Source organism: Janthinobacterium sp. GW823-FHT03B06, assembly GCF_058796955.1.
Window position 1 is genome coordinate 718,942 of record NZ_JBXAJE010000002.1, and the last position, 57,671, is coordinate 776,612.

Sequence of the window (57,671 nt, forward strand, 5' to 3'; positions counted from 1 at the left end):
TGCACCAAATGCCCTAAAAAATCCGGCAATCAACCGGAAGTATTCAGCGACACCAAAAGTGCAGACGTCTGCACAGATCCCACTTGCTACGCCGAGAAGCGCCTGGCACACGATGCGTTGGCGATTGCCGCAGCAGGCAAGGGCGGCATACCTGTCTACGAAGGAGAAGAAGGGCGCACGCGATACCACCAAAACACCAACAACAAATACACCCTGTTCGTCAAATCTGACGCGGCCCTATGGATGTTTGACCGCAACGCACCTGCCACGCAAAACTACGGGAATGCAACCATGTTCCTCGAAGGCGGCCTGCTGCCTGAACCAGCGTGGTATGTGAAGCATGACAATGGCGACCTGACGCCCTTCTACGACAAAGCACTCATCCAAAAATTGCTGGAAGACGCTGGTGCATGCGAAACGGTCGAAGTTCATGCGGCGCGCATGGCCGATGTGCGCGCCATAGCGGAGAAGAAGGAAGCGGCAGCGAACACGCCAGCCAAACAGGCAGAAGTAGCCAAGGCGCGCGCGGAAGAGGCCGCAGCCGAAAAACAGGCCGAACAGGACGAGCGCTACCGCATCGAACTGTACAAACGGCTGCGCGCTAAAGGCGCGAACGGATTCTCACTGGCCTCGCTGCGTGAATTCACCAAGCTCGCGCTGACCACCCACGAGCTGCCGGATCAGGAACTGGACTATCCATTTGACACGTCGACCACTGAGAACATTCACACCTACATTGACCAGGCTGGCCTACCCGACGTGCAACTGCTGCTGGTCGATATGCTGCTGGGAGACTGCCTCGCAGGTAACCGTTTCTTCAGCGATGATCAATACGCAAATCAAGAGGCGACTATGCACTCCATGGCTCGGCATGAGGGCATCGATGCCGATTCCGTGCGCCTGCAGCTGGAAATGGACACGATTCCATTCGAGGATGTCCAGGTGCAGCAACTGGGCGACTTCATTACAAACTCACCAGACCGCCTGAACGATCTCACCAAATTCATCCTCGCCGAATGCCCACTGATGATCAAAGCCCTCGAACAGGCTGCAAATACCCACGGCTGGTATTACGCGCCTGGTCAAGTCTGGCTGCGCGCAGGCGAAACAAGCGCACCTGGCGCGACCCACGTTGAGCCGGAGGAATCCGACGAGGAAGATGCCGACGACCTCGCAGATCAAATCAACTTTGCGCCGCAGGACGAAGTAGCCGCAAGCGAGCCGCCCGCAGCAGCTGCGGTCGACCAGCCAGAGCCAGAAACCAAGAAGCCAGCACCGCGTGTACGCAAACACAAAAGGCCTACGAAGCCAGCAGCATGGCCCTGGCCAACATTCGCATCCGCATCACCAACCACCGCGAAGGAACCACAATGAACAGCGAAAACATCGCGGCCACGCCCGCCCAGGAACGTGTTGACGCAGTCGAGGTCCAGGAACCCCTGTCCTGGCCAAGCGCTCCAGCCACCGCTTACTGTGACACCTGGCTGATAATCAACGCCGGCGCACTCAATTTCAAAGCCAATGAAGAGCACCAGGTGGCGGCCATGGCCAACATTGGCTACCAGCTGCTTCAGGAGATTGCAGCGTATCGGCCAGCATTCGAATGGACCAATAGTCCTGTCGAGGTCATTGGCGCACTTGTCGAGGAAGCGGCTCTTGCCGCCCCAGCTTCACAAGGCAGCATCAAGGATGCAGAGCACGATGAGGATGGAAAGGATGGTGTGGTATGAGGGTTCGGCCTATTCGGTACCGCCGCCTCTTTCTCAGCATGGAACGGCACCTCGCGGAACAGGCCGAACGGCGCGAAGACAACGCCATCATGGCGCACATGGCAGTCGTCAGCGCATCGCTTGGCAAACCCAGCAAGCGGCGCCAAGGCAGCGCCGATCCGATGCCCTACCGCCTTCATATCGCCGTCGCATTCGCATCACTGGCGAGCGCGTTGTTCAGCCTGTACTGGTGGTATCCCTATCAATGAGAAGCATGATGAAACCAATTTACGTTGACCTGCCCGGCGTGGCCGGCCTAGTGACGCTGGCCACGGCGACAATCCAACGGATGGTGCGCGAAGGCGTGTTCCCAAAACCGCGCCAGCTCTCCGCCAACCGTGTAGCGTGGTTGTTGCGCGAAGTTGAGGAATGGGCGGAAGAACGCCCAGTTTCCGACATCCCTCCGCCAGCCAACACCAGCAGGCACAAATAAAGCTATTACTCTAAAGAACGCATCATTCATCAAGCTCATGGGTTGCCTTTATTCTAAACGCGAACGTATTAACATTCTAAGCCGAGACTTGCGAATGTCGGATTGTGCTTTTCGCATATACTGGAATCAGTGCAGTTTTGGGTTCTAGCTTAGCCAGTTGAAAGGTGAATTTGCACGCAAGCACTTTGTCAGACGTGCAGATACCCACGCTATCGCGCTACCTAAAAGTCCTAGAATCAATAACATAAATTCCCAAGCCAATTTCTCCCATTTTGTCATATTCAAACGACCACTGTCTTTCCAGAGCGATTTTGCTAGACCAGAGACCATCAGTGCTCCTCCCGCTCCGTAATCAGCCGTAAATTCGCCTATGGCAGTGTAGGTACTCAATGGGCGAACCGGCATAGGCTGCCCATCTAGTGCCAGTTCACTAATATTTCCCTTCGCCTGCACCACTTCCAATGTGCCGACATGATGGTTTTCAAATTCATTCGCCTTAATGGGATCAAGTTTGAACCAACCTCCTCCCCCAGAAACCAGAAATTCAGTTTCTTCCGAACTCATCGTCTGTGGATCTTCATCTTGCGTGATCGTTACGAGAACATTTGAGACCGCGCTGACGCCGTTGACGGACAAAGATGCAGCGTTATCAGACTTTTCCATGCCAGCGGTGGAGACAATTTTACAGTCACCAATATTTTCTGACCGGATCGTCTTTGAAGGAATAAATCGAACAACATAAGCGCTGGCACCCAACTTAGCGGTAAGCGTTCGTGTGGTATATATCGCTTTTCCTGCCTTAACTTCTATTAGGGGGGCACTCAAAAGGAAGGAGTTATTTCTATCCGACGTAACTAGCTTTACAGAGTCACCCTTGTTTAAAAAATGGGTTAAATGCGTTTCTTTACTGCTCGAATCTTGCCCAAACCAGAAGCCTGTTACATCTTTTATAGATATCGAGAATTTTGTCTCAGCGAATTCCGGTGTAAAAATATCCAACATACTTACTCCATCATCAAAGGAAATATTTCCTCTATCAATATCATTGAATTTTATCGATGGCTCAACGGGGTGCATTTTTTTTATTTTTTCAGAGGTGCACAATCCGGAAAGAAAGGTGATTGCAATTTTATTACGTGCATTTGGCGACAGCCCCCTGAAGGCGATTTCCTGCTTCCCTGCAGCTGACTGCCAACTCGCATGTGATCTAATAGGCTTTTCCGGTACTAGCGATTGATTTGACTTATTTAATCCAACGTCATTTTTATTCACAGGCGGATTACCCATCGCTTTAAATACAAACCCTCCATTAAGGGGCGATGCCAAATGCGCTTCCAATCGAACAGACAACGGATTGTAAAAAAGATCCGCGAGGTAATACATAAATACCAAAAATAAAAAACCACTGAGTATCACAGCAGATCCTGCAACGAAGGTCTTTGCAAGCGGGTTAGCGGGGACATGCACAAATAGAAAATCTGCCAGATAAATAATTACAACAACCAAATTTGCAATAATTAAAGAGCCGACAAAATTCCCAACGAGATTCTCCGAAAATGATTTAATCGTAAAATTATTCCAATACAAAGAAAAGGCAATATCAAAAACTGAAAGAACGATAAAGCTAATGAATGCAATGCGCCAAAGTATGGCTCTTGGCGTAGCATCCCTAAGCGCGGCAAATACAATGATGAATGCCATCACGAAAAACTGCCAATAAGCTGCAGTCATCGTCCACTGCCCCAAAGATGGAAATGCGATCAACTGATCTTTAAATGCAGATCCATATACTGATGGAACGTTGCTATTTAGGAATGAAAATAAATAGTTCTGGACTTGTGGCCCAGTCGACAATATAAATGTCAGCCCAATAATGAGGGGGAAAGTTATTTTAAGAAACCGAGGGAACCAAGATGGGAGGCTAATTGTCATTTTTTAATTGGTTATTTTCATTTTTCGAGATCACCGATTTCTTCTTCTTTCTCTTTCAACCACGAGAAATTTAGCAAGCATCCATTCGATTCTTGACCGGCAGCCACAGGCCGAACTCAACCGGCGGCGGGCGATGATAGCATCTTGCTCATTAAAAAAATACGTGATATCTCACGCCTTTGAAGGTGCTAGTCATTGCTTGCCACGACAAAGCGCGTGTGAAGTAGGAGAAGCGGAGAGCTGGCCTTTGGCTCTCTTCGATGCACGGTTATGACAATCTAGTTTGTGTAGCTTGCACACAAAGCCTCTAGATGAGTATTGAGCCGGCCCAGCCACTCTCTACGCTCCTGATCGTAAGCGTGCCTGTTATAGACGCCTACAACGCCCTTCTTCATGTGCCCCAGTACCGCCTCTGCGACCTCTTCAGTACACCCTAGTATTGCTAACTGCGTTCGACAACTGCGCCTCAGATCATGTGGAGCCCAATTCGTGACAGGCAGTCGTGGACGAAGGTCGCCTGGCTTCGTTGCGCTGTACGGCATAGAAACCCAAACCGCACAACCCACCGATTTTTGCTCCATGTAACCCATCTTTCCGTACGACTCAAAAAGGTACTTACCCTTTACTACCCCCATGCGACGGCGCACCACAACCTCCGCCCGGCCGATTAGCGGAACGCGCAGATCTGTAGCATGCTCACGCCATGAATTCTTTGTCTTCGCTTTTGGAATCGTCCACCAGAGCCCGTCAGCCTCCTCGCTGATTTCGGTCACTTCCATGGCCATAATTTCCGACCCGCGCGTGCAAGTCCACATGTACAGTGTCAATGCATCACACACCGTCTTTGAAAAATTGGGAAGCCACTTGATCAAGGTGGCCAACTCCTCGGCGCTCAACACACGCTTGACTGGCCCGGCTTGGACTCCCTGCACCACTCGCCCCTTGCTTCGCAACTTGCCGCGCATAATCAGGCGCCACCAGTTCGGCACAGTATCAGGCAGGCGGCCGGCGTCATGGACGTAATCCCACGCCGATCCCAGCTCCGCTCGGAGCTTGGCAGCCTGGACGGGAATATGCGCAAAGCTCTCGATCAGGTCGAAGGCATCGGAGCGAGAAACCTCTGCTGCAGGTATATCGCCAAAGTCGCCCAGCATCGTATCAAACATGCGCGCTACTTCCTTGACCCCTTTTTCGCCACGATTGCGCGACAGGTGGCCAGCTACGTACATGTCCGCCACACGCCGAACCGTCAACAACGTCTTTGCTTTGCGCTCACGCTCTGCCTCCGTGGCCTTACGCGACTGCTCGCGTACCTCGCGCTTATCGACGGCCAGGTCGACGCCGGCACTGCGCGCCCCCCGCAGGCGCTCCCACTCAACAGTCGCGGCAGCCAAGGAGATCGCAGGCCATTCGCCAATCTTGGTTTGCCGCATGCGGCCATCGAGCGGGCTTTTATACCGATAAATCCATGATCTCTTAGATTTCGTAGCCTCAAGTCGCAGCCCTGGGCAGTCGGAAATGGTAAAGTGTTGGCCAGCCGCGAGCAGCTTTGCCGCTCTTGCATCAAATTGCATTGTCATCTCAATCAGCGTAGGTTCAGCGTAGCTTTTTACCAGCTCTCGGAACAATAAACGGCTTTTTGGCGTAACTTTTTAAATTTGAGCAATTTAGCTACGCCAAAACATGAAGTGTGATGATATGCGGTGATGTGTATTGATGCAATAGAGCGAATACCAGCCCGCCAGAACAACGAAATAAATCAAAGACTTACAGATGAATATGCAGTCAAATCAAGAGCTTGCGAAAATCCAAAAAAGCAAACTCACACCCATGATGCAACAATATATGGGCATCAAGGAAAACCACCCGACGATGTTGGTCTTCTACCGCATGGGCGATTTCTACGAGCTGTTTTTCGAGGATGCGGAAAAAGCGGCGCGCCTGCTGGGCATTACCCTGACGGCGCGCGGGGTGGCCAGCGGCAACCCCATCAAGATGTGCGGCGTGCCGTTTCACTCGCTCGACGGCTACCTGGCCAAGCTGGTCAAGCTGGGCGAGTCGGTGGCCATTTGCGAACAGATCGGCGATCCGGCCACCAGCAAGGGTCCCGTCGAGCGCAAGGTCATGCGCGTGGTCACGCCCGGCACCCTGACGGATGCGGACTTGCTGCCCGAAAAGGCCGAACGCCCGCTGCTGGCCATGTGCAGCATCACGCAGCGCAAGACGGTCACCACGGGCCTGGCCTGGCTGTCGCTGGCCAGCGGCGCCTTGAAACTGATGGAGTTTTCCGGCGACAGCGCCACCGTGGCGGCGCGCCTGCAGCAGGAATTGGAACGCATCGTGCCCGCTGAAATTCTCAGCGGCGACAACGGCAACCTGTTCGACGACTACGCGGGCACCCACATCAACCGCGTGCCGGACTGGCATTTCGACGTGGTCGGCGGCCACAAGGCACTGCTCGATCAATTGGGCGTGGCGACCCTGACGGGCTTTGGCGCCGATGGCCTCGGCGCCGCGTTCGGCGCGGCCGGCGCGCTGCTGCGCTATGCGCAATCGACGCAGGGCCGCGGCTTGCAGCACGTACGCTCGCTGACGACGGAAACGGAAAGCGAATTCATCGGCCTGGACGCGGCCACGCGCCGCAACCTGGAATTGACGGAAACCATCCGCGGCCAGGAATCGCCGACCTTGTTCTCCCTGCTGGATCATTGCCGCACGGCCATGGGTTCGCGCATGCTGCGCCACTGGCTGCACCATGCGCGGCGCGACCAGAACGTGGCGCGCGCGCGCCATGAAGCGATTGCCGCGCTGGCGCAAAGCGAAGCGGCCGGTCCGCTCGCCGCCACGTTGGCGCAAGTGCCCGATATCGAACGCATCACCACACGCATCGCCCTGCTGTCGGCGCGTCCGCGCGACCTGGCCGCCCTGCGCGACGGCTTGCTGCAACTGCCGGCCCTGCGCGGCGACGTGGTGCGCTGCTACGGTCCTGGGCAGGGCGGCGAAACGGGTTTGCTGGCCGCCATCCACGCGGCACTGGCGACACCGACGGCCTGCCTGGACTTGCTGGTGCGCGCCGTGGCGCAGGAACCGGCCGCCATGGTGCGCGACGGCGGCGTGTTCGCCACCGGTTTCGATGCCGAACTCGATGAATTGCGCGCCCTGTCGGAGAACGCGGGCCAGTTCCTGCTCGACCTGGAAACGCGCGAACGGGCGCGCACGGGCATCGCCAACCTGCGCGTCGAATACAACAAGGTGCACGGCTTCTATATTGAAGTCACGCACGGCCAGACGGACAAGGTGCCGGACGACTACCGCCGCCGCCAGACCCTGAAAAACGCCGAGCGCTACATCACGCCCGAACTCAAAGTGTTCGAAGACAAGGCCCTGTCCGCGCAAGACAAGGCCCTCGTGCGTGAAAAGCTGCTGTACGACCTGCTGCTGGCCGACCTGGCGCCGCACATCGGCACCCTGCAGACGATTTCGCAAGGCCTGGCCCAGCTCGACACCCTGAACGCGCTGACGGAACACGCGCAGCAGCACAACTGGGCCGCCCCGCAACTGGTCGACGAGCCGTGCATCAACATCGTCGAAGGCCGCCACCCGGTGGTGGAAAAGCAGATCGAACGCTTCATCGCCAACGATTGCCGCCTCGTCAACGAACGCCGCCTGCTCTTGATTACCGGTCCGAACATGGGCGGTAAATCGACGTTCATGCGCCAGGTGGCATTGATCACCCTGCTGGCCTACGTGGGCAGCTACGTGCCGGCCGCATCCGCCACCATCGGCCCCATCGACCGCATCTTCACGCGTATCGGCGCCACCGACGACCTGGCCGGCGGACGCTCGACCTTCATGGTGGAAATGACGGAATCGGCCGCGATTTTGAACGGCGCCACCGAGCATTCGCTGGTGCTGATGGATGAAGTGGGCCGCGGCACTTCGACCTTCGACGGCCTGGCCCTGGCCTGGGCCATCGCGCGCCATCTGATCGACAGCAGCCGCAGCTTCACTCTGTTCGCCACGCATTACTTTGAGCTGACGCAATTGCCGGACAGCCATCCGAGCGCCGCCAACGTGCATCTGTCCGCCGTCGAACACAAGGACAGCATCGTCTTTTTGCACGCCGTGCAAGCCGGTCCCGCCTCGCAAAGCTACGGCTTGCAGGTGGCCCAGCTGGCCGGCGTGCCGCAACCCGTGATCAAGGCCGCGCGCAAGCACCTGGCGCGCCTGGAAGCGCAGGCGCTGGACGCCACGCCGCAACGCGACCTGTTCGCCGCCCCCGCCGCCGATCCGTATGCGCAAGAGGAAGAAGAGGCAGCGGCGGCGCCGCTGGCCGCGCTCAATGAAGCGCAGCAAGCCTTGCTCGACGCCATCGCCGACCTCGATCCCGACGCGCTCACGCCGCGCGATGCGCTGGAGCAGCTGTATCAGTTGAAACGGCTGGCCGCCGCATGACGATCCGGCGCGGCACGATCCGCCTGCTGGCCGCCGGCTTGCTGGCCGTCAGCCTGCCATGGCAAGCGGCGCTGGCCGCCGCTGGCGACCAGGCCGGCTTCGAGTTTGCCGTGCTGGGCCACTCCTTCAACGCGGGGCCCGACGATGGCCCCCTGAAAAAAGCCATCGCGGACACCAGCGCTTTCAACGCGTCCTTCGTGGTGGCCACCGGCATCAAGGCCGCCAGCGAATCGTGCAGCGACAAGCTGTACAGCCAACGCAAGGACTTGCTGGACGCCAGCGGCCCGCCGCTGATCGTCTCGCTGTCGGCCAGCGACTGGGCCAACTGCCGCAATTCGCGCGGCCGCATCAACGCCATCGAACGCCTGAACCGCCTGCGCGACGTGTATTTCGCCGACGACCAGAGCCTGGGCCAGCGCAAGCTGACCCTGTCGCGATTATCATCGACGGCGAAATTCCGCAGCTATGCGGAAAACGCCCACTGGGAATACGGCGGCGTGCTGTTTGCCACCATCAACCTGCCCGCAAATAACAACCATTTCCTGCCAGAAGCCGGCCGCAACAGCGAATTCGAAGACCGGCTGGTCGCCAACCGTTCCTGGCTGCAGCGCCTGTTCGCCATGGCGCAACGCAAGAAACTCGACGGCATCGTGCTGTTTTCCGATGGCGACATGGGCGTGCTCGATGAAGACGACAATTCGCTGCTGCCCAGCTTTAGTTCGAAACAGGATGGTTTTGCCGGACCGCGCAAGCAGGTGCGCACCCTGGCGAAGAAGTTCAGCGGCAAAGTGTTATTGATCGATACGCAGCGCGAAGCCGAAGCGGACGGCAAGGAAGGCAAAAACAAAAAGGCCGCGGCCAGGACGGACGCGCCAAAAATCAGCTGGAAAGGCAACCTGGGCCACGTCAGCATCGACAACGACTGGTCCGCCATCGCCGTACGGCCCGGCAAGACGCCATTCTTTGAGGTACGTCAACGTGCCACCCGCCCATCGGCGCAAGCGAGGGCCAAGGCGTCAACGCTACGTCGTTAATTACAGCGGCACAAACGAACAGGCCGGCATATAGCCGGCCTGGAACAAGCGGTATTAATGAATCGGGTGCGTGCGGAAGTGATCGCCTTCTTCACCCTCGTCACCATCTTCATCGCCATGGTCATGGCCGTGTGCGCCATGCACGTGGCCATGGGCGATTTCTTCTTCGGTGGCTTCGCGCACGTCAGCGACGGTCAGCGAGAAGCGCAGCGCGATGCCGGCCAGTGGATGGTTGCCATCCAGCACGACTTTGTCGTCGGCGATATCGGTCACGGTGAAGATCATCGCTTCTTCGTCCGGCGAATCGCTTTCCGGCATGCCTTCGAACTGCATGCCCACTTCCAGCGGCTCAGGCAGGCGATTGCGCGGCTCGACCTTGACCAGGGCGGGATCGTATTCGCCGAAAGCATCATCCGGTTCGATCTGGATCGTGTTGGAATAGCCAACTTCCTTGCCGTCGAGCTCTTCTTCGATCTTCGGCAGGGTGTTTTCATAATCACCGTGCAGGTAGACCATCGGCTGACGGCCGTCTTCGATCAGATTGTCTTGCGCGTCTGACAGTTTGTAGTTGACAGTCACGACCGTATTTTTGGCAATCTTCATTATGCTTCCTTTCATTGTATAAGCTGGCAAATTATACCTTCACGCCGCCAACGGCAGGCGCATTCCTGCATTTCCGGTTGTTATAATGGGCGCATGAAAAAATTAACTCTCCTCGGCGATATCACGCCGGCGCAATTCCTGCGCGACTACTGGCATAAAAAACCCTTGTTGATCCGTCAAGCCGTGCCTGGCTTCAAGGCGCTGTTCGACGTCAAGGCCCTGGCCGAGCTGGCTGCCCTGGACCACGTCGAATCGCGTCTGGTCAGCCATGCGGATGGCCACTGGAACATGCAGCAGGGTCCGCTGACCAGCCTGCCCTCGCTGAAACAGAAGGAATGGACCTTGCTGGTGCAGGGCGCCAACTTGCACAGCGCCAAGGCCGACGCCCTGCTGCGCCAGTTCCGCTTCCTGCCCGACGCGCGCCTGGACGACCTGATGGTCAGCTTTGCCACCGATGGCGGCGGCGTGGGCCCGCATTTCGATTCCTATGACGTGTTCCTGCTGCAAGGCCAGGGCAAGCGCCATTGGCGCATCGGTGCGCAGAAGGACCTGAGCCTGATCGACGGCTTGCCGCTGAAAATCCTCAGCAACTTCACGCCCGACGAAGAATTCACGCTGGAACCGGGCGACATGCTGTATTTGCCGCCCCACTACGCGCACGACGGCGTGGCCATCGGCGACTGCCAGACGTATTCGATCGGTTTCCGCTCGCCATCGTTCCAGGAACTGGGCGAAGCTTTCCTGCAATTCATGGCCGATTCGATCGACTTGCCGGGCATTTACAGCGATCCCGACCTGAAAGCGTCGGGCAAGCCGGCGGAAATCCCCCGTGAAATGCTCAGCACCATCGCGGAAGAAATGAACAAGGTGCGCTTCACGGAAGAAGACGTGACCATTTTCCTGGGCGAACACCTGTCGGAACCGAAGCACAACGTGTTTTTCACGCCGCTGTCCAAGCCGCTGACGGTGGGCCGCTTCGCGGACGCCGCGCAGAAAAAGGGTGTCGTGTTGTCGCGCAAGACGCTGATGCTGTATCGTGGCAAGAATGTCTTCATCAATGGCGAATCGTTTGCCATTGGCAAGGCCGACAAAACGGCCCTGGAAACCTTGGCCAACGAACGCGCCCTCGATGGCGCCGCCGTGGCCCAGGCGTCCGATGACGTGATGGATGCTTTGTATACCTGGTATCAGGATGGCTGGATCGAACTGGCTTGAATGAGCGTGTCGTAGCAAAGTGGTATTACAGTAGGTAAAATAACAGCTTCTGCGCCAGCGCAATGAAACATATTATTTTTATATCGTTTTGTCGCGCTTTCGCAAATCGCTTACACTTGCTTGCAATTTGCTTCGGCAAATATTGCGATATCACAAAATAGTTGCGAATTTGCCTCTTGCTCCTATTGCGACGCACCAAAAATCGCTATAATATTCGGTTAGGAAGTTTCCGTTGTCTGGCAGGCACCACCTGGTACGAAAAGCCTTCGAAGACGACCTAACGAGCGATAATTACCGGTAATTATTCATCGCAACAATATTGATTTATTTTTTGAAATAATTAAGGAAAACAAATGAAAAAATCCCTGCTGATCGCCTCCCTGATGGTTGTTGCTCTGGCTGCTTGCAGCAAAAAAGAAGAAGCTCCTGCACCAGCACCAGTAGTTGAAACCCCAGCACCAGCACCAGCAGTTGAAGCTGCTCCAGCTGCTGCTGCTGACGCTGCTGCTTCGGCCGCTACCGACGCTGCTGCTGCTGCTTCGAGCGCTGCTTCGGCCGCTTCGGACGCTGCTGCTGCCGCTTCGGCTGCTGCATCGGCTGCTAAGTAATTAGCACCCAGCACTAGAGAAAGCCGGCCTTAGGGCCGGCTTTTTTGTTGGGTAAACGCCCAACCAAACCTACTGCGCGCGGCGCTTTGCGGCCTGCGATGCTCACCGTACTAAAGTACGGTTGCGCTTCTTAGCCACAAATCACTGGCGCTCGCTACGGTTTTGTTGGGCGTTGCTACGTCCAAGTGCATTCACAATTAAAAAAGGCTGGCCCGGTTTCCCGGGCCAGCCTTTTTAATGCGCGGCAGGTTCTGATGCCTGCCGCGAATGTAGCGCTTATTTCAACTGGTCGTTCAGCAGACCCAGGATCTTCTCGGCCACTGGCGAGGTATCGGGTTTGCCTTCGTTGCTGAGGACGCTGACCAAGCTGGTCGAGCCAGTGCCGGCCTTGACCAGGACGCGGTAGCGCTGCGCTTCCTTGTCCTTGTCGGACGACGAGCCCCAGCTGAACAGCTTCGAGAAGAAGCCATCTTTCTTGACCGCGTCCGGATCGACGTAACGCACGAAATACGTGCCTTGCGTGCGGTCGCGGTCTTCCACGGTGAAGCCGACGCGGTCCAGCGCCAGGCCGACACGGCGCCAGGCGCGGTCGAAACCCTCATCGACTTCGATGGCGCGCGCCGGCGTGGCGGCATCGCCCACCAGCTTGGCGTGCTGCGGCTGCACAATCGCGGCATCGACGGACGTCTTCGCTTGTGCTTCGTCGCTGGCCGCGCCCAGGCGCGTCATCAGCTTGGCCAGGAATTGCGCTTCCAGGCCCGGATCGTTCGGGCGAGCGGTCCAGGTGGTGGTTTCCTTGTCGCGGCCGGTGACAACCTCTTCCACGCCGCGGTGGCTGATGTAGATCTCGGTCGAACCGTCGGCCAGGCGCTCCACGCGGGTACGGAACTTGTCTTTTTCACCGGTCGAGTACAGCGAATCGAAGGCCTTGCCGATGGTGCTGCGGATAAAGTCTTGCGGCACCTTGGCGCGGTTTTCGTTCCACTCGGTTTCCATGATGCCAGCCGTCGGCTGGTCGACGGCAATGGTAAAGCCCGAATCTTCCCAGAATTGCTTGAGCTGCGGCCACAGCACCTCGGGCGACTGCTTGACGACCAGCCAGCGCTGGTTGCCCGCGCGCTCGACCTTCACGCCGCCTGCCGTGACCGGCACCACGCCGACCACGCCGTCGGCGCCCACAACGACCGGGGTACCGGCCGTGGCGTTGCGCTGCGCGTTGTAGCCGGACGCCGTGGCCACGCCGTTTTTCGCATCCGGCAAGGAGTAGCGGTTGTCCTGCTGCAATTGCGTCAGGTCAGGCGGCACGTCCAGGGTGCCGGCTTTCTTGACCGACTTGTAGTCGACCTTGTCGCCGCCGACTACCGAACTGATCATGCCGCAGCCCGCGAGGCTGGCTGCGACGGCGCCGATGACGATGCCGCGGACGGCGATGGTGGCAGGCGCCGATTGGTTTTTCTTGCAATTAGTCATGTCGTAACTGGATAAGAAGCTAAGTAGCAGCTGGAATCAGGGAAGGTCCGGACTGGTCAAGTCCGGGCTTGAAGTTCGGCCTTAAGACAGGACGCCGGCGTCACGCAAGGCATCGCGCACGGTGGCATGGCAGTTTTCAGCCAGCGGCACCAGTGGCAAGCGTATGCCGGCAGGCATCAGGCCCATTTCGGCCATCGCCCATTTGACGGGCACCGGGTTGGGCTCGACAAACAATTTCTGGTGCAGAGGGAAAACTTTGTTATTGATGGCAATCGCCTTGGCACGCTCGCCCGCCATGGCCGCGACGCACAGTTCGTGCATGGCGCGCGGCGCGACGTTGGCCGTCACGGAAATGTTGCCGTGACCGCCGCAGAACATCAGCGCCATGGCCGTCGGATCGTCGCCCGAGTACACGGCGAAGTCGGCCGGCACGAGGCGCAGCAGGTCGATGCCGCGGCCGATATTGCCGGTCGCATCTTTCACGCCGACGATATTCGGGATGGCGGACAGGCGCACGATCGTTTCGTTGCTCATGTCGGCAACCGTGCGGCCAGGCACGTTGTACAGGATGACGGGGATGTCGACGGCTTCGGCGATGGCCTTGAAGTGCTGGTACATGCCTTCCTGGGTAGGACGGTTGTAGTACGGCACCACTTGCAAGACAGCATCGGCGCCCGCTTCTTTCGCGTAACGCGTCAGTTTGATGGCCTCGGCCGTGGAGTTGCCTCCGGCACCGGCGATGATAGGAATGCGTCCCTTGGCATGCTCGACGGTCAACTGGATCAGTTCGCAGTGTTCCTCCACGCTGACTGTTGCCGATTCGCCCGTTGTGCCAACGATGACGATGCCGTCCGTACCCTCGGCGATATGCCAGTCGATCAGCTTGCGCAGACCTGGAAAGTCCAGACTGCCGTCTGCGTGCATCGGGGTGACGATTGCTACAATGCTGCCCTTGATCATAGTAAGTTTATAGCGCCGATAAATAAAACAACGATTGTAGCGGATAGCCCGCGCCTGTGGTGCATTCTGACATAGTATGGCCGCTCAAAACGTCGGCAGCAAGGCTGCCAACCGTGGAAAATCCGGCCGGACGGCACAAATTCGTTGCACCAGAGCAGCTTTTGGCTGTTCGACGCGCCCATCTTCATACGCTACCACACGCAAACCCTGCTGCACCGCCCAGGTCAGCATTTCGCCTTCCTTGAGCAGGAATTTCGGATTCGACGGCTTGCCGAACTGCTCATTACCCTCGGCAAACGTTTCATACAGCAGCACGCCATCGGGCGCCAGGCTGGCAATCATGGCTTCCAGCAACGGCCGGTGCAGATAATTGGTGACGACGATGCCGGCAAAGCGGCCGGGAGCGAAGGGCCACACGGCGCCCGGCGCCTCCAGGTCCACCAGCGAGGTGGTGATACCCGTGCCGGCCGCCTTTTCCAGCATTTCCGGATCATGGTCGAGCGCGAGCACCGGGTGGCCCAGGCTCACCAGGTGGCGCGCATGGCGGCCTGCGCCGCAGGCCAGGTCCAGCACTTCGCCGCCCGGGATCAGGGGCGCCCAGCGGCGCAGCCAACCGGAAATCGTTTCAGTGTCTACTGTTGGTTCAATTGCTTGCATCGGTACTTCCATCAATTATTTACAACCATCCAGTTGCTTGCATCAAGTCAACAGGGCCGTCAGGGGCGTGACCACGGTGACAAAAATGCCTATGACAAATTCGATCGCCGTCAGCAGGGCGCGGTTCAGGATGCCCGTGTACATCAGCAGCACCAGGGCGCCGAACACATACAGGCTGTAGCGCTCGATGCTGGCGTACGGGCGCGCCAGCTGCATCGGCAGCAAGCCCGTCATGATGCGTCCGCCATCGAGCGGCGGCACGGGAATCAGGTTAAAGACGAACATGGCCGCATTGACGCTGACGCCGGCGCCCGCCATCTTGCGGAAAAACATGCCCATTTCCGTCGGCGGCAGCACGCTGAGCACGACAAAGGCGATCATCCAGCCCAGGCCCATGACGAAATTGGCGCCAGGCCCGGCAAACGCCACCCAGGCCATCTGTTTCTTCGGATTGCGCAGGCGGCTGAAATCGACGGGCACCGGCTTGGCATAGCCGAACGGTACCTGGATCGTGAAATACAGTATCAACGGCAGCAGGATCGTGCCGAAAGGATCGATATGCCGGATCGGATTGAGGCTCAGCCTGCCCTCGTTCGAGGCCGTGGGGTCGCCGAAATAGCGGGCGGCGTAGCCATGCGCCGCCTCATGCAGGGAAATGGCAAACAGCACCGGCACCAGATACACCGCAACGGTCTGGACTATCGTATTGAAATCGCTCATGACCGCGATTCTACCAGAGGCGTCCCAGGCCCTTTCTTACGTTGTCATTAAGAACAAATGAAGAGCTGCGCCGCAACAGGTGGGCAATGCCCCTCTACAAGCCCAGCACGGCAGGGTCGCCGCGTCCCACGCGCACCACTTCCGGCTCTGGCCCCGTCAGGTCGATCACGGTGCTGGGGCCGTGCGCGCAGACGCCGCCGTCGATGATCAGGTCGACCAGTTTTTCCAGCCGTTCGCGGATGGTGTCGGCATCCGTCAGGCTCTCCTCGTCGCCGGGCAGGGTCAATGTCGCGCCCAGCAGCGGCTGGCCCAGCTCTTCCAGCAGGCATTGCACGATGCGGTGCTCCGGCACGCGCAGGCCGATGGTCTTGCGCGAAGGATGGCTGAGACGGCGCGGCACTTCCTTGGTCGCTTCCAGGATGAAGGTGTAGGCGCCCGGCGTGGCCGCCTTGAGCAGGCGGAACTGGCGGTTGTCGACCCGGGCATACACGCCCAGCTCGCTCAAGTCGCGGCACAGCAAGGTCAGATGGTGCTTTTCATCCACGCCACGGATGCGGCGCAGGCGCTCGACGGCGCCCTTGTCGTCGAGCTGGCACACCAGCGCGTAGCAGGAATCCGTGGGCAAGGCCACGACGCCGCCGGACTGGATGATCTGGGCCGCCTGCTTGATCAGGCGCAATTGCGGATTCTCAGGGTGAATCTGGAAAAATTGACTCATGTGTAAGCGTTCTGGCGAACCAGCTTGTTAAGTTAGCATTATTGTACGCTGCGCAGCGCGGCGATACGTTCTTCGATGGGCGGATGGGTGGCGAACAGCGCGCCCCAGCCGCCATTGCCGCCGCTGATGCCCAGCGCCTGCATCGATTGCGGCAGTTCGCCCGGCGGCACGCCGCCCAGGCGGGCCAGCGCATGCATCATCGGCGTGGGGCTGCCCAGCAGCTTGGCTGAACCGGCATCGGCGCGAAATTCGCGCTGGCGCGAGAACCAGGCGACGATGATGGAAGCGAGCAGGCCGAAGATCACTTCGCACACCATCACGGTCACAAAGTAACCGATGCCGCGCCCGCCGCCTTCGCGGTTGTTATTTTTCAACAGCACATTGTCGACAAAGAAACCCACGACGCGGGCCATGAAGACGACAAAGGTATTCACCACGCCCTGGATCAGGGTCAAGGTGACCATGTCGCCATTGGCAACGTGGGCGATCTCGTGGCCCAGCACGGCTTCGACTTCATCGCGGTTCATGCTTTGCAGCAAACCGGTGGACACGGCCACCAGCGCCGAATTCTTGAACGCGCCCGTGGCAAACGCATTCGCGTCGCCTTCGTACACGGCCACTTCCGGCATGCCGATGCCGGCCCGCTCGGACAGCGCGCGCACGGTATTGACCAGCCACAATTCCGTCGACGAGGTCGGGTTGTCGATCACGCGCGCGCCCGTGCTCCACTTGGCCATCGGCTTGCTGATCAACAGGGAAAAGATGGACCCGGTGAAACCCACCACCAGCGAAAACACCAGCAGGCTGCCCAGGTTCAGGGTACTGCCCCGCGCCGGATTGCCCACGCCCAACAAGCTGAGGACGAGCGACAGCACCAGCATCACGGCCAGGTTGGTTGCAATAAAAAGGACGATACGTTTCATGGGCGATGGCTCCAGATGACTATGTATAACAAGAATAACAAAAAGATATGCACGCAAACGCAGATTTCAAGCAGCGACACGACGGCGCATCGGCAGCCAGGAAAATCGTCGCGAGCGGCAGTGATTTGTGGCCGAGAAGCGCAACCGTACTGGAGTACGGTGAGCATCGCCGGCCGCAAAGCGCGCCGCGCAGCAGATTTGCCTGGCTGTCAGCTAAAACCAGTCGTGCCAGATGGGGGTCACGTTGGCAGGCAACGGCGGCAACATGGCAAAATCCACGCGCGACTCGCCCGGCGCATGGAAATCCGTGCCGCGCGAGGCGAGGAAGCCGTAGGCATTGGCCAGCTGCGCGTATTCCGGATACTGGTCCGGACTGTGGCTGCCCGTGACGACTTCGATGGCCGCGCCGCCGAGTTGCTTGAATTCATCGAACAGCACGCCTTGCGCCATGTCGCTGAAGCGGTAGCGGCCCGGGTGGGCGATAACGGCCACGCCGCCCGCGCCGCGTATCCAGCCCACGGCTTCGGCCAGGGTGGCCCAGCGGTGCTCGACGTAGCCCGGCTTGCCTTCCGACAGGTATTTCTTGAACACGTCGGGGATATTCGCGCATTTGCCCATTTCCACGATGTAGCGGGCAAAGTGCGTGCGCGACATCAGGTCCGGGTTGCCGACGAATTTCAAGGCCCCTTCATAGGCGTCGGGGATGCCGGCCAGGTCCAGCTGGCGGGCAATCTCGCGGCCGCGCGCGTCGCGCCCCGAACGCGTCTGGTGCAAGCCCTGCACGAGGCCCGGGTTGTTTTCATCGACTTGCAAGCCCACGATGTGCACGGTTTCGCCGGCCCACGTGATCGAGATTTCCACGCCGGCCACGAAACGCATGCCCAGGTCCAGCGCGGCAGTGCGCGCGGCGGCGACGCCCGATACTTCATCGTGGTCCGTCAGCGCCCACACATCGACGCCCGCCTTGCGCGCGTGCGCAGCCACGGCGGCCGGTGACAGCACGCCGTCGGAGATATTCGAATGACAATGCAGGTCGACTTTAAGCATGTGAAAACAATACCCTGCACGGGCTCAGCATGGAAGAAGTTTTCATTGTACGCTGCTTGTCAAATCGCGCTGCGGCGTTCCCGATACACATCAGGTCAAAAATGCTTCCACCAGGCGCGCCAGTGCCGCCGGCTGATCATGATGCAGCATGTGGCCCGCGTCCAGCATCATCTCGCAGCGCACATCCTTGATGCAGGCCAAACGCCGGTCGATCTCGATGCGCGCCTGTTCCTTGGGCCCCATCCATTGCCACATATTCGTCTCAATAGCTTCCACCCACAGCACGGGCGCCGTGATGCGGCGCCAGCAGGCCATCACTTCTTCCACCTGGTACAGGATGGGATTGACGCGCTTGTGCTGCGGGTCGCCCATGATGTCCCACTCCCCCGCCTCGTTCTGCGCCGACCAGTGTTCGGCGAGAAAGGCCGCGCGGTCGTCCGGCAGGCGCGGATTGGTCTTTTGCAGGCGCTCGGCTACGGCCTTTTGCGTGGGATAACTGCGCATGGCGGGCGGCTCGCGCAATTCATCCAGCCACTTGGCGTAGCGGCCCGGCGCCTGCTCCGGTTTTGTTGCCATCATGCCGAAGCCCTCCAGGTTGATGAAGCGGCTGATGCGCTCGGGCCGCACGCCCGCGTACAGGCCAGCCACGTTGGCGCCCATGCTGTGACCGAGCAGGTTAACGGGCGCGTCCGGCGAATAGTGCAGCAGCATGGCGTCCAGGTCGGCCAGGTAGTCGGGGAACCAGTAGGTATCGGACTGCGTGTAGTCGCTCAGGCCAAAGCCGCGCCAGTCGGGTGCGATCACGTGCCAGTCGCCTTGCAACTCGTCGACGACGAACTGGAACGAGGCGGCCACGTCCATCCAGCCGTGCACCATGAACAGGATGGGCGCGCCTTCGCGGCCCCAGTGGCGCACATGCGTGCGGGCGCCGCGGATGTTGATGAATTCGGAACGGGAAAGTTTCATGGGTTTCATCTGATTGCCTGCCTTGAAAGTGGCGCAGATGGCGCCACATGCTGTGTCTGTAGATAGGATGGACATAAAAGTACGACCGTTCGATAATTATACCGGATTGACGGTCGGCGGCAGGACTTGTCTTGCAACAGCGTAAAATAGCGTACGCAACACAGTAAAACTTTCGCGTCCGGCCGCGCCCGGCGCTTCCACCACCGCCACAGGCTGACGATGACACTCTACCAATTGGGCGCCGATGCGCCGCAGATTGATGCTTCCGCTTTTGTTGCCGACACGGCCAACGTGATCGGCAAGGTGACCCTGGAAGCGAATACGTCCGTATGGTTCGGCGCCACGATTCGCGGCGACAACGAACGCATCACCGTGGGCGCCAACAGCAATGTGCAGGAAGGCGCCGTGCTGCACACGGACCCGGGCTACCCGCTGGACATCGGCCGGAACGTGACCATTGGCCACCAGGCAATGTTGCATGGATGCACGATCGGCGATGGCGCCCTGATCGGCATCCAGGCCGTGATCCTGAACGGCGCGAAGATCGGCAAAAACTGCCTGGTCGGCGCGGGCGCCCTGGTCACGGAAGGCAAGGAATTTCCCGACAATATGCTGATCATCGGCTCACCGGCGAAAGCCGTGCGGGCCCTGACGGCAGACGATATCACCAGGCTACAAGGCAACGCCGTGAACTATGTGCAGCGCGGCCAGCTATTTAATACGCAACTCAAGAAGATTGGATAAGAGAATGACGACTGAAACCACGGGCGCCGTCAGCGCAGCCGCCACCGGCCAGGATACCCTGCAAAAATTTATTTTCGACAATGCCGCCGTGCGCGGCCAGTTCATCGACGTATCGACCACCTGGCAGGAAGTGGTGTCGCGCCACGCCTACCCCACGGCCGTGAAAAAAGTGCTGGGCGAAATGGTGGCCGCCGCCGCCCTGCTGTCGGCCAACCTGAAATTCAACGGCTCCATCATCATGCAAATCCACGGTGACGGTCCCGTGCGCCTGATGGTGGTCGAATGCGATTCCGACCTGCGCCTGCGCGCCACGGCCAAGCTGGACCCGGACGCCGCCATTCCCGACGTGGCCACGGTGCCGCAATTGCTCAACGCCACGGGCAAGGGCCGCTTCATCATCACCCTGGACCCGGCCGACAAGGTGCCGGGCCAGCAACCGTACCAGGGCATCGTGCCGCTGGACGGCGACGACATGGCCACCGTGATCGAAAACTACATGTTGCGTTCGGAACAGCTCGACACGCGTCTGTGGCTGGCCACGGACGACACCGTCTCGCGCGGCCTGCTGCTGCAAAAGCTGCCGCACCATGGCGGCAAGGCCGAGGCGACGCCCGTGTCGGAAGAAGACGCGCTCGACACGTGGAACCGCGCCGTGATGCTGGCATCGACCCTGAAAGAGGCGGAAATCCTGTCGACGGACATCGATACCCTGATGCAGCGCTTGTTCTGGGAAGAAACGATCCGCGTGTTCGATCCGCTGCACCCGAGCTTCCATTGCAGCTGCACGCGCGAAAAAGTGGGCAATATGCTCAAGATGCTGGGCGAGGAAGAAGTCAACAGCACCCTGGAAGAAGTGGGGCAAGTTGGTGTGAACTGCGATTTCTGCGGCCAGCATTACGAATTCGACAAGGTCGATTGCGCGCAGCTGTTCATCACGGATGCGCCGGCCGAGGTGCTCATTCCACCCGCAGCCAGCATTAACTAATTGTAATATTCTTCGCGCCGCCTCTCAGGCGGCGCCTTTGTTTCTGCTGTCATCTTCCCGTCATCAGTTCGTCATCAGCCCGTCACGCGCCGCCGTTACGCTGCGCAGCTTGTATTACTTCCCACTCTCCACAGGCTGATGATGACCACCCACTTGACGCTGGCCCTGCGCCGCCATTCCTTCCACGTTTTGCTGGGCGCCTGCGCCGCAGGCTTGAGCTTGCCGGCCCTGGCGCAAACGGTCGTGGCCGCCGCCGTGGCATCCGCCACTACCGACATGGCAGCCGCTGCTGCCCCGGCTGCCGACGACAACGCCCCGATGGCCACCGTGGAGATTTCCTCGCGCAAGACGCGCTCCTCGGTTGCCCTGAGCAAGAATGAAATCCAGAAAATCCTGCCCGGCACGAATCCCCTGAAAGCCTTGCAAACCTTGCCTGGTGTCAGCTTCCAGACGGCCGATCCATGGGGCAACAACGAGCAGAACCTGTCGCTGTTCGTGCATGGCTTTTCCGGCCAGCAACTCGGTTACACCATGGATGGCGTGCCGCTGGGCGACCAGCAGTACGGCAACTACAACGGCCTGTCGCCGCAGCGCGCCGTCATCAGCGAAAACGTGCGCAGCGTCGTGCTGTCCTCGGGCGCGGGCGACCTGGCCACAGCCTCGACCAGCAACCTGGGCGGCACCATCGAAACCTATTCCAGCGATCCGCTGGCCACGCAAGGCGCCAGCCTGCAGCAAACGGTGGGCAGCCACCGCACCTCGCGCACGTTTGCCCGCTATGACACGGGCGTTTTCGGCGACGGCAGCAGCGCCTACTTTTCCATCCTGCACCACGAAGCGCGCGCCTGGGATTTCGATGCGCGCCAGGGCGGCGACCAGTTCAATGCCAAATACGTCAACCGCAGCGAGGCGGGCAAGCTGACCCTGTTCTTCAATTACTCGGACAAGATCGAGCCGAACGAAGACAGCACCGTGCACGTGGCGGGCGAAACGAGCGCACCGTACACGCGCCCCTTCCTGTACCCGGACTTCAAGGCGGCCCTGAATTACCTGTCGCCCACGGGCGCGACGCCTGCCGCGGACGGCAACAATTACCGCAATTACTACAGCGATGCGCAGCGCACCGATTACCTGGCCTACGCCAAGTTCGACGCAAACTTGTCCGAAGGCATGACATGGTCCAACCAGGTGTATTACCACAAGGATGACGGCGCCGGCGTGGTGGCCGGCCCCATCGGCGTGGCCGGCTTGCCGGGACTGTTCAGCGTGTACTACCCGAAACAGAACCTGAAACAAGTGTTCGGCAACTCGGGCTACGCCGTGCGCACCACGGAATACGACATCAAGCGCGGCGGCTTCATTTCCACCGTGCGCAAGGAAATCGGCGAGCACCAGCTGGAAGCGGGCCTGTGGCTGGAACAGAACCGCTCGTCCGCCTACCGCCGCTGGTATGCGCTCGACGTCAACAACCCCACCTCGCCGTATGACCGCCCCAGCAATCCCTTGATCACGCAGTACGGCAGCGAGATCGACAACAAGGTGGTGCAACTGCACTTGCAGGATGAATGGCGCATCCGCCCCGATATCGCCCTGCAGGCCGGTTTCAAGTCCAGCCTGCAGTTTGCCGACGGTCAATTCCCCGTGCAGCCGGCGCTGGGCGCCATCGCGGGCGGCTCGACGGCCTTGCCGGTCGGCACCATCAACACGAAAAAATGGTTCTTGCCGCAAGTGGGCGCGCGCTGGGACTTCACGCCGCAAGACCAGCTGTACTTCAACATCCAGAAAAACATGCGCCAGTTCGTCACCTATGGCGGCGGCGGCGCCTCGCCGTGGAGCTTGTCGACTCAGGCCGCGTTTGATCTGTTCAAGCGCGACGCCAAGCCGGAAACGGCCCTCACCTATGAAGTGGGCGTGCGCGGCAGCCATCCTTTGAGCCTGGGCGCCATCACGGCCATCGATGGTCAGGTCAACGTCTACCACGTCGATTTCAGCAACCGCTTGCTGCAGATCAGCCCCACGCCCGTGATTTCGTCCATCATCGGCGGCAATCCCGTGCTGGCCAACGTGGGCAGCGTGCGCACGGACGGCATCGATATCGCAGGTACTATCCACTTCGGCAACAATTTTTCGTTCTACAATGCCCTGTCGTACAACCGCTCGCAGTACGCGGACAATTACAACAATGGCGCCACGCTGGTCTTGACCGCCGGCAAGAACGTACCGGGCTCGCCGGAATGGCTGAACAAGTTCGTGGCTTCGGCCACGTTTGGCGATATTGAGGTGCAACTGACGGGAGACTATGTGGGCAAGCGCTACGCGACGTACACCAACGATTTGTCGGTCCCCAGCTATTTCCTGATGGGCCTGGGCGTGTCGGGCAAGCTGCCGGCCATGGCCGGCTGGCTGAAAAACCCGCGCTGGCGCGCGAACGTCAGCAACCTGGCCAACCGCGAAGGTGCGCTGAACGTGGTGGTGGGCGCGGCCGACAAGACGTACAACACCTTCCCGATTGCCCCGCGCCAGGGCTTCCTGACCTTGACGGCGGATTTCTGATGCGCTCACCCATCCTCCCGCAACGGCACTTTTCGCGCCGCAACTTCGTCCAGGCGGCCGTGGGCGGCCTGGCCCTGGCGGCAGCACCGGGCTTTGCCGCCGGCCTGCTGGCCACGCCCCCGAGCCGCCCGCTCGTGTTCGCCCACCGGGGCGCCAGCGCCCTGCGCCCCGAGCATACCCTGGCGTCGTACGCCAAGGCCATCTTCGATGGCGCCGACTACGTCGAGCCGGACCTGGTCGCCACGCGCGACGGCATCCTCGTGGCGCGCCACGAAAGCAACCTGATCGACACCACCGACGTGGCGCGCCGGCCCGAGTTTGCCAGCCGGCGCGGCAAGAAGATGGTCGACGGCGAATGGCACGAAGGCTGGTTCGTCGACGACTTCACCCTGGCGGAACTGAAAACCCTGCGCGCCATCGAACGCTTGCCGAAAGTCCGCACCGGCAACACCTTGTACGATGGACAATTCCAGATCCCGACCTGGGAAGAAATCATCGATTTTGTTGCAGCGCAATCTGCCGCCAGCGGCCGCATCATCGGCCTCGTGCCGGAGCTGAAAAGCTCGACCTACTTCCGCGATGCGGGCCTGGCGCTGGAAGACCGTTTCCTGTCGACCATGCTGGCGCACGAATACACGCGCCGCGCGCCGATCGAAATCCAGTCCTTCGAAGTGGCGAATCTGAAGTACCTGCGCGAGAAGCTCGGACGGCGCGCCAACGTGCGCCTGATGCAGCTGGTGATGGGCGGCGACGTGCATCCGATGGATGTCGTCAAGGCGGGCGGAAAGCTGACGTTCGGGCAGATGACCACACCGGCCGGCCTGCGCGACATCGCCGCCTACGCGGACGTGGTGGGGCCGCCAACGCGAGCAATCATCCCGCTGGGCGCCGACCAGCGCCTGGCAAAACCCTCGTCCATCGTCGACGATGCGCACCAGGCGGGCTTGCTGCTGCACACGTGGACCTTCCGCCCGGAAAACCGTTTCCTGGCGGCCGACTTCCGCGATGGCAATGGCGAGAATGCGCGCAACGAAGCCGGTTCCGTGGCGGAAATGCGGCGTTACATCGAGACGGGACTGGACGGCTTTTTCAGCGACGATCCCGGTTTGGGACGCATCGCCGCCGGATAAACATTTGGTAACAAATTCTTTTTCAGGGCGTGGCCGGCGGCTACGCCCTTATTATTCGTTTCTTGAATTTCTGAAATTGGAATTTGAAATTAGACATATATCGCCAACTCCATTATTGTGCAATGCAACAACAGACCATTCATGGAGGGCATATGTCCACTTTTACCAACACCTACAGCAACGACAACGACAACTACTTCAGCAACCTGGGCCGTGCGACGCGCGCCTTCCTGGGCGCCCTGCTCGCTTCCAAGCCGTACAGCGAACTGGCCCAGAAGGAAGTCATCGCCACCGCGACAACCAGCGCCGACGACGAGCGCTATGTGCGCCCAAGCAAGCGCGATTTCGCCCTGCTGAACTCGGAAGCGAACCGCTACGAAAAGCTGATGCCGAATCTGGCAGCCGAACTGCGTTTCCTCGCTTCGCGCGGTTAAAAAAACGCCCAGGGCGGCGTTGCCTGCGCCTCGCCGTACGTTCGTACTGTCTTCGGCTTGGCGCCTGGGCCCTGGACGTTTTTTTGCACTAACTAAGCACTAATAATTTAAAGGAAATTTTATGATGTTTCTCGAAACCGCACTGATCGCCGTCGCCGTCGTCGTTACCGGCATCCATTTCTACCTGATCTCGACCGGCAAGGCCCGTTTCTGATCAGCAAGCAGCAAGGCAATAGTGTGCAGCAGTACAGGGTAACAAGGTAACAATATGACATGTCAGCCTGGCAATCGGTCCAGGCTGGCAAGCGGGAAGCAGTATTGCTTAGTGCGGCGCGGCAGCGTCCACCGGCGTTTCCAGCAGTGGCGGGGTTTGTCCCTTGCGCACGATCTGCACGAAAATCTCATTCTGTTTGACCATGCCCAGCTCATAGCGGGCACGCTCCTCGACGGCGCCCGTACCATCTTTCAGGTCGCGCACTTCGGATTCGAGCTTGGCGTTGCGCGCCTTCAATTCCATATTCTTTTTATTCGCCACCGCCACCTGGGCTTCCATGTCGGCAACGCGCAGCCAGCCGCCTTTACCCAGCCAGAGGGGAAATTGGATCAGCAGCAGCAGGGCTGCCAGGGCGAGCGTAATCAGGCGCATGGGGTAGTCGGTTAACAAACCGGCCGGATATCTCCGGCCGGCCAGTGGGTTTTACATCAGCTTACTTCAGATTATAGAACGCATCGCGGCCAGGGTAGCTGGCGATGTCGCCCAGGTCTTCCTCGATACGCAGCAGCTGGTTGTACTTGGCCATGCGGTCCGAACGCGACATCGAGCCGGTCTTGATCTGCAGGGCGTTCGTGGCAACGGCGATATCGGCGATGGTCGAATCTTCCGTTTCGCCCGAGCGGTGCGAAATGACGGCCGTGTAGCCGGCGCGCTTGGCCATTTCGATGGCGGCGAAGGTTTCCGTCAGGGTGCCGATCTGGTTGATCTTGATCAGGATCGAGTTGGCGATGCCTTTCGAGATGCCTTCTTTCAGGATCTTGGTGTTGGTGACATACAGGTCGTCGCCGACCAGTTGCACTTTCTTGCCCAGTTCCTTGGTGAGGATCGCCCAGCCGTCCCAGTCGCCTTCATGCATCGCGTCTTCGATCGAGATGATCGGGTACTTGTCGCACCAGGTCGCCAGCAGGTTGGTGAACTCGGTGGCCGTCAGGCTCAGGCCTTCGCCTTCCATTTCGTACTTGCCGTTCTTGTAGAACTCGGACGCGGCGCAATCGAGGCCGATGGCGATCTGCGTGCCTGGCTCGTAGCCCGCTTCTTCGATGGCCTGGATGATCAGCTTGATGGCTTCTTCATGGTTGGCCAGCGATGGCGCGAAACCGCCTTCGTCGCCCACGTTGGTGTTCAGGCCCTTCTTGTGCAGGATCTTTTTCAGCGTGTGGAACACTTCCGCGCCGTAACGGACGGCTTCCTTGAACGACGGGGCGCCCACGGGAATGATCATGAATTCCTGGATGTCCAGGTTGTTGTCGGCATGCGCGCCGCCGTTGATGACGTTCATCATCGGCACTGGCATCTGCATGGCGCCCGAACCGCCGAAATAGCGGTACAGCGGCAGGCCCGCTTCTTCGGCGGCAGCCTTGGCCACGGCCATGGAGACGGCCAGGATGGCGTTGGCGCCCAGGCGCGATTTGTTTTCCGTGCCGTCCAGGTCGATCAGGGTACGGTCCAGGAAAGCCTGTTCATTGGCGTCCAGGCCCATGATGGCTTCGGAGATTTCGGTATTGATGTTTTCGCATGCTTGCAGCACGCCCTTGCCGAAGTAGCGCTTGGCATCGCCATCGCGCAATTCCACGGCTTCGCGCGAACCGGTCGAGGCACCCGACGGTACGGCCGCACGGCCCATCACGCCCGATTCCAGCAACACATCGCATTCGACGGTCGGGTTACCGCGCGAGTCCAGGATTTCGCGACCGATAATATCAACAATAGCACTCATGTCATTCTCCAAAGTTAAGCGTAACAGGGGCTGCACACTGCGTTCTGATGCGCAATTGCACAAAGGGGGCAAAGAAACTCCCGGCGGAAACCATCTGGCCGGGAGCTGTCTTACGGGTAATACTGTCGTGATCGACCGCGTTATTGCGCAGCGGCGTTGGCTTCTTTGTGCGCCAGCGCTGCCTTGATGAACGAGGTAAACAACGGATGGCCGGTGCGTGGCGTCGACTTGAACTCAGGATGGTATTGCACGCCCATATACCATGGGTGGGCATTTTCACCCGTGCGTGGCAATTCCATGATTTCGCACAAATCTTCGCTTGGCGTGCGGGCCGACACGATCAGGCCAGCCGCTTCGACACGGGCCAGGTAGTGATTATTGGCTTCGTAGCGATGGCGGTGACGCTCGGTCACCACGCTGCCGTAGATCTCGGCAGCGAGGGTGCCCGGATTGACGGCGCAGGTCTGCGCGCCCAGGCGCATGGTACCGCCCAGGTCCGAGTTTTCATCGCGCAACTCGACTTTACCATCGTGGTTTTGCCACTCATTGATCAGTGCAACGACGGGTTGATCCGTATCAAGGTCGAACTCGGTCGAATTCGCGTTCGGCATGCCAGCCTTGTTGCGCGCGTATTCGATCAGGGCCACTTGCATGCCCAGGCAGATGCCCAGGTAAGGGATCTTGTGCTCACGGGCAAACTGGGCCGCCTTGATCTTGCCTTCCACGCCGCGCTTGCCGAAGCCGCCCGGTACCAGGATGGCATCGTACTTGGCCAGGTTCTCGCAACCGGTCGTTTCGATTTCTTCCGAATCGATGTACTCGATGTTGACGCGGCTTTCCGTGTGGATGCCGGCGTGGCGCAGCGCTTCGATCAGCGACTTGTACGACTCGGTCAGCTCGACATACTTGCCGACCATGCCGACGGTCACTTCCGCCTTCGGGTGCTCCATCGTGTAGATCAGCTTGCTCCAGATCGACAGGTCGGCCGGTGCGGGATCGAGGTCCAGCGCATCGCAGATGATCTTGTCGAGGCCCTGGTCGTGCAGCATCTGCGGCACTTTGTAGATGGTGTCGACGTCCCACACGGAAATGACGGCGTCTTCCTCGATGTTCGAGAACAGCGAGATTTTCGCGCGCTCGTCTTCCGGGATGGCGCGGTCGGCGCGGCACAGCAAGGCGTTGGGCAAGATGCCGATTTCACGCAGCTTTTGCACCGAGTGCTGGGTCGGCTTGGTTTTCAGTTCACCGGCCGAGGCGATGTACGGCACCAGGGTCAGGTGGACGAACGCCGTGTTCTTGCGGCCGGCGCGCAGGCTCAGCTGACGCGCCGCTTCCAGGAATGGCAACGATTCGATATCGCCGACGGTGCCGCCGATTTCGCACAGGGCCACGTCGTAGCCTTCGGCGCCACGGCGGATGTAATCCTGGATTTCATTGGTGATATGCGGGATCACCTGCACGGTCTTGCCCAGATATTCGCCCCGGCGTTCCTTGCGGATCACCGATTCATAGATCTGGCCAGTGGTGAAGTTATTCACCTTTTTCATGCGGGTGGAAATGAAGCGCTCGTAGTGACCGAGGTCGAGGTCGGTTTCGGCCCCGTCGTCGGTGACGAATACTTCACCGTGTTGCATAGGGCTCATCGTGCCAGGATCGACGTTGATGTACGGGTCGAGCTTGAGCATGGTGACTTTAAGGCCGCGCGATTCGAGGATCGCGGCGAGGGAGGCGGCGGCAATCCCTTTTCCAAGGGAGGACACAACGCCACCAGTGACGAAGACAAATTTGGTCATTGCAGATGGTGCCGAACGGCACGTGCGGGAAATTGAAATTATACACTAAAGCCCGCCTGCGTCGCCCCCCGCGCGCGGAAATTTGCGCCAAATACCGACTATCCCTCCCCCTCCTGCTGTCTACGCACAACAAAATTACCCGATAGCAAGAATTGAAATATTTCCAATTCCATACTTTGTGTGGGCGAGCGAACAGACCCTGCCGCGCCTTGGCCGCAGACTGGGATTTTTCAACAGGAGGTCACCATGAGCTACGAAGAACGCGACGCCTACGGCATGTATGTCAACCGCGGCCACAAAGGCCCCGGCCCTGAACTGATGGGTGCCGACACCCTGATCGGCGACCATGTGCACAACGCCAAGGATGAACACCTGGGCGAAATCAAGGAAATCATGATCGACATGCGCAGCGGCAAGATCGCTTATGCCGTCATGTCGCACGGCGGTGTCTTCACCATCGGCGAAAAACTGTTCGCCGTGCCCTGGGAAGCGCTGCTGCTCGACACCGTCAACAAGCGCTTCACCCTGAACGTCGACAAGGAACGCATCGAAAACGCGCCCGGCTTCGATACCGATAACTGGCCGAACATGGCGGACCAGACGTGGGCCAATTCGATCCACAGTTACTACGGCACGACACCGCGCGAGTATTAATTAAGCCAAAGCGCGGGGCTGAGGTCTGCTCTAAAAGCGGTACTCCAGCCCCGCCACATACGTTCGGCCTCGCGCCGTGCTCAGCGGCGTGTTGTCCTGCGACTGCGACGGCATCGAATTCAGGCGGTTCAGCGCTTCCGAAAGATCCTTGTTCATGGCGTTCTGCACGGACAGGCGCAGGAACAGGTTTTTCGACACCTGGTAACTCGCATACAAGTCGATCACGGCCGGAATCTTCGGATTGTCGGCCTTCAGCACTTCACCCGTCGCTTCATCAGCTTCGTTGTCCGGCGACAAGCGGCGGTTCGACCCCGTGTGCTTGATGATCGCGCCGATCTCCATTTTATTGTCCAGCAAACGCGTGCCCACGTCGAGATTGTAATAAGTGCTGGGCAGCTCGCTGATGTCGGCCGCGCCGAACCAGGCGCTGGCGATCGAGGTGGGCTGGCGCGTCGTTTCACGCGTGTACGACAGGCGCGCATACGCCGGTCCCAGATGATATTGCGCTTCCAGTTCCCATCCGCGCGAATACACGGGCGTGGCCGAGTTGATGTAGATATACATATTCGTCATGTAGTCATCGACATTCTGCCAATCATTGGCAAGCACTTCCGCGATATTGCACTTGCGGCCGCGGTCGCACACGAGGAAGGACTGGCTGGTGATATAGCCATCAATCTTGCTCTTGAAATACAGCGCCTTGAAATTCAGCACGTCATTCTTGCTCAGCAAGCCATGCAGGCTGGAATTGAAGCCCAGCTGATAGGTCGTCGCTTTCTCGCCCTTCAGAAACGGGTTCATCGAAGCCCCGCCGTCATTCGAGAAAAACACTTCCTGCGGATTCGGCCCGCGCATGGTGCGCTCGGCGCTGGCAAACGGCTGGAACCACGGTGTCACTTGCGCGGAAACGAGCAGCGAAGGGTTGATGCCGTGTTCTTTCAGCGCAATATTGCTCGCCCCTTGCGGGAAACACTGCACGCGCGGATCGCAGGCGGGCTTGTGGCCGGTCAAATCAAAGTGCGTGGTGTTCAGGCCCGCATTGACCTGAACCATGCCACGGTTGTATTGCAGGCCTACGTACAGACTGCTGATCTTTTGCACGCCCTCGGGGCCGAAGGTATTGTTTTCAATCGATTGCTGGTTCGCATCCGGATTGTCCGGGTCGTCGACAAGGCTTTCCACGTGCTTGCTGTACTTGTTGCGCATCAGCTTGCCGCCCACCGTCACCATCGCATCGCCGCCGGCCAGCTTGAAGCTGCTGGTGTTGTTGATATCGAAGGCGTCGGCGCGGTTGGCCGCATTCGTGTTGATGAAATTGGTCAGCGCTTCGGGCATGTATTTCTGGTTGCCACGGCTGCTGCTGGCCACCACATTGAGGTCGATCAATTCCGAAAACGGCGTGTAGTGATATTTGACGTAGTAGTCATCACTCTGGATATCGCGGCGCGTAAACGTGTTGCGGTAATCGCGTGCCGACAGTTCCAGCGAGTGGAAGTCGCTCAATCTGAGATCCAGCTTGAGCAACTGCGATTTCGGTTTTTGCTTGTAATAGCGGTTGTAGCCGAAACCGAATTCCTCGCTGTTGACGCCCTTCGCATTCTTGTAGTTGTTGCCGATTACGCTCGCGCTGGTGGCGGCCATGAAGCCTACGCTGCCGCCATCGAAGGCCGGGTTTTTCATGGCCACGGCCAGCATGGCGCTGCGTCCGACACCGTTGTTCCCTGTCGACATCTTCGTGCGCGCGCCCACCTTTTCGCCGGCGAAGACCACGTCATCGACGCCGATGGTGCGGAAGTTGGCGCTGCCGGCCAGTGCATTGACGCCATCGCCGCCGACCACATTGCCGCGTGACACGTCCACGCCGATGATGAAGTTCGGGTCGATCAGGGCGCCGAACTGGCTGCTGGGCACGCCGCCGTGCGACACGGACGACGGTGCGCTGCCATAGTAATTCTGGCTCACGCCATCGACCATCATGTTGACGCGGCCCAGGCCCGACAAGCCGCGGATGTTGACGCTGACGGCGCCCTGCGCCGGATCGATCTGGGTAAACGTGCCCGGCATGCTGCGCACGATCTGGTCCACGGGTTGCAAGCGCGTGTCCGCGCCGCGTGCGCTGACGGCGCCCGGTTTTTCCAGCGCCTGCTGTTCCGCCGGAACCGTTTCACCCGATACATTCAGCGGCGAAAACACCACCTTGCCGTCGCTACTTTCTTGCGCCCATGTCTGCTGCGCCAGCAACGCCATGCAGACGCCCACGGCTCGTGTCATTGTCTTGATATGCATACACCCTCGATTTGTTATGGTTGGATTTTTAATGAATACAATTGGCATCCTCATGCCTTGTCCTGCCCTGGCTCCAGCTTGAACGAGACGGGCAAGGTGACGGTCACCGTGCCCTGGTGTAAGACCTTGTCGGGCGGCGCCGGCAGCGGCTGCGCGCGCTGCAGCACTTGCAGCGCTTCGCGGTCGAGCAGCACCGTGCCCGATGAAGTGACCAGTTCGCTGGCCAGCAGCTTGCCGTCGCGGTCCACCTGGAAGCGTACCCAGGCGGCGCCGGCCCGCTTGCGCTGGCGCGCGTCGCCCGGATAGCGTTTGAAATGGGCCAGGTGGCTGAGCACCCGGCTTTGCCAGCTGGCGGGCGCAGCGCTGGCGGGCGGCGTGTCGCTGTCGAACGGCGCCGCCTGCGGACCGCGCACCGAACTTGGCGCCGGCGTGGCGCTGCTGCTGGCCTGGGCTTGCATGGACGCTTCCCTGGCGGCATCCTTGCCGGGATCTGGCGACGGACTGGCTTCTGCCTTCGCTTCTTTTTCGGCCGCGACGATTTGCGGCGCGGCGGCGCGCGCCAGCACGGGCAGCGCTTGCTGCCTGGTCGTACTCTTTTTCGGTTGGGCTGCGCTGGACGCGGCCGACTGGCGCGCCCCTGCCGCTGCCGCCTGTTGCGTCTCCGGCGACATCGCTTGCGCGGCAAATACGACCATCACGCTGGCGGGCGGCTGCGCGGGCGCGACAGCGACGGGCTGCCAGGCCATCCACAGCAGCAGCGACAGTGCGGTAGCTGCCACCAGCGACGTGGCGATGCCCCAGCTCAATACCGGACGGGGATTCACCCGCCCTCCCGGCCCACCAGGCCCACTTTCAGATAGCCGGCCTGGCGCAGGGCATCCATCACGCCCAGCACGTCTTCATACGCGGCTTGCTTGTCAGCCTGGAAGAACAGCGTGCGCTGGCGGTCGCCGCCCGTCTGTGCATCGAGCAGGCTGCCCAGCTGCCCGCGCGCCACGGGCGACTCGCCCAGGTACAGGCTGTGGTCGGCTTTCAGGGAAACGAACACCGGTTTTTCGGGACGCGGCTCGGGCTTGGCCGTGGCGGCCGGCAAGTCGATCTTCAGGTCGACGGTGGCCAGCGGCGAGACCACCATGAAGATGATCAAGAGCACCAGCATCACGTCGATGAAGGGCGTGACATTGATCTCACTCAATTCCGGCATGTCGGCCGTGTCGTCGTCCTGCGATGGGAAAAGGCTGGCCATGGCTCAGGCCTGCTGGCGCAGGTCGAGGTCGCGGCTCAGCATCAGCAGCACTTGCGCGGAAGCGGCCCGCAGCTGCGCCTTGTACTGATTGATGCCACGGCTCAAGACGTTGTAGATGACGACGGCGGGTATCGCCGCCACCAGGCCCAGAGCTGTCGCCAGCAAGGCTTCCGCGATACCGGGCGCGACGGTCGCCAGATTCGTGCTCTGGCTGACGGCGATGCCGATAAAGCTGTTCATGATGCCCCACACGGTGCCGAACAGGCCGACGAACGGCGCCACGGCGCCGATGCTGGCCAGTAAACCGATGCCTTGCGTCATGCTGCGTACCTTGTGCGCGATCAATTGCTCCTGGCGAAACCCGGCCCGCTCCTTCAGGGCCGTCGCCGGCGCGCTGGCATGCGACAGACTCAGTTCCTGCTGCACCTCGGCCAGCAGCTGCTGCGCCAGCGAATTGCTGCCTGCGCCCTCCACTTTGACGGCCGCGTCCGGCAAGGAGATGGCCGTTTTCAGCATGGCAACGGCTTGCGCCGCCGCGCGCCGCGCTTGCAGCAAGCTGGCGCCCTTCACCAGCAAAACCACCCAGGTGGCCAGCGCGGCGAGCAGCAAGCCGATGAGCACGCTTTTGACGATCTGGTCGGCGGCAAAGAACATGCCCAGCGGCGACATATCGTGCGGCAAGGCGGACGCTTGCGCCGTGGCATGGAACAGGGAAAGAAACACGCCGCCGGCGGCGGCTTTGATACAGAGGATACGCATGGGAGCTTCAACAGGTAACAGGCATGGCTGCGCCAACGGCGCGCACGCGCATGCAAAAAAATCGGAAAAACTACCTGGCTGCTGCGAAGAAGCTTGCTGGGGAGGAGTGCCGGGCTGAACGCCCGGCGGAGTTACAACGGATTACTTGGCGCTGGCGACGGCGGGTGCCGCCACCGGCGTGTACCACACAAAATCCGCCTGCGGCGCCAGCACCGTGGCGCCCTGCTGGGCGAGGACCAGTACCAGCGGCGCGGGGCCGCCCGTCAAGTCCTGCACATGCAGCGGCACGCCCAGGTCCTTGTGCGCATGGTAGGCGCCGGCGATCAGCACGGCGGGCGCGGGCGCGGCCAGCAGGCGCTCGGCCATGCGGCGGTCGCGCTGCTGCTGCACCGACAGCATGGCGGCCAGGCGCGGCGCATCGATCTGGTTGTCGTGCATGACGCGGATGATGTCTTTGAGTTTGTCATGCACCTTGCCATCATTGGCCAGATTCGAATGCTTGCCCTGCACGGCCGGCTGGTCGACAAACAGTTGCTTGATTTCGCTGCGGTCCAGGTTGGCCGACCAGACGGGATACGGCGCGCGCATCACGGTCATGACCAGGTCGCCATATTGCGCCCACTTCCAGCCCGGCTGCCAGGCCAGCAGCTCGGCCACGTGTTCGGGGCGCACGACGGGGTCCGTCTGCAGCCACGGCTTGACCTTGTCCACCTTCGCTTGTTGGTCCGGGTTCAGCATTTCCAGCAGCACGCTGCCTTGCGGACGCTGGCCCTGCAATTGCTGCAGCAGCCACTGCTCGATCTTGTGGTGGCTGAGCTGGTCATGCTGCTCGCCCACGATGAGGCGCGGGGCGGCGGCCAGCTGGGCCAGCAATTGCTCGGCAGTCAAGCGCTGGCCGCTGCGCAGGTCGACGATCTCGCCCAGCTGGCGCACGTCTTGCACAGTAGCGGATGCCGCAGTCGTGGTACTCAGCGGAGCGACGCTGCTGCAGGCGCTCAGCGCCAGCACGCAGACGGGCAGGATGGCGGCGAGGGACAGGGGGAATTTCATGGCATGGCCTTTCGGGTGGAAGCATGCATTGCAAAATAACTACTGGCGGGCATTTTAATAGAAATGATTCTCATTTACAACCTATGCACGGCGCACCATGCAAAATTTTTACAACTGGCAAAAATAGTGCTTCGTTGAAATCCCCGGGCGCGGAGTAGAATAAAAAAAACGGAGGACTTGCGTGAATCAAACTGACCAGTTGGCGGTACTGAAAAAACCGCTGCCAGAATCTCTTGCTGCCGTACTTTCCCTGATCTTTGCCGACCGCTTTTCCATGACGCAAGCCATGCGCGCACACCATGGCCGCGACGAGTCGAGCTATCCCCCCATGCTGCCCGATGCCGTCATCTTCGCCCATTCCACCGAGGAAGTGGCGGCCGCCGTCAAGCTGTGCAGCGCGCACGACGTGCCCGTCATCGCCTACGGCAGCGGCACCTCGCTCGAAGGCCATGTGCTGGCCCTGCATGGCGGCGTGACGATTGATCTGTCGCAAATGAATCACATGGTCGCCGTGCACAATGAAGACTTGACGGCCACCGTGCAGGCGGGCGTGACACGCAAGCAGTTGAACGAGGACATCCGCGACACGGGCCTGTTCTTCCCCATCGACCCGGGCGCGAATGCGTCGCTGGGCGGCATGGCGGCCACGCGCGCCTCGGGCACGAACGCCGTGCGCTACGGCACCATGCGCGAAAACGTGCTGGCCCTGACGGTGGTCACGGCCGACGGGCGCATCATCAGGACGGGGACCCGGGCGAAAAAATCGTCGGCCGGCTACGACCTGACGCGTTTATTTGTCGGCAGCGAAGGGACCCTGGGCATCATTACGGAAGTGACCGTGAAACTGTATCCGCTGCCCGAAGCGATCTCGGCCGCCGTGTGCTCGTTCCCCGGCACGGGCGAGGCCGTCAGCGCCGTGATCCAGACCATCCAGATGGGTATTCCTGTGGCACGGGTCGAGTTTCTCGATGAAAATGGCGTGAAAGCCATCAACGCCTACGACAAGATGGCCTTGCCGGAAAAGCCGCTGCTGCTGTTTGAATTCCACGGCACGCCGGCCAGTGTGGCCGAGCAGGCGCAGCTGGTGCAAGCCATCACGGCGGAACATGGCGCCAGCGATTTCGAGTGGGCCAGCCGACCCGAAGAGCGCTCGCGCCTGTGGGCTGCTCGCCACAACGCGTATTTCGCCCTGCTGCAGATGCGTCCCGGCAGCCGCGCCATTTCCACCGACTGCTGCGTGCCGATTTCGCGGCTGGCCGAATGCATCCTCGCCACCAAGGCCGATTGCGAGGCGCAGGGCCTCGTCTATGCCATCATCGGCCACGTGGGCGACGGCAATTTCCACGTGCAGATGCTGGTCGACCCCGACGACCCGGCCGACATCGCGCGCGCCGAAAAGGTCAACAGCGACATGGTCACGCGCGCCATCGGCATGGACGGCACGTGCACGGGCGAGCATGGCGTGGGCATGCACAAGATGGCTTTCCTCGTGGAAGAACATGGCGAGGGCGCCATCGACACCATGCGCGCCCTCAAGCACGCGCTCGACCCGAAGAACATCATGAATCCGGGGAAGATTGTCAGATGGTAGGTCGCTCCCTTCGGGATCGGCATTTTTCCCACTGGGAAAAATGCCCTCTCTGGGTACGTCTCCAGTCCTTGCCGTTGGCTTAATTTCTACGCCGTCATCAGAGTCATAAGCCCGCAAGCAAAAAATGGGGTCAGACCCGCCGGGTCTGACCCCAGCCTTGGCCATTTTACAATTCCATGCGCATCGGCACGAAAGCGATGCCGCCCGTTTCCACCTTCGGCCCCGTGGCGACAAAGCCCAGGCTTTGATACAGGGGCAAGGCATAGGCCGAGGAATTGACGGTAAAGGCCGTCACATCGCCCTTGGCCAGCGACGCGTCGCGGGCCGCCTGCCACAAACGGCGCGCCATGCCGCGCCGGTGCAGGGCGCGCGGCACGAACATGTGGAACAGATGCGTGTTGTCGCGCATGGCCACCACGCCGGCCAGTTCGCCGTCGATATGCGCGAGCTGGTAGGCGTAATTGGGCAGCGACAGATAGCCTTCGATGGCGGGCTGGCGGCAGTTCTCGATGAACTTTTCCGCCCCCGCGCCGTCCGGGTGCAGGGTCAAAAAGGGCATCAAGTCGTCGATCAGGGCGACGATGGCGGGCGCGTCGGCGACCAGGGCGGGACGCAGTGTCGGTTCGGGGAGTGTCGTCATATTCAAATAATGCCATGCCCCCTCCCCGCCGGCAACTCTCAGCAAAAATCGCGGCTGCTGGTCCGCAAGCGCCCCAGCAAGTGCGACATATCGACCAGGTGCTTGGCCACCAGGTTGCGCACGATGCCTTCCCTTTGCCAAACACCGTACACGCCCAGCAGCGGCGCGCTCAGCACTTCACGCCGCTGGCTTGCCACCAAGTCGGGCCAGACGATGACGTTGACCGTGCCCGTCTCGTCTTCCAGGGTCATGAAGATGACGCCCTTGGCCGTGCCCGGACGCTGGCGCACGGTGACGATGCCGCAGGCGCGCGCCACTTGCCCGCTCGTGTACGTCATCAGCGTGGACGCCGGCATGAAGCGCTGTTCCAGCAATTGTTTGCGCAACAGCGCCAGCGGGTGGCGGCCCAGGGTCAGGCCTTGCGCGCGGTAGTCGCTGACGATGCTCTCGCCTTCCGTCGGCGCGGCCAGCACGGGCAAATCTTCCTCTTGCGTGGTATCGCGCAGCAAGTCCCTGTCGGGCACGGCGCCGGCCGCCTGCCACAGCGCTTCGCGCCGGTGCCCGGCCAGCGCATGCAGCGCGTTGCCGGCAGCGAGCACTTGCAAGTCATGGCGGTCCAGGCCGCCACGGCGGGCCAGGTCGGCCACATCGACGAAGGCGGCGATGGCACGCGCATCCTCGATGCGTTGGGCAGCCTGCGCGCGCATGCCGAACAGGCTATTCAAGCCCAGGCGCACGGCCGGTGCATCACTCTGCCCGCCCTGCCCTGCCGGCGCTTCCAGCGCCGCCTCCCAGCCGCTGACGGCCACGTCGACGGGCAGCACCTGCACGCCATGGCGGCGCGCATCCTGCACCAGTTGCGAAGGGCTGTAAAAACCCATGGGCTGGCTGTTGAGCAAGGCGCACAGGAAGACGGCCGGTTCGTGGCATTTCAGCCAGGAACTGGCGTAGGTCAGCAGCGCGAAACTGGCCGCGTGCGACTCCGGAAAACCGTATTCGCCAAAGCCCTCGATCTGGCTGAAGATGGCTTCCGCAAACTTGCGTTCATAATCATTTTTGACCATCGTTTCGACGATGCGTTCCTTGTAATTGTTCATGCCGCCCTTGCGTTTCCAGGCCGCCATGGCGCGCCGTAGCTGGTCCGCTTCGCCGGGCGTGAAATCGGCCGCGATGATGGCCACCTGCATCACCTGTTCCTGGAAAATCGGGATGCCCAGGGTGCGTCCCAGCGCCTTGTCCAGGCCCTTCGGATACTCGACCGGCTCTTTCTGCTGGCGCCGCTGCAGATAAGGATGCACCATGCCGCCCTGGATGGGCCCGGGGCGCACCAGCGCCACCTCGATGACGAGGTCGTAGAATTCTCGGGGACGCAGCCGGGGCAGCATGCTCATCTGCGCGCGCGACTCGATCTGGAATACGCCGATGGTGTCCGCCTGGCACATCATGTCGTAGGTGGCGGGGTCTTCGGCGGGAATATCCTGCAGGCGGAATTCCTCGCCGCGCCGCCCACTGACCAGTTCCAGGGCGCGGCGCAGGGCCGACAGCATGCCCAGCGCCAGCACGTCGACCTTCATCAAGCCCAGTTCTTCCAGGTCGTTCTTGTCCCACTCGATGACGCTGCGTTCGGCCATGGTCGCGTTTTCAATCGGCACCAGGCGCGACAGCTTTCCCTGAGCGATGACAAAGCCGCCCGGATGCTGCGACAGATGGCGGGGAAAGCCCAGCAGCTGCTGCGCCAGGCCCGCCCATTGCTGCGACAATTCCGCTTCCGGGTCCAGCCCGCATTCGGCCAGGCGCTCCAGCAGATCGCGCTTGCCGTCGAACCAGCGATGCGCCTTGGCCACTTTTTCCACGATGGCCAGATCGATTCCCAGCGCCCGCCCGCTGTCGCGCAAGGCGCTCTTCGGCCGGTAGCTGATCACCACGGCCGCCAGCGCGGCCCGTTCGCGCCCATATTTGCCGTAGATATATTGGATGACCTCTTCGCGCCGCTGGTGCTCGAAATCGACGTCGATATCGGGCGGCTCGTTGCGCTCGCGCGACATGAAGCGCCCGACCAGGCAATTGCCGCGCGCCGGGTCCACTTCCGTGATGTGCAGGCAATAGCAGACGGCCGAATTGGCGGCCGACCCCCGGCCCTGGCACAGGATGTTTTGCGAGCGCGCAAAACGCACGATATCGTAGACGGTCAAAAAATACGCTTCGTAGGAAAGATCCCGGATCAGCTCCAGCTCCTGTTCGATCTGCTCCTGCACGTTGGCTGGAATACCGAGCGGAAAGCGCAGGCGCGCGCCCGCATACGTTTCTTCGCGCAGATACGTCGCCGGCGTGTGGCCGTGCGGCACCAGCTCGACGGGATAGTCATAACGCAAGCTGTCGAGCGAAAACGTGCACAGTTTGGCGATGCGTACGGTTTCCGCCAGCGCTTGCGGCGGATACACATTGGCCAGGCGCAAGCGCGCGCGCAGATGCTGTTCCGCATTTTGCGCCAGCGCATAGCCGCACTCGCCCACGGGTTTGCCCACGCGGATCGCGCACAGGGTGTCGAGCAAGGGCTTGCGCGACCGCACGTGCATGCACACGTGGCCGACGGCCGCCACGGACAAGCCCAGCGCCTGCGCCGCCTCCTGCACGGCGCCGCGGTGCGCGTCATCCTGCGCCCGCTGCAGCAGGTTCAGGCCGATCCAGCTGCGCTCGCGGCCAAAGGTGGACGCCATCCACTCACCCTGCGCGCGCATGGTTTCCGCCTCGGCCGCATAGCCGGGCAGCAAGATCATCAAACAGCCGGGCAAGCCCCGCAAATGGGCAAACTCCGCCGCAGGCGCGGTGAAATCATCGGGCGTCAGCAGATAGCACCCCTTGGCCGCCCGCGTGCGCGCCATGGTGATCAGTTCCGACAAGTTGCCGTAACCATCGATATCGCGCACCAGTGCCAGCAGAGACGGCCCCGGACTGCCGTCGGCCTGCTTCAAATGAAAATGCGCGCCGATAATCAGGTGAAAACCGGCCCGCTTGGCCACCGCATGGGCGCGCACGACGCCGGCCAGCGAACACTCGTCCGTGATGGCCAGCGCCTTGTAACCGAGCTGCACGGAGCGCGCCACCAGCTCTTCCGCATGCGAGGCCCCATGCAGGAAGCTGAAATTGCTCAGGCAGTACAACTCAGCATACTCGGGTAAGACGGCGCCCCACATGATCTACCTCAATACTGTATATAAACACAGTATAATATACTCATCCTGAGTCAAGTAGCCGGTTTCAGCCGGATAGTGTTCATTTTGATGGGCGCATGGAGCGTCTGCCGGCCCGCGCTAGGCTTTGGCCTGTCGCATGACAGGCCACATTGACAGTCCGGCAAATCAGTTAGCAACTATGCGAAACTCCGTCGCTGTGGCTACGGGGCGAACTTGATTTCGCTCCCGTTTCAATTCCACGATGCCGTAATTGGACATTGTTTTCAATGTGCGCGACAGGTTGCTCGGTTTACGACCCGTTGTTTCAGCCAATGCAGAGATGGATTCCGGTTGCGTTTCCAGAATCACGTGCAACAACGCCCGGTTTTCGTCGCTCAGGACTTCCGCCAGCGATTTGATCGAAGTGAACCAGACCTTGGGCTCATCCGCCTTCGGTTTATATATGCCGCGAGCGATGGCGAGCACGCGTTCGCGGATTTTCTCTTGCGGCATGATGCCAATAAAAATCGGTTTCATTGCTTTTTTACCTCCAGCAAAATGCGGTCCACGTCAGCAAAAAAATCATTGATGAGATGCTGCGCATCCTTGAATTCGTATGGCACTCCCTGATCTGACGGATGCCGGTGTTTATGGTCGAATGCCACGATGCGTCCCGCATATTTGAATTTCTTTGGCGGCTTTACCATGTGCGCATTGTCGTAACCGAGGATGCGTTTGCCATACGGTTCGTGCAGCGTCAGCGAGTAGCGTATGCCGTGAGGAATCTCATCCGACACTTCCGTCCGCCTGGCTTCTATCTTGATCCAATAACCGCCATCCTGGTCGAGGATGGAGCCATCCAGGTCCAGCAATGTATCGATGGCAGGATCGGTCCTCATGCGGGAAGTATATCATCTGCTGATATGTCACTTCCACGAAAGCGTCAATAGGCGCAGCCTTTGACTCCATCCAGCCAAGACATCGCGAAGCTTTGCACTTATTTTCGTTTATGCTGGTGTTTTATCTTGCCCATCGAGCGCCATGATCGTCTACTTATTAAAATGTTTCGGCGCCGTACTCGGCGGCGGCAATGCGGCACTGGTCGTGGAAAACGACGGCAGCAGCGAAACGGCGCGCCAGACCTTCGCGCGCGAACGCCAGGTCAGCGCCTGCGTCTTCCTCGACCGGCAGGCGGACGGCGCCATCGTGCTCGACTATTTTTATCCGCACACGCGCAGCGCCCTGTGCCTGCACGCTACCCTGGCCGCCGCGCATGTGCTGCTGACGGCGCCCGGCGCGCCGGCGGCGATGACGGTGAGCACGGCCATGCGCGGGCAAGCCTTGCAGCTGGTGCGCCGCGCGGAAGGGATATTCATCGGCTTGACATCGCAGCCGGCACCGGTCGTCATGCTGGAAAAATATGTGCCGTCGGAACTGATGGGCCAGCACATGCACTTGCTGTCGCCGCCCGTGATCGCGTCCGTCGGCAGCCCGAAGCTGCTGCTGGAAGTGGCCGACCGCACCACCCTGCGCGCGCTGCGGCCTAACCTGGAACTGATCGCCGACTGGAGCGCCTTGCATCAGGTCAGCGGCTGCTATGCGTATTGCCGCACGGGCGAGAGCGAATATGAAGGACGCAACTTCAACCACCGCGACCCGGCGCTGGAAGACAGCGCCACGGGCGTGGCGGCAGGCGCGCTATCGGCACATTTGCAACAGTCGCTGCGTCTGCATCAGGGCCACGTGACGCAGCAGCCGTGTCTGATCGAGGTGCAATACAGCACGCAGGCAATCTGGGTGGGCGGCATGGTGCAACGCAGCACCTGAACGGGGCATCGCGCACCAGTACAAGGCAAGCCCGGCAGCGCCCAAAAGAGAATCAACCAGGAAACAACAGTTACAGCAAATTTGTAATAACAAAACAAAGTATCGCTGGTGAATGCTGAAATGATGGCACTAGAATCAAGTCACGAATCTTGCTCATCAGCCACTTGGAGATACTGCGTGCCGACCCTCACCACCTTGCGTCAAGCCATCCTCATCAGCCTGTACGGCAGCGCCGCCCTGGCCGCCTTCAGTCCCGCCGCCATGGCCCAGTCCACGGAAGCGGCCGCCACGGACGGTCCCGTGCAAACGGTCAGCGTGGTCGGCTCGCGCCGGGTCGCCAGCTCCTCCACCGATACGATGGTGCCCGTCGATATCATCCCCATTTCCAAGGTAGCCGAGCAAGGCGGCCAGTTTGACCTGGCGCAATCGCTGCAATACATCTCGCCCTCGTTCAACTCCACGCGCCAGACGGGCGCCGACGGGGCCGACCTGATCGATTCGGCCGCCCTGCGCGGCCTCGGTTCCGACCAGACCCTGGTGCTGGTGAACGGCAAGCGGCGCCACACGACGGCCCTGGTCAACCTGTTTGGCGCGCGCAACCGCGGCAACACGGGCACGGACATGAATGCGATTCCTTTGCTGGCGATCAAGAACGTGCAAGTGCTGCGCGACGGCGCCGCCGCCCAGTACGGCTCGGACGCCATTGCCGGCGTGATCGACATCGAACTGAAGAAAAGCCTGGGCTGCGAAGCGGTGGCCGGCTACAGCCAGTATTCCGCAGGCGACGGCAAGAATTACATGACGTCCGCCTACTGCGGCATCGCGCTGGGCGACAAGGGCACGCTTGCCATCACGGGCGAATACCTGGACCGGGGCCGCTCGAACCGGGCCGACGCGGACAGCATGCGCATCATCGGCGACACCAAGTCCAGGAACAAGACCCTGTACGTCAATGGCGACTACGCCACCAGCGGCACGGGCAAGCTGTACTTCACGGCCGGCGCGCAGACGCGCGACGCGTCCAGCGCCGCGTTCGGCCGGGGCGGCATCGGCAGCGACGACATCCCTGCGCGCAATTCGGCCGCCATGTACCCGGACGGTTTCGTACCGTTCATTAACGGCAAGATCGACGACCAGTACGCCACCATCGGCCACCGCAGCCAGATCGGCGAATGGCATGCGGACTTTTCGCAAACCTATGGCTACAACAAGATGCGCTACGACATCAGCCATACCCTGAACGCCTCGATCGCCAACCTCGACCTGATGAACGGCGGCAAGGGCGTCAGCGCCAGCAGCTTTGACGCGGGCGGCTTCTCGTTCCAGCAGCTGACCAGCAACGCCGATTTCAGCCGCTACTACGATACGGTGATGAGCGGCATGAACGTGGCCTTCGGCGCCGAGTACCGCAGCGAGGAATACAAGATCATGGCCGGCGAACCGGGCTCCTACATCGACGCCGACGGCGTGGGCGTGGGCGGCAACGGCCGTAGCCAGGGCTTTCCCGGCTTCCAGCCCAGCGATGCCACCAAGGCCAGACGCCACAGCATCGCCGCGTATGGCGACGTGGAACTGGACTGGACGGAACGTCTGAAAACCCAGGCCGCCCTGCGCTACGAAAAATTCAGCGATTTCGGTTCCACCGTGACGGGCAAGCTGGCCGCCAGCTACAAAGTGGCGCCGAACGTGCTGCTGCGCGGCTCGGCCAGCACGGGCTTCCGCGCGCCATCGCTGCAGCAAGTGTATTTCTCGTCCACCTTTACCGACTTCGTCAGCGGCGTCGCCACCGACGTGGTGCTGGCGCCCAATGGCGGCGCCGTCGCCAACGCGGCCGGCATTCCCAAGCTGAAAGAGGAAAAATCCACCAGCTTTACGTTTGGCGCTACCTGGACGCCGACGCAGGCCATTTCCGTGACGGCCGACTTGTACAATATCAAGATCAAGGACCGCATCGTGCTGTCGGGCCGCTTCAATGCCGGTAACTATCCTGACCTGGCCGCGCGCCTGGCCCTGCTGGGCGTGACGGAAGCGCAATTTTTCGTCAATTCCGTCGACACGCGCACGCGCGGGCTGGACCTGACGGCCTCGCACAAGGGAGAATTCGCCGGCAACCGCCTGAACACCTTCCTGGCCTTGAATTTGAGCAAAACGGAAGTGACGAAAGTCAAGACGCCCGCCTCGCTGACGGGCTTTGAAGACGTGCTGCTGTCCGAGCGCGAACGCCTGTTCATCGAACAGGGCGGCCCGCGCGCGAAAGCCACCCTGGGCTTCGACTACATCACGGGCAAGCTGGAATCGGACTTGCGCATCATTTATTTTGGCCCGCAAACCCTGGGCACCTTCAGCGGCACGGCCGCCGGCGTACCGAACGCCCGCTACGCGGCCAAGACCTCGGCCGACCTGAGCTTCACCTACAGCATCAACAAAAATACCAAGCTGACCTTTGGCGGCAACAACATCTTCAACGTCAAGCCCACCACGCAAAACGCGGACGAGACGGACAACGGCTTCAAGTACGACAGCGTGCAGTTCGGCCTGAACGGCGCCTCGTATTTCGGCCGGCTGTGGGTGAAGTTCTGATCACCGTGTCCACCTGAAGAAACAGCGACTGCGCCGGCATGGGCAGCCGCTGTTTTTTTTGCATCAACTCCCGGTCGGCAGACGCTGGACGAGGGATGGCTCCCCCTCGTCTAGGCAATTCAGACAGGACAGTTCAACATCCACTGCACCCCGAACCGGTCGGTCAATTTACCGAAATAATCGCCCCAAATCTGTACGGCGAGCGGTGTCGTGACCACACCTTGATCCGCCAACTTGTCAAACAACTGTTTTGTTAACTGCCTGTCCTTCATCTGCAAAATATGCGCAGACCCTCGCATTGGCTCCGCATCATCATTATCCGAAGCAAAGAACAACACGCCTGGTCCCTCAAACCGTGCATGCATGATTTTCCCGCGCATGGCTTCATGCGGGACCGGCATGCCATCGACGCCAAATCGCAAGACATCGGTAATCGTGCCCAGCCCGCATTGCGTGTAGAACCCCAGTGCTTCTTCGCACATCGTGGTAAAGAATAGATAGTTAGATAATTGCATCAGCTCATCCTTGAAATAGTGCAGGCAAAGCGAAAGTAAAAAGGCGGTGAACCGCAGGGGATTCAGTGGCGGTCAACACCCCGGTACTGCTCCCATGGAGGATAGCCACTTATCGAACCGAAAAACTCATGCATTGTCACGACAACAGGGGGGGAACCGCTCCCGGCCAACGCTGCCGCGGCGAACAATCTTTGTCCCGCGGCGGAAAGCAAGGATAATAGCGCCTAACTCATAAGCACAGTATTGGATTACCTCATGGAAATTAAAGTCAACTTTCTCGACAAGCTGCGTCTCGAAGCCAAGTTCGACGATTTTACGGTCATCGCCGACCAGCCCATCCGCTACAAGGGCGATGGCTCGGCGCCTGGCCCGTTCGATTACTTTTTGGCATCGTCGGCACTGTGCGCCGCGTACTTCGTGAAGTTGTATTGTGATACGCGCAATATTTCCACGGAAAATATCCGTCTGTCGCAAAACAATATCGTCGATCCGGAAAACCGTTATCAGCAGATTTTCAAGATCCAGGTCGAGCTGCCGGCCGATATCTCGGCCAAGGACCGCCAGGGCATCCTGCGCTCGATCGACCGTTGCACGGTGAAAAAAGTGGTGCAGACGGGCCCCGAGTTCGTCATTGAAGAAGTCGAAAACCTGGATGCTGATGCCCAGGCCTTGCTGGCCCTGAATCCGGCGCCGGGCGCGAATACCTATATCGTCGGCAAGGATTTGCCGCTGGAACAGACCATCGCCAATATGTCGGGCCTGCTGGCGGGCCTGGGCATCAAGATCGAAATCGCCTCGTGGCGCAACATCATTCCGAACGTGTGGTCGCTGCATATCCGCGATGCGCATTCGCCCATGTGCTTTACCAACGGCAAGGGCGCAACCAAGGAAAGCGCGCTGGCGTCGGCCCTGGGCGAGTATATCGAGCGCCTCAGCAACAACCATTTCTACGCGGGGTCGTTCTGGGGCAACGACATCGCCAACGCGGATTTTGTCCATTATCCGAACGAGCGCTGGTTCAAGCCGGGCCGCAAGGATACGCTGCCGAAGGAAATCCTCGATGCGTACACCCTGGGCATCTACGACCCCGATGGCGAGCTGCGCGGCTCGCACCTGATCGACACCAATTCCGGCAATGCCGAGCGCGGCATCTGCTCGCTGCCATACGTGCGCCAGTCCGACGGCGAGACCGTGTATTTCCCGTCCAACCTGATTGAAAACCTGTATGTCAGCAATGGCATGAGCGCCGGCAATACTTTGGTCGAAGCCCAGGTGCAATGTCTGTCGGAAATTTTCGAACGGGCCGTCAAGCGCGAAATCATCGAAGGCGAGATCGCCCTGCCCGACGTGCCGCAGGAAGTGCTGGCGAAATACCCGGGCATCCTGGCGGGCATACAGGGGCTGGAAGAACAGGGTTTCCCCGTGCTGGTGAAAGATGCGTCGCTGGGTGGCGTGTACCCGGTGATGTGCGTCACCCTGATGAACCCGCGCACGGGCGGCGTGTTTGCCTCGTTCGGCGCGCACCCGAGCCTGGAAGTGGCGCTCGAGCGCAGCCTGACGGAATTGCTGCAGGGCCGCAGTTTCGAAGGCTTGAACGACTTGCCGCAGCCGACGTTTGCCAGCGAAGCCGTCACCGAGCCGAACAACTTCGTCGAACACTTCATCGATTCGAGCGGCATCGTCTCGTGGCGCTTTTTCAGCGCCAAGGCCGATTACGATTTTGTCGAATGGGATTTTTCTGGCCACGGCGAAAACTCGAATGCCGAGGAAGCGGCGACCCTGTTCGCCATCCTCGCCGACATGGGCAAGGAAGTGTACACGGCCGTGTATGACCAGCTGGGCGCCACCGCCTGCCGCATCCTCGTGCCCGGTTATTCCGAGGTGTATCCGGTCGAAGATTTGATCTGGGACAACACCAACAAGGCGCTGCTGTTCCGCGCCGACATCCTGAACCTGCATCAGCTGGACGATGCCAGCCTGGAAGACTTGCTCGACCGGCTGGAAAACAGCGAACTCGACGAGTACGGCGACATCGCCACACTGATCGGCATCGAGTTTGACGAAAACACGGTGTGGGGCCAGCTGACGACCCTGGAATTGAAGCTGCTGATTCATCTCGCCTTGCAGCAATTCGAGGAAGCGAAGGAATTGGTGGAAACGTTCCTGCAGTACAACGACAACACGCTTGAGCGCAAGCTGTTCTATCAAGCCTTGAACGTGGTGCTGGAAGTGGAACTCGATGACGAACTGGAGCTGGACGATTACGCCGTCAATTTCCGCCGCATGTTTGGCAACGAACGCATGGACGCGGTGCTGGGCTCGGTAGATGGCAGCGTGCGCTTCTTCGGCCTGACCCCGACCAGCATGCAGCTGGAAGGCCTCGACAGGCACCAGCGCCTGATCGACAGCTTCAAGAAACTGCACGCGGCGCGCGCCAGGGCGGCTGCGGCCTGACCTGGGAGCGATACCATGGCGGCACTGGAATTCTGGTTCGATTTCGGCAGCAACTACAGCTACCTGAGCGCCATGCGCATCGAAGCGCTGGCGCGTGAAAAGCAGGTCCCTGTGATCTGGAAACCCTTCCTGCTGGGCGTCGTCTTCAAGGCGCTGGGCTGGGAGACGTCGCCCTTCATCCTGCAAAAACTCAAGGGCGATTACATGTGGCGCGACATGGCGCGCCAGTGCGAAAAGTACGGCTTGCCATGGCGGCAACCGGGCACCTTCCCCCGCACGGCCCTGCTGCCCATGCGCGTGGCGCTGATCGGCGCGGACCAGGGCTGGATTGCACCCTTTGCGCGCCGCATGATGGCGATGAATTTCGCCGCGGACCGCGATATCGACAACACCGAGGCCGTCAGCGAGGCTTTGCAGGAACTGGGCCTCGATGCACGCGCCATCCTGGCGCTGGCTTTGACACAGGACAACAAGCTGCGCCTGCGCCGCCAGACTGAGCAGGCACAAGCACTCAAGCTGTTCGGCGCCCCTAGCTTCATCAGTGACGGTGAACTGTTCTGGGGCAACGACCGGCTCGAGGATGCGCTGCAGCATGCGGCGGGCATACGGGCAGGCGGTAGCGCCGGCTTGGTCGCTTCCCTCTACTCGCTGGGCCAGCAATAGACGCTGTACGCCAGGGCGGCCTTGGGCGAGCTTGCCCTGGCCGCAATCGGCTCCTGCATCCTGATCGGCAAACCCAGGGCGGAATCAATCCCTTACGGTGAACTTTCACCGGAGTGCGATGACAAACCATATTCCGATGACAACCTGGAGCATACCCATGGACAAGGAACTGAGCAAACAAATCATCGCGGCGGCCAATAGCGATGCACTGCTGCACGCAGCCCAGCAGCGCGCGGCTGCGGAGCTTGGGCTGAAAAACGCACAGCCGCCGCTGGAGAAAGGTTGCGCGGCAACATTGAGCGCACTGCTGATCTCTGCAGGCGTGGATATCCCCCTCACCTTGGGCGCGGGACACCTGGCGCAACGCCTGGGCGGCAGCGGCAGTCAATCGCGCCGCTGGCAGCGCATCGGCGTAGGAGAGCAGCAGGCCGGCGATGTCGGCGTCACGTATGACCTGAAGAAGCCGCCTGGCGCCGACCACATCTACCTCGTGGCGGAACGCCTCGACGCCGATGCCATGCGCATCGCCGACAACCAGCAGGCGCAGACCCATACACGCTATGCCTCAGGCAAGGACAAAACACGCACCGAGTATTTCCTGCGCCCCAGCGATCCAGACATCGCCACCGCCCCGCTGACGGCACCGGCCTTGCCGCTGCCAGCTGATGTGCCCGCCCAATTGCCGGCCCAGTTACAAGCAACAATACTGGACATTGCAGCCCATTCCGAACTGGCACGTTACGACTGGCCCGAGCGCGGCATCGCGCCGGCAGGCTACATCAAGGGCATGGCCCTGGCATTTGCCAAGGCATACCACAACTGGCAAGAAAACGATGCCACGGCCGTGGCAATGGCCGCGGCCGCACATGGCAACGACAACGACGATGCGCTGGACTGGTATGGCGGACAATTCGCGGCCTTGGGGATGCGGAATGACAAGGATGGCGCCGATACCCTGCGGCACTTATATGTGCTCCTGACCGGCCTGGGCATGCGCGAAAGTTCAGGCCGCTATTGCGAAGGCCGCGACAAGAGCGCCAAGAATACGGCAGCCAGCACGGCCGAGGCGGGACTGTTCCAATCCAGCTATAACCTGATCGGGCACTCGCGGCTGATGCGCCAGCTATACGCGTCGTACACCAACTCCACGGAACTACTATCGGTTTTCCAGGAAGGCGTGCATCGCAGGCCCGGCGATCTGGAAAATCATGGCGTGGAAAAGGATGGCCTGGCGTTCCAGCAACTATCCAAATCCTGCCCCGCCTTCGCCGTCGAACTGGCGGCCCTGGGACTCAGGCAGAATCGCCACCATTGGGGGCCCATCAACAACCGGGAGGCGGAACTGCGCCTCGAATGCGACTGGATGCTGCTGCAGGTACAACATGCGGTGAAGCGATCCACGCAATAGACGCGGGCGGCGGCAAACGCCCGCGCATCGGATCAGCCGCCCGCCAGCGCTGCGATCTCTTTCTGCATGTTGTCAATCGCCCGCTCGTTGTACTGGTCGGCGAAATACGCATCGCCAAACAGCTGGCCCGCCTGCGCCTTGGCGCACAGGTGCTGCAGGGCCAGGCCCCGCTGTTCGTTGAAACGCGCGGGGTCCACGTGCGCGTATTCTCTTCCGATGGCTTGCGTGTAGGCGTGGTACACCTCGTCATCCTGCCCGAGGATGGCCAGGTCGGCGCTGAGCATGGCGTCTTTCAGCGCGTGGCTGATGCCGGGACCCTGGAAATGGTCGGTGGCGCGTATCAATTGCGCCACATCCTGATTATCGCCCGCATCGAGGCCGCTGGCCAGCCACAGCTGGGCGCTCGCCTCTTCGCTGGAATACAGTGCATCGTCATCGTGGCTGTAGACGGCGTCGTGGAACCAGAACGCTTTCTTGACCAGCGCGCTGTCGCGCTTGGGCGCATAGGTATTGTCGGCCCACACGCGGATTTCGGACAGGCCGTGCACCAGGTGGTCGAGATTGTGATAGTGGCGGTCCGCGCCGCCATACGCCTGCGGCCCCGTCAGGTGGGCGAACCAGTGATCCGCCAGCGCGATGTCGGCCTGCGAGGCGGTCGCGTAGTGCCACAACGCTTCCCACTCCTTGCGCAGGCAGTCGAGTATCCATGCCTGGTAGGCCGGACCGGGAACGAATTTCTTCATGGTCCAGTTCCAGCCGACAGGCCCTTCCAGCGCCTTGACGAAGCTGGAACTGACGGAGCCGAGGTCGCGCGGCGGCATGACGAAGATGGTCTTGGCGCCCTGCAACACGTCCACGTTCGTTTGCTGGATCAGGTTTTCATAGTCGAAATCGGCCGTCGTGCGGATGCCGCGGATCAGGTAGTCGCAGCCGTGCTTTTTCGCCGCGCGCGCCGTGTAGTCGCCCTTGACGATGACCACCTGCACATTGTCCCAGCCGCACTCGCGCGCGCTCTGCTCGATGATGCGCTTGCGGTCTTCGGCGGGAAATTGGGGACGCTTGGCGGGGTTTTGCGACAGGAACACGATCACCTCGTCGGCGAGCGAACGCGCTTCGCCGATCACCCACATGTGGCCGTTGGTGATGGGGTCGAGGGTTCCTGAAAATCCGATTCTCTGCATGCTGCGCTCCGTGGTCTGGTTCTGCTTGTTTCGCAGACAATATAGGGCCACGGCGCGCGCGTCAATGCAACATGCCAAAGATGACGATTAAAACGCTCATTTCACGGCTTGCGGGAATTCCACGCGCACGCACAGGCCGCCCAGGCGCTCGGATTTGTCGAGCACCAGGCGCGCGCCATGGCGCTCGGCGATGGCCTTGATGATGGCCAGGCCCAGGCCGCTGCCGTTGGCGTCCGTGCCGGGCACGCGATAGAAGCGGCTGAAGACGCGCTCGCGCTCTTCGGGCGGGATGCCGGGGCCGCTGTCTTCCACCGATAACGTCACGCCGACGGGGCTGGCGCGCAGGTCGATGTCAACGGTGCCGCCCTGCGGCGTGTACTTGATGGCGTTGTCGACCAGGTTGCGCAGCATGATGTTGAGCGCGTCGGCCTGGCCGGCCACCTTGGCCGCATCCATGTGATGCAGGCCCAGGTCGATCTTGCGCGCCTGCGCGATGCCGGCCATGTCGCCCAGCGCGCGCTTGACGACGTCGTTCAAGTCCACCGCCTGCAGCTGGTCGCCGCTGGCGGCGCTCGCTTCCTGGCGCGCCAGTACCAGCAGCTGCTCGACCAGGCGCGTGGCCCGCTCGATGCCGGCGCTCACGCGGCTGATCGCCAGGCTGCGCTTTTCCTGCGATTCGGCCCGCTCCAGGCTCAATACCTGCAGTTTCAATGCCGCCAGCGGCGTGCGCAATTCATGCGCGGCGTCGGCAACAAAGTGCTGCTGGGCGTCAAACGCCGTCTTGACACGGCCGAACAAAAGATTGAGCTCATGCACCAGGGGCCGTACTTCGTCGGGCAAGCCCGCTTCCGAAACGGGTGACAGATCGTCCGCCTGGCGCGCCGCCACCTGCTTGCGCACGCGCGAGACGGGCGCCAGCGAACCGCTGACGACCCACCAGACGACGAGCATCAGGATAGGCGCCATCAGGGCAATCGGCCCCACCGTGCGCAGCGCAAGGCTGCCGGCCATGCGCTTGCGCACGGCCATGTCCTGGGCGATCTGCACGGTCTGGGAACTGGTTTGCACGGAAAAGATGCGGTAAGTCGTGCCGTTGGCTTTCACGTTCGAAAAGCCCAGCACGGCGCGCTGCGGCAGTTCCGCGCGCGTGATCGAACGGAACACCTGCACGCCGTCCGGCGTCCATACCTGCACCACCATATCGTTGTTGACGGGGTCGGCCGGCAAGGCTTGCGCGTGGTTGGCCAGCGGCGCGCCGGAGCGCAGCGACAGGGCCATCTGCTGCATGTGGTAATCGAAAATCTGGTCGGCGTCGTACAGGGCGCTGCGGTAGGCGATCGACGCCTGCGCCAGGGCCGCCATGATGATGGCCGCCAGCAAAAACCACAGCAGGCGGCCGCGCAGCGAGTGCGTCACCGTAACCTTCATCCTCATGCCTTGGGCACCATGTAGCCGAGGCCGCGCACGTTCTGGATCAAGTCGCTGCCCAGCTTCTTGCGCAAGCCATGGATATACACTTCCACGGCATTGCTGTTGACTTCATCTTTCCAGCTGTACAGCTTTTCTTCCAGCTGCGCGCGCGACAGCACGATGCCGGGGCGCGCGATCAACGCTTCCAGCACGGCCCATTCGCGCGCCGACAGGTTGACGGGATGGCCTTCGGCGATCACTTCGCGCGTCAGCGGATTGATGGAGACGCCCTGGTGCTCGAAGACCGGTTCCGGCCGGCCCGAGGCGCGCCGCAGCAGGGCGCGGATGCGCGCCAGCAGTTCGTCGAGGTCGTACGGTTTTAATACGTAATCGTCGGCGCCCGCGTCGAGGCCGGCGATGCGCTGCTCGACGGCGTCGCGCGCCGTGGCGACCAGCACGGGCGTGTCGAGCTTGCGCAAACGCATCGAGCGCAGCACGTCGAGACCGTCCTTGCGGGGCAAGCCCAGGTCCAGCAGCACCAGGTCATAAGTCTGCGTCTGCAGGGCCGTGTCGGCCATGTCGCCATCCTTGACCCAGTCCACCGCGTAATGCTCGGCGCGCAGCAAGTCGAGCACCACCTCGCCGATCATCGTGTCGTCTTCTACCAGCAATAGCCGCATGGCCGCTCCTTTTTTATTTATTTGCCCCATAGCGGAAGGCTGGGGTCAGACCCGGCGGGTCTGACCCCGGTATTTACCCCAGCCGCACGGGAATGAAGATCTTATCGGGGCCGCGCTGTATCAGCAAGGCCACCGACTTGGCGGATTTTTCCACCACGTCGCGCACCTGCTCGACCGTGTTGACGGGACGGCCATTGACCGACAATAGCACGTCGCCCGGCTGCACTCCGGCATTCGCGGCGGCACCGCCCGCGTCTTCCACCAGCAGGCCGGCGCTGATGCCCGCCTCGCGTTTTTCATCCGATTGTAACGGACGCAGGGCCAGCCCCAGCTTTACCTTGCCGGCGGCGCTGTCGCTCTTCGCCACGTCGGCCACCTTGTCGGCTGCATTGCCCAGGGTTGCCGTCAGGCTGACGATCTTGCCGTCACGCCAGACATCCATGGTGATCTTGTCGCCTGGCAAGGAGGTACCCACCAGCGCCGGCAAGTCGGCCGAACCGATGATGCGCTGGCCATTCACCTTGCGCACGACGTCGCCCGATTTCAGGCCCGCCTTGTCGGCCGGGCTGCCCCGTTCGACGTTGGCCACCAGCGCGCCTTCCGGCGTGGCCAGCTTGAACGAGTCGGCAAAGCCCTGGTTGACTTCCTGCACCGTCACGCCCAGCTTGGCGTGGCTGGCCTTGCCCGTGGCGACGATCTGGTCCTTGATGCGGCCGGCCAGGTCGATCGGGATGGCGAACGACAAGCCCTGGAAGCCGCCCGTCTGGCTGTATATCTGCGAATTGATGCCGACCACTTCGCCGCGCGTGTTGAACAGCGGACCGCCCGAGTTGCCGGGGTTGACCGCCACGTCCGTCTGGATGAACGGCACATTGCTGTCGTCGGGCAGGGAACGGCCCTTGGCGCTGACGACGCCGGCCGTCACCGTGCTGTCAAAGCCGTAGGGCGAACCGATGGCCAACACCCATTCGCCCACTTTCAGGTCGCTCGAATGGCCGAGCGGCACGACGGGCAGGTTATTGGCGTCGATTTTCAGCACGGCGATGTCGGTCTTCGGGTCTGTGCCGAGCACCTTGGCGCGGAATTCGCGGCGGTCGTTGAGCTTGACGGTCACTTCGCGCGCATCGCGCACCACGTGAGCATTCGTCATGATGACGCCGTCGGGGCTGACGATGAAGCCGGAACCGAGGCCGTGCGTGGGCACGTCGCGGCCGCCCCGCTGCCCGCCTTGCGGGCCCTGGAAGCGGCGGAAGAATTCAAAGAAGGGGTCGTTGCCGAAATCGTCGCTGCCGGCCTGGGCCGATGGGTCGTAGGCCACCTTGGTGCTGCCCGTGACGCTGATATTGACGACGGCCGGGCTGTTGCGCGCGGCGATCTGGCTAAAGTCGGGCAAGGCCACCAGCGGCGCGCTGGCGGCGGGCGCCACGGCCGCAGCCACGGGGGCGGCGGGGGCGCCAGCGGCGGCGGCATTCGCGCCGGCATTATTCTGATGCACCACCATGGCGCCGCCGGCGCCCAGCACACCGATCGCGGCCAGCGCGGCTACGGTGCGTTTGATTTTCAGGGATGCGGTATTCGTTTGCTGTTCCATGAATTGCTCCTCATTCAATGAGATTTTGATGTATGCAATAGTGGGCCACGAGTCTTAGGCGGTGCTTAACATTTTTCCATTTGGAAACAGGCATTTGCGCCTTTAAGCAGGGTTTAATCTTGCGTGCCGCATGACAATCAATGGAAGCCCGAACGGGCTCCGGACGTGACACTGGCCGGATCAACCGGCCAGTATTTTACTGCATGAGAGAAGCTAGCCCGGGCGCCCTAGGGGCGCCGCGATCAGATCAGGCTGCCTGGCGCTGTTCCAGCACACTGACGGTATCGCTGCCGGTGCCGCTGCCGATCTCGATCTTGCGCGGTTTCAGCGCTTCCGGCACTTCGCGCACGAGGTCGATGGTCAGCATGCCGTTTTCAAACGTGGCGCCCGTGACCTTCACGTGGTTGGCCAGCTGGAAACGCTGTTCGAAATCGCGGGCAGCGATGCCGCGGTGCAAGAACGTGCGCTCGACGCCATCTTTCTGCTTGCGGCCCGTGACGTGCAGCGAGTCGCGTTCGGTGATGATGTCGATCTCTTCGCGCGAGAAGCCGGCCAATGCCATCACGATACGGTATTTATCTTCCGACACCAGTTCGATGTTGTAAGGCGGATAGCTCGGTTGCGCATCGGCGCGCTGTTCGTTGAGCAGCTGTGCCAGGCGGTCAAAGCCGATGGCGGAACGATACAGAGGAGCAAGGTCAAAAGTACGCATGATAAATATCCTTTTCAAATGAAGCGATAAGAGGGGCGGACCTCACCATGAGCATCCGCCTGTTACCGATATACGGCCTCTCCACTCCCTTTCAAGGCCTTGAAATTGGCGTAAAACGCCCCAGACGGCCTCAAATTTGTAAGAAATTTTTACAGAATGCTAGACTCGGCCTTTGTCCTCCCCGCCGCCCCGTCCCATGCCCCGCTCCATGCCCTATTCCCGTGCCGTCCTGTCCCTGTCCTTCTCGCTTCTCGTTTCCACTGCGGCCCAGGCCGCCTCGCCCACTGCTCCCCCCATCGTGCTGCATGTGGACGCCAGCAACGTGGCGCAGCAACTGTTCAGCATCCGCGCAAGCATTCCCGCCGCGCCCGGCAAGCTGACCTTGCTGTATCCGCAATGGGTGCCGGGCAACCACGGCCCCAGCGGCCCGCTGAACCAGCTGGCCGGCCTGCGCCTGTCCGCCAATGGCCAGCCCCTGGAGTGGCGGCGCGACCCCGTCAATATGTTCGCTTTTCACCTCGACGTGCCGGCCGGCGCCACGGCCGTGGAAGCGCAATACCAGCTCCTTTCGCCCGTCGACACGAGCCAGGGCCGCATCACCATGACAAGCGCCATGCTGGGCGTGCAATGGCATGCGATGACCCTGTATCCGGCGGGCCGCGCCGCGCGCGACATTCTCGTGCAACCGAGCCTGACCCTGCCGGCCGGCTGGGAATTTGCCAGCGCCCTGGAAGTGCGCGCGCGGGCGGCCACGCCGGCCAGCCAGCAAGTCGATTTCGAGCCGCTGGACCTTGACACCCTGGTCGACTCGCCCGTCTTTGCCGGACGCCATGTCGAGCGCATCGACCTCGACCCGGGTGCCAAGGTGCCCGTGCTGCTGAACGTGATGGCCGACAGCGCCGACAGCCTGGAGGCGTCGCCGCAGCAAGTCGAGCAACACCGGGCCATGCTGCAGCAAGCCTACAAATTGTTCGGCGCACGCCATTACCGCCACTATGATTTCCTGCTGGCATTGAGCGACGAGTTCGGCGGCATCGGCCGCGAACACCTGCAGTCGAGCGAAAACGGCGTCAAGCCCGGCTATTTCAGCGAGTGGGACAAGAACGAGGCGGGCCGCGTGCTGCTGCCGCACGAGCTGGTGCACTCGTGGAACGGCAAGTTCCGCCGTCCCGCCGGTCAGGGCACGCCGGATTTCAACACGCCGCTGCAAAACAGCCTGCTGTGGGTCTACGAAGGCCAGACGCAATATTGGGGCAATGTGCTGGCGGCCCGTTCCGGCCTGGTGGCGCCAGCCAACATGCGCGACCTGTTCGCCGCCACGGCAGCCCATTACGACGTGATGCCCGGGCGCAGCTGGCGCACCATGCAGGATACGACGAACGATCCCATCATCAATGGCCGGCGTCCCATAGCCTGGAGCAGCTGGCAGCGCGACGAGGATTACTATATGGAAGGCGCGCTGATCTGGCTCGACGTCGACACCACCATCCGCGCACTGTCCCGCGAGCGCCGCTCGCTGGACGACTTCGCCCGCAGTTTCTTTGGCATGCAGGATGGCAGCACCACGCCCCTGCCCTACACCTTCGAGGATGTCGTCGCGGCCCTGAACGCCGTGCAGCCGCACGACTGGGCCGCCTTTTTGCGCACGCGCCTGGAGAGCCACGGCCCCGGCGCACCGCTCGATGGCCTGGCCCGCGCCGGCTGGAAACTCGTCTACCGCGACACGCCGACGCCCTTCCTGAAAGCGAATGAAGAGCGCAGCAAGAGCACGGACCTGAGCTATTCGCTGGGTTTGACGATCGACAAGGATGGCAAGCTGGGCAAGCTGCTGTGGGACGGCCCCGCCTTCCAGGCAGGTTTGTCCGGCAACACGACCTTGCTCGCCGTGAATGGCACGGCTTACACGCCCAAGCTGCTGAAGGCGGCCATCCAGGCGGCCAAGGCCAGCCCGCAGCCGATCAACTTGCTGGTCAAAAAGGGCAAGCAATTCCAGACGGTGGCGCTCGACTACCACGGCGGCTTGCGCTACCCGCAACTGGAACGCATCGCCGGCACGCGCGACCGCCTGTCGGCCATCCTGCAGGCGCGCTGAGGCGGAGATTGCCCGGCGA

50 protein-coding genes (1 of these 50 running past the window's edge) are annotated in these 57,671 nt (G+C 61.0%); 21 read left to right on the top strand and 29 right to left on the bottom strand.

Annotation, left to right across the window (positions count from 1 at the left end; genetic code table 11):
• The 4 genes in view from AC1RBA_RS09245 to AC1RBA_RS09260 are tightly spaced (at most 38 nt apart) and all read left to right on the top strand, a layout consistent with a single transcriptional unit that may run on beyond the window.
• On the top strand, positions 1-1,374 hold the 3' portion of the coding sequence (locus tag AC1RBA_RS09245) for a ParB/RepB/Spo0J family partition protein (RefSeq protein WP_492417808.1). It extends 786 nt beyond the left edge of the window; 1,374 of the gene's 2,160 nt are visible here — the last part of the coding sequence; its start codon lies off the left edge, out of view; the stop codon is at positions 1,372-1,374.
• Positions 1,371-1,730, top strand: coding sequence for a hypothetical protein (locus AC1RBA_RS09250; protein WP_492417810.1), 360 nt, complete (start codon positions 1,371-1,373; stop codon positions 1,728-1,730). The genes AC1RBA_RS09245 and AC1RBA_RS09250 overlap by 4 nt, the downstream gene beginning before the upstream one ends.
• Before the next feature lie 38 nt (positions 1,731-1,768).
• Positions 1,769-1,978: a hypothetical protein gene (locus AC1RBA_RS09255; RefSeq protein WP_492417812.1), complete on the top strand. Its 210-nt coding sequence runs from the start codon at positions 1,769-1,771 to the stop codon at positions 1,976-1,978.
• Between the two features lie 5 nt (positions 1,979-1,983).
• Positions 1,984-2,202, top strand: coding sequence for a helix-turn-helix transcriptional regulator (locus tag AC1RBA_RS09260; protein ID WP_492417814.1), 219 nt, complete (start codon positions 1,984-1,986; stop codon positions 2,200-2,202).
• 144 nt (positions 2,203-2,346) lie between these two features.
• Here the strand turns inward: AC1RBA_RS09260 and AC1RBA_RS09265 are convergent, their stop codons facing one another.
• Together AC1RBA_RS09265 and AC1RBA_RS09270 are read right to left on the bottom strand one after the other, a co-directional pair.
• Complete coding sequence (locus AC1RBA_RS09265) at positions 2,347-4,134, bottom strand: hypothetical protein (protein WP_492417816.1); 1,788 nt, start codon at positions 4,132-4,134, stop codon at positions 2,347-2,349.
• A 278-nt stretch (positions 4,135-4,412) separates the two neighbouring features.
• On the bottom strand, positions 4,413-5,708 hold the full coding sequence (locus AC1RBA_RS09270) for a tyrosine-type recombinase/integrase (RefSeq protein WP_492417818.1): 1,296 nt from the start codon (positions 5,706-5,708) through the stop codon (positions 4,413-4,415).
• Between the two features lie 256 nt (positions 5,709-5,964).
• Between AC1RBA_RS09270 and mutS the strand changes: the two genes are divergently transcribed.
• Entirely contained in the window at positions 5,965-8,589 is a 2,625-nt protein-coding gene (gene mutS / locus AC1RBA_RS09275) for a DNA mismatch repair protein MutS (protein WP_492417820.1), read from the top strand.
• Positions 8,586-9,623, top strand: a complete 1,038-nt coding sequence (locus tag AC1RBA_RS09280) for a hypothetical protein (protein WP_492417822.1) — start codon at positions 8,586-8,588, stop codon at positions 9,621-9,623. The genes mutS and AC1RBA_RS09280 overlap by 4 nt, the downstream gene beginning before the upstream one ends.
• A 54-nt stretch (positions 9,624-9,677) precedes the next feature.
• Here the strand turns inward: AC1RBA_RS09280 and AC1RBA_RS09285 are convergent, their stop codons facing one another.
• Positions 9,678-10,226, bottom strand: coding sequence for an FKBP-type peptidyl-prolyl cis-trans isomerase (locus AC1RBA_RS09285; protein WP_070311007.1), 549 nt, complete (start codon positions 10,224-10,226; stop codon positions 9,678-9,680).
• A 93-nt stretch (positions 10,227-10,319) separates the two neighbouring features.
• Between AC1RBA_RS09285 and AC1RBA_RS09290 the strand changes: the two genes are divergently transcribed.
• A complete protein-coding gene (locus tag AC1RBA_RS09290) occupies positions 10,320-11,441 on the top strand; it encodes a cupin domain-containing protein (RefSeq protein ID WP_070291793.1) in 1,122 nt (373 codons plus the stop codon).
• A 353-nt stretch (positions 11,442-11,794) separates the two neighbouring features.
• A complete protein-coding gene (locus AC1RBA_RS09295) occupies positions 11,795-12,049 on the top strand; it encodes a hypothetical protein (protein WP_071650198.1) in 255 nt (84 codons plus the stop codon).
• 276 nt (positions 12,050-12,325) lie between these two features.
• On the opposite strand, the gene bamC is transcribed toward AC1RBA_RS09295, so the two are convergent.
• From bamC to AC1RBA_RS09335, 8 genes are all read right to left on the bottom strand, one after another.
• Positions 12,326-13,519, bottom strand: coding sequence for an NlpB/DapX family lipoprotein (bamC, locus tag AC1RBA_RS09300; RefSeq protein ID WP_070221425.1), 1,194 nt, complete (start codon positions 13,517-13,519; stop codon positions 12,326-12,328).
• 81 nt (positions 13,520-13,600) lie between these two features.
• A complete protein-coding gene (dapA, locus tag AC1RBA_RS09305) occupies positions 13,601-14,479 on the bottom strand; it encodes a 4-hydroxy-tetrahydrodipicolinate synthase (RefSeq protein WP_070221426.1) in 879 nt (292 codons plus the stop codon).
• An 84-nt stretch (positions 14,480-14,563) separates the two neighbouring features.
• Positions 14,564-15,136: a class I SAM-dependent methyltransferase gene (locus tag AC1RBA_RS09310; RefSeq protein ID WP_121670209.1), complete on the bottom strand. Its 573-nt coding sequence runs from the start codon at positions 15,134-15,136 to the stop codon at positions 14,564-14,566.
• A 42-nt stretch (positions 15,137-15,178) separates the two neighbouring features.
• A complete protein-coding gene (locus AC1RBA_RS09315) occupies positions 15,179-15,856 on the bottom strand; it encodes a site-2 protease family protein (protein ID WP_070221427.1) in 678 nt (225 codons plus the stop codon).
• Positions 15,857-15,950: 94 nt separating this feature from the next.
• Positions 15,951-16,574, bottom strand: a complete 624-nt coding sequence (locus tag AC1RBA_RS09320) for an L-threonylcarbamoyladenylate synthase (protein WP_492417826.1) — start codon at positions 16,572-16,574, stop codon at positions 15,951-15,953.
• A 38-nt stretch (positions 16,575-16,612) separates the two neighbouring features.
• A complete protein-coding gene (gene htpX / locus AC1RBA_RS09325; protein ID WP_492417828.1) occupies positions 16,613-17,497 on the bottom strand; it encodes a protease HtpX in 885 nt (294 codons plus the stop codon).
• Between the two features lie 213 nt (positions 17,498-17,710).
• Positions 17,711-18,544 carry a 3',5'-nucleoside bisphosphate phosphatase gene (locus AC1RBA_RS09330; RefSeq protein WP_492417830.1) on the bottom strand — a complete coding sequence of 278 codons (834 nt, stop codon included), beginning with the start codon at positions 18,542-18,544 and terminating at the stop codon, positions 17,711-17,713.
• A 90-nt stretch (positions 18,545-18,634) separates the two neighbouring features.
• Positions 18,635-19,510, bottom strand: a complete 876-nt coding sequence (locus AC1RBA_RS09335) for an alpha/beta fold hydrolase (protein WP_492417832.1) — start codon at positions 19,508-19,510, stop codon at positions 18,635-18,637.
• Positions 19,511-19,729: 219 nt separating this feature from the next.
• On the opposite strand from AC1RBA_RS09335, the gene AC1RBA_RS09340 reads away from it, so the two are divergent.
• The 5 genes from AC1RBA_RS09340 (at position 19,730) to AC1RBA_RS09360 (ending at position 25,356) form a co-directional block, all read left to right on the top strand.
• A complete protein-coding gene (locus AC1RBA_RS09340) occupies positions 19,730-20,254 on the top strand; it encodes a gamma carbonic anhydrase family protein (protein WP_070291789.1) in 525 nt (174 codons plus the stop codon).
• Positions 20,255-20,258: 4 nt separating this feature from the next.
• Positions 20,259-21,239, top strand: coding sequence for an Hsp33 family molecular chaperone HslO (gene hslO / locus AC1RBA_RS09345; protein ID WP_070291788.1), 981 nt, complete (start codon positions 20,259-20,261; stop codon positions 21,237-21,239).
• Between the two features lie 138 nt (positions 21,240-21,377).
• On the top strand, positions 21,378-23,792 hold the full coding sequence (locus tag AC1RBA_RS09350; protein WP_492417835.1) for a TonB-dependent receptor: 2,415 nt from the start codon (positions 21,378-21,380) through the stop codon (positions 23,790-23,792).
• Complete coding sequence (locus AC1RBA_RS09355; protein ID WP_492417837.1) at positions 23,792-24,922, top strand: glycerophosphodiester phosphodiesterase; 1,131 nt, start codon at positions 23,792-23,794, stop codon at positions 24,920-24,922. The genes AC1RBA_RS09350 and AC1RBA_RS09355 overlap by 1 nt, the downstream gene beginning before the upstream one ends.
• Before the next feature lie 152 nt (positions 24,923-25,074).
• Complete coding sequence (locus AC1RBA_RS09360) at positions 25,075-25,356, top strand: hypothetical protein (protein ID WP_058049567.1); 282 nt, start codon at positions 25,075-25,077, stop codon at positions 25,354-25,356.
• 322 nt (positions 25,357-25,678) lie between these two features.
• On the opposite strand, the gene ftsB is transcribed toward AC1RBA_RS09360, so the two are convergent.
• From ftsB to pyrG, 3 genes are all read right to left on the bottom strand, one after another.
• Entirely contained in the window at positions 25,679-26,002 is a 324-nt protein-coding gene (ftsB, locus tag AC1RBA_RS09365; RefSeq protein WP_035821182.1) for a cell division protein FtsB, read from the bottom strand.
• Between the two features lie 61 nt (positions 26,003-26,063).
• Complete coding sequence (gene eno, locus AC1RBA_RS09370) at positions 26,064-27,347, bottom strand: phosphopyruvate hydratase (RefSeq protein ID WP_070260371.1); 1,284 nt, start codon at positions 27,345-27,347, stop codon at positions 26,064-26,066.
• A gap of 140 nt (positions 27,348-27,487) precedes the next feature.
• Positions 27,488-29,140 (bottom strand): CTP synthase, encoded by a 1,653-nt coding sequence (pyrG, locus tag AC1RBA_RS09375; protein WP_070221438.1) that lies wholly within the window; start codon positions 29,138-29,140, stop codon positions 27,488-27,490.
• Positions 29,141-29,386: 246 nt separating this feature from the next.
• On the opposite strand from pyrG, the gene AC1RBA_RS09380 reads away from it, so the two are divergent.
• Positions 29,387-29,794: a PRC-barrel domain-containing protein gene (locus tag AC1RBA_RS09380; protein ID WP_070221439.1), complete on the top strand. Its 408-nt coding sequence runs from the start codon at positions 29,387-29,389 to the stop codon at positions 29,792-29,794.
• Between the two features lie 30 nt (positions 29,795-29,824).
• Here the strand turns inward: AC1RBA_RS09380 and AC1RBA_RS09385 are convergent, their stop codons facing one another.
• The 5 genes from AC1RBA_RS09385 to AC1RBA_RS09405 all read right to left on the bottom strand — a co-directional run bounded on the left by AC1RBA_RS09385 (position 29,825) and on the right by AC1RBA_RS09405 (position 35,135).
• Complete coding sequence (locus tag AC1RBA_RS09385) at positions 29,825-32,080, bottom strand: TonB-dependent receptor domain-containing protein (protein WP_492417839.1); 2,256 nt, start codon at positions 32,078-32,080, stop codon at positions 29,825-29,827.
• Positions 32,081-32,130: 50 nt separating this feature from the next.
• Entirely contained in the window at positions 32,131-32,904 is a 774-nt protein-coding gene (locus tag AC1RBA_RS09390; protein ID WP_492417841.1) for an energy transducer TonB family protein, read from the bottom strand.
• A complete protein-coding gene (gene exbD / locus AC1RBA_RS09395; protein ID WP_070291781.1) occupies positions 32,901-33,326 on the bottom strand; it encodes a TonB system transport protein ExbD in 426 nt (141 codons plus the stop codon). Before exbD ends, AC1RBA_RS09390 begins: the two co-directional genes overlap by 4 nt.
• A gap of 3 nt (positions 33,327-33,329) precedes the next feature.
• The gene (gene exbB, locus AC1RBA_RS09400) at positions 33,330-34,085 is read right to left on the bottom strand and encodes a tonB-system energizer ExbB (protein ID WP_492417843.1); all 756 of its coding nucleotides are present in this window, start codon (positions 34,083-34,085) and stop codon (positions 33,330-33,332) included.
• A 141-nt stretch (positions 34,086-34,226) separates the two neighbouring features.
• Positions 34,227-35,135, bottom strand: a complete 909-nt coding sequence (locus tag AC1RBA_RS09405) for a ChaN family lipoprotein (protein ID WP_492417844.1) — start codon at positions 35,133-35,135, stop codon at positions 34,227-34,229.
• 181 nt (positions 35,136-35,316) lie between these two features.
• Between AC1RBA_RS09405 and AC1RBA_RS09410 the strand changes: the two genes are divergently transcribed.
• Positions 35,317-36,726 carry an FAD-binding oxidoreductase gene (locus AC1RBA_RS09410; protein ID WP_492417846.1) on the top strand — a complete coding sequence of 470 codons (1,410 nt, stop codon included), beginning with the start codon at positions 35,317-35,319 and terminating at the stop codon, positions 36,724-36,726.
• Positions 36,727-36,892: 166 nt separating this feature from the next.
• Here AC1RBA_RS09410 and AC1RBA_RS09415 read toward each other — a convergent pair whose 3' ends face one another.
• The 4 genes from AC1RBA_RS09415 to AC1RBA_RS09430 form a co-directional block, all read right to left on the bottom strand.
• A complete protein-coding gene (locus AC1RBA_RS09415) occupies positions 36,893-37,366 on the bottom strand; it encodes a GNAT family N-acetyltransferase (RefSeq protein WP_230505698.1) in 474 nt (157 codons plus the stop codon).
• Between the two features lie 38 nt (positions 37,367-37,404).
• Positions 37,405-40,560, bottom strand: coding sequence for an error-prone DNA polymerase (locus AC1RBA_RS09420; RefSeq protein ID WP_492417848.1), 3,156 nt, complete (start codon positions 40,558-40,560; stop codon positions 37,405-37,407).
• Positions 40,561-40,725: 165 nt separating this feature from the next.
• Entirely contained in the window at positions 40,726-41,076 is a 351-nt protein-coding gene (locus AC1RBA_RS09425; RefSeq protein WP_070291776.1) for an HVO_A0114 family putative DNA-binding protein, read from the bottom strand.
• The gene (locus AC1RBA_RS09430; RefSeq protein ID WP_409028062.1) at positions 41,073-41,438 is read right to left on the bottom strand and encodes a toxin-antitoxin system TumE family protein; all 366 of its coding nucleotides are present in this window, start codon (positions 41,436-41,438) and stop codon (positions 41,073-41,075) included. The genes AC1RBA_RS09425 and AC1RBA_RS09430 overlap by 4 nt, the downstream gene beginning before the upstream one ends.
• A gap of 142 nt (positions 41,439-41,580) precedes the next feature.
• On the opposite strand from AC1RBA_RS09430, the gene AC1RBA_RS09435 reads away from it, so the two are divergent.
• The gene (locus AC1RBA_RS09435; protein WP_492417850.1) at positions 41,581-42,366 is read left to right on the top strand and encodes a PhzF family phenazine biosynthesis protein; all 786 of its coding nucleotides are present in this window, start codon (positions 41,581-41,583) and stop codon (positions 42,364-42,366) included.
• A gap of 177 nt (positions 42,367-42,543) precedes the next feature.
• Positions 42,544-44,946, top strand: a complete 2,403-nt coding sequence (locus tag AC1RBA_RS09440; RefSeq protein ID WP_492417852.1) for a TonB-dependent receptor plug domain-containing protein — start codon at positions 42,544-42,546, stop codon at positions 44,944-44,946.
• 119 nt (positions 44,947-45,065) lie between these two features.
• On the opposite strand, the gene AC1RBA_RS09445 is transcribed toward AC1RBA_RS09440, so the two are convergent.
• Positions 45,066-45,461 (bottom strand): VOC family protein, encoded by a 396-nt coding sequence (locus tag AC1RBA_RS09445; protein ID WP_121670220.1) that lies wholly within the window; start codon positions 45,459-45,461, stop codon positions 45,066-45,068.
• 255 nt (positions 45,462-45,716) lie between these two features.
• Between AC1RBA_RS09445 and AC1RBA_RS09450 the strand changes: the two genes are divergently transcribed.
• The 3 genes from AC1RBA_RS09450 to AC1RBA_RS09460 all read left to right on the top strand — a co-directional run bounded on the left by AC1RBA_RS09450 (position 45,717) and on the right by AC1RBA_RS09460 (position 49,986).
• The gene (locus AC1RBA_RS09450) at positions 45,717-47,915 is read left to right on the top strand and encodes an OsmC domain/YcaO domain-containing protein (protein WP_492417854.1); all 2,199 of its coding nucleotides are present in this window, start codon (positions 45,717-45,719) and stop codon (positions 47,913-47,915) included.
• A gap of 15 nt (positions 47,916-47,930) precedes the next feature.
• On the top strand, positions 47,931-48,578 hold the full coding sequence (locus AC1RBA_RS09455) for a 2-hydroxychromene-2-carboxylate isomerase (RefSeq protein WP_492417856.1): 648 nt from the start codon (positions 47,931-47,933) through the stop codon (positions 48,576-48,578).
• A gap of 157 nt (positions 48,579-48,735) precedes the next feature.
• The gene (locus AC1RBA_RS09460; protein ID WP_492417858.1) at positions 48,736-49,986 is read left to right on the top strand and encodes a hypothetical protein; all 1,251 of its coding nucleotides are present in this window, start codon (positions 48,736-48,738) and stop codon (positions 49,984-49,986) included.
• Positions 49,987-50,018: 32 nt separating this feature from the next.
• Here AC1RBA_RS09460 and coaD read toward each other — a convergent pair whose 3' ends face one another.
• The 5 genes from coaD to AC1RBA_RS09485 form a co-directional block, all read right to left on the bottom strand.
• Positions 50,019-51,167 (bottom strand): pantetheine-phosphate adenylyltransferase, encoded by a 1,149-nt coding sequence (gene coaD, locus AC1RBA_RS09465; RefSeq protein WP_492417860.1) that lies wholly within the window; start codon positions 51,165-51,167, stop codon positions 50,019-50,021.
• 96 nt (positions 51,168-51,263) lie between these two features.
• Positions 51,264-52,595 (bottom strand): ATP-binding protein, encoded by a 1,332-nt coding sequence (locus AC1RBA_RS09470; protein WP_492418136.1) that lies wholly within the window; start codon positions 52,593-52,595, stop codon positions 51,264-51,266.
• A gap of 2 nt (positions 52,596-52,597) precedes the next feature.
• Positions 52,598-53,257, bottom strand: coding sequence for a response regulator (locus AC1RBA_RS09475; protein WP_070221454.1), 660 nt, complete (start codon positions 53,255-53,257; stop codon positions 52,598-52,600).
• Positions 53,258-53,330: 73 nt separating this feature from the next.
• The gene (locus tag AC1RBA_RS09480) at positions 53,331-54,848 is read right to left on the bottom strand and encodes a Do family serine endopeptidase (RefSeq protein ID WP_492417862.1); all 1,518 of its coding nucleotides are present in this window, start codon (positions 54,846-54,848) and stop codon (positions 53,331-53,333) included.
• Positions 54,849-55,095: 247 nt separating this feature from the next.
• Positions 55,096-55,560, bottom strand: a complete 465-nt coding sequence (locus tag AC1RBA_RS09485) for an Hsp20 family protein (protein WP_121670224.1) — start codon at positions 55,558-55,560, stop codon at positions 55,096-55,098.
• 208 nt (positions 55,561-55,768) lie between these two features.
• On the opposite strand from AC1RBA_RS09485, the gene AC1RBA_RS09490 reads away from it, so the two are divergent.
• A complete protein-coding gene (locus AC1RBA_RS09490) occupies positions 55,769-57,652 on the top strand; it encodes a M61 family metallopeptidase (RefSeq protein ID WP_492417864.1) in 1,884 nt (627 codons plus the stop codon).
• Positions 57,653-57,671: the final 19 nt, after the last annotated feature.

Bases quoted from the DNA above. Each gene is read 5' to 3' on its own strand.
- exbB (WP_492417843.1), bottom strand. From the start codon at position 34,085: ATGCGTATCCTCTGTATCAAAGCCGCCGCCGGCGGCGTGTTTCTTTCC.
- AC1RBA_RS09385 (WP_492417839.1), bottom strand. From the start codon at position 32,080: ATGCATATCAAGACAATGACACGAGCCGTGGGCGTCTGCATGGCGTTG.
- AC1RBA_RS09460 (WP_492417858.1), top strand. From the start codon at position 48,736: ATGGACAAGGAACTGAGCAAACAAATCATCGCGGCGGCCAATAGCGAT.
- AC1RBA_RS09485 (WP_121670224.1), bottom strand. From the start codon at position 55,560: ATGCGTACTTTTGACCTTGCTCCTCTGTATCGTTCCGCCATCGGCTTT.
- hslO (WP_070291788.1), top strand. From the start codon at position 20,259: ATGACGACTGAAACCACGGGCGCCGTCAGCGCAGCCGCCACCGGCCAG.
- AC1RBA_RS09270 (WP_492417818.1), bottom strand. From the start codon at position 5,708: ATGCAATTTGATGCAAGAGCGGCAAAGCTGCTCGCGGCTGGCCAACAC.
- AC1RBA_RS09475 (WP_070221454.1), bottom strand. From the start codon at position 53,257: ATGCGGCTATTGCTGGTAGAAGACGACACGATGATCGGCGAGGTGGTG.
- dapA (WP_070221426.1), bottom strand. From the start codon at position 14,479: ATGATCAAGGGCAGCATTGTAGCAATCGTCACCCCGATGCACGCAGAC.
- AC1RBA_RS09360 (WP_058049567.1), top strand. From the start codon at position 25,075: ATGTCCACTTTTACCAACACCTACAGCAACGACAACGACAACTACTTC.
- AC1RBA_RS09425 (WP_070291776.1), bottom strand. From the start codon at position 41,076: ATGAAACCGATTTTTATTGGCATCATGCCGCAAGAGAAAATCCGCGAA.
- AC1RBA_RS09330 (WP_492417830.1), bottom strand. From the start codon at position 18,544: ATGCTTAAAGTCGACCTGCATTGTCATTCGAATATCTCCGACGGCGTG.
- AC1RBA_RS09295 (WP_071650198.1), top strand. From the start codon at position 11,795: ATGAAAAAATCCCTGCTGATCGCCTCCCTGATGGTTGTTGCTCTGGCT.
- AC1RBA_RS09380 (WP_070221439.1), top strand. From the start codon at position 29,387: ATGAGCTACGAAGAACGCGACGCCTACGGCATGTATGTCAACCGCGGC.
- AC1RBA_RS09285 (WP_070311007.1), bottom strand. From the start codon at position 10,226: ATGAAGATTGCCAAAAATACGGTCGTGACTGTCAACTACAAACTGTCA.
- AC1RBA_RS09290 (WP_070291793.1), top strand. From the start codon at position 10,320: ATGAAAAAATTAACTCTCCTCGGCGATATCACGCCGGCGCAATTCCTG.
- AC1RBA_RS09280 (WP_492417822.1), top strand. From the start codon at position 8,586: ATGACGATCCGGCGCGGCACGATCCGCCTGCTGGCCGCCGGCTTGCTG.
- bamC (WP_070221425.1), bottom strand. From the start codon at position 13,519: ATGACTAATTGCAAGAAAAACCAATCGGCGCCTGCCACCATCGCCGTC.
- AC1RBA_RS09455 (WP_492417856.1), top strand. From the start codon at position 47,931: ATGGCGGCACTGGAATTCTGGTTCGATTTCGGCAGCAACTACAGCTAC.
- coaD (WP_492417860.1), bottom strand. From the start codon at position 51,167: ATGCAGAGAATCGGATTTTCAGGAACCCTCGACCCCATCACCAACGGC.
- AC1RBA_RS09355 (WP_492417837.1), top strand. From the start codon at position 23,792: ATGCGCTCACCCATCCTCCCGCAACGGCACTTTTCGCGCCGCAACTTC.
- mutS (WP_492417820.1), top strand. From the start codon at position 5,965: ATGATGCAACAATATATGGGCATCAAGGAAAACCACCCGACGATGTTG.
- AC1RBA_RS09255 (WP_492417812.1), top strand. From the start codon at position 1,769: ATGGAACGGCACCTCGCGGAACAGGCCGAACGGCGCGAAGACAACGCC.
- AC1RBA_RS09490 (WP_492417864.1), top strand. From the start codon at position 55,769: ATGCCCTATTCCCGTGCCGTCCTGTCCCTGTCCTTCTCGCTTCTCGTT.
- AC1RBA_RS09450 (WP_492417854.1), top strand. From the start codon at position 45,717: ATGGAAATTAAAGTCAACTTTCTCGACAAGCTGCGTCTCGAAGCCAAG.
- AC1RBA_RS09430 (WP_409028062.1), bottom strand. From the start codon at position 41,438: ATGAGGACCGATCCTGCCATCGATACATTGCTGGACCTGGATGGCTCC.
- AC1RBA_RS09340 (WP_070291789.1), top strand. From the start codon at position 19,730: ATGACACTCTACCAATTGGGCGCCGATGCGCCGCAGATTGATGCTTCC.
- eno (WP_070260371.1), bottom strand. From the start codon at position 27,347: ATGAGTGCTATTGTTGATATTATCGGTCGCGAAATCCTGGACTCGCGC.
- ftsB (WP_035821182.1), bottom strand. From the start codon at position 26,002: ATGCGCCTGATTACGCTCGCCCTGGCAGCCCTGCTGCTGCTGATCCAA.
- AC1RBA_RS09250 (WP_492417810.1), top strand. From the start codon at position 1,371: ATGAACAGCGAAAACATCGCGGCCACGCCCGCCCAGGAACGTGTTGAC.
- AC1RBA_RS09445 (WP_121670220.1), bottom strand. From the start codon at position 45,461: ATGCAATTATCTAACTATCTATTCTTTACCACGATGTGCGAAGAAGCA.
- AC1RBA_RS09420 (WP_492417848.1), bottom strand. From the start codon at position 40,560: ATGTGGGGCGCCGTCTTACCCGAGTATGCTGAGTTGTACTGCCTGAGC.
- AC1RBA_RS09265 (WP_492417816.1), bottom strand. From the start codon at position 4,134: ATGACAATTAGCCTCCCATCTTGGTTCCCTCGGTTTCTTAAAATAACT.
- pyrG (WP_070221438.1), bottom strand. From the start codon at position 29,140: ATGACCAAATTTGTCTTCGTCACTGGTGGCGTTGTGTCCTCCCTTGGA.
- AC1RBA_RS09480 (WP_492417862.1), bottom strand. From the start codon at position 54,848: ATGGAACAGCAAACGAATACCGCATCCCTGAAAATCAAACGCACCGTA.
- AC1RBA_RS09335 (WP_492417832.1), bottom strand. From the start codon at position 19,510: ATGAAACTTTCCCGTTCCGAATTCATCAACATCCGCGGCGCCCGCACG.
- AC1RBA_RS09350 (WP_492417835.1), top strand. From the start codon at position 21,378: ATGATGACCACCCACTTGACGCTGGCCCTGCGCCGCCATTCCTTCCAC.
- exbD (WP_070291781.1), bottom strand. From the start codon at position 33,326: ATGGCCAGCCTTTTCCCATCGCAGGACGACGACACGGCCGACATGCCG.
- AC1RBA_RS09310 (WP_121670209.1), bottom strand. From the start codon at position 15,136: ATGCAAGCAATTGAACCAACAGTAGACACTGAAACGATTTCCGGTTGG.
- AC1RBA_RS09435 (WP_492417850.1), top strand. From the start codon at position 41,581: ATGATCGTCTACTTATTAAAATGTTTCGGCGCCGTACTCGGCGGCGGC.
- AC1RBA_RS09470 (WP_492418136.1), bottom strand. From the start codon at position 52,595: ATGAAGGTTACGGTGACGCACTCGCTGCGCGGCCGCCTGCTGTGGTTT.
- AC1RBA_RS09405 (WP_492417844.1), bottom strand. From the start codon at position 35,135: ATGAAATTCCCCCTGTCCCTCGCCGCCATCCTGCCCGTCTGCGTGCTG.
- htpX (WP_492417828.1), bottom strand. From the start codon at position 17,497: ATGAAACGTATCGTCCTTTTTATTGCAACCAACCTGGCCGTGATGCTG.
- AC1RBA_RS09260 (WP_492417814.1), top strand. From the start codon at position 1,984: ATGATGAAACCAATTTACGTTGACCTGCCCGGCGTGGCCGGCCTAGTG.
- AC1RBA_RS09415 (WP_230505698.1), bottom strand. From the start codon at position 37,366: ATGACGACACTCCCCGAACCGACACTGCGTCCCGCCCTGGTCGCCGAC.
- AC1RBA_RS09315 (WP_070221427.1), bottom strand. From the start codon at position 15,856: ATGAGCGATTTCAATACGATAGTCCAGACCGTTGCGGTGTATCTGGTG.
- AC1RBA_RS09320 (WP_492417826.1), bottom strand. From the start codon at position 16,574: ATGAGTCAATTTTTCCAGATTCACCCTGAGAATCCGCAATTGCGCCTG.